Genomic DNA, 55,279 nt, shown 5'->3' on the forward strand with positions numbered 1-55,279 from the left:
CAGGGCGTGGATAATGGCCGCCGCCAGTTCGGACCGGGCGTTCCGCGCACCCTTCGCCCGCGCGGTCAGCGGCATGGGGTCAACCCCGTCGAACACGCCATCCCCGTCGCTGTCCGGGTTCGCCGGGTCGAGCAGGAGCCGGCGTTCGGCGATGTCGGTCAGGCCATCGCCGTCGCTGTCCCGCTCCACGTCAGCGAGGTCGCGCTCGATCACCACCCCGTCCTCCTCTCGCAGCAGACCGAGACCGACCGGCGGGAAGGTGATGGAGCGGGGATCGATCTCCCGCACCTGGGTCTCGATCCGCACCCGCCCGTTGTCGATCAGGGGGACCGCAGAATCTCCCGTCGGCACATAGGGGAAATGCATCTGCAGCCCCAGATAGACGGGCTCACGCCATCGTTTGCCCTCGGTGCGCGCCATCCACAGACCGGGTGCCGGAATCTCGCCGGACAGATCATATTCCGACGAGCCGAACAGGATTACAGCTTCCCCGTCGATCACCTGCAGGCGCAGAATCGCACGCTCATCCACGGGTGGAGGCTCAACCCCGGCAGGCAGCGGGAGCGGCGGTGGGTTCTCGTACGCCTCATACTCCTGCTGGGGGGTCCGCGTCGGCGCGACCCACGCCCTCGCCCCCGCCGGCAGGACAGCTTCCGCCCACCCCTCGGGCCGGTAGGGTCCGGTGAACGGCCTCTGCGCCTCCCCATCTCGCGGGCCAGCCGCCCAGGCGGCTTCGATGTCCACCCACAACGTTTCCCGTTGCATGGCGTAGGGCGCCAGAAGCGTGGTCATCCGGGCCAACTGTCCCGGGTTGTCGGACCGATAGTAGAAGCGGCGGCGCGCCATGATGTCCGCAATGGTCCCGTGGCCGGCGTCGCGAACCCGCGCGATCACCAGTCGCCGGGTGGCGGGGGCATAGTTCAGGAAGGCCCATCCCTTCGCCTCGCCGAGCCCGCTCGACCGGTCGGACTGGTCCGCCGCAACCAGCCGGTCGAACAGGTCCGCATTCGCGATCCGGGGCTCCAGCGCCTCCAGCAAGGCGCCGTGAACACCCTCCAGTTCCTCCGCTGAAGGCTCGCCAAGACGCGCGTCGCCTTGGGCCAGCACCGCCCGGGCTTCATCGTGAGCGCCCTGAAGCCAGAGGGCCGCGGCCAGATCGTCGATCATCGCTCGCCCGGCGCTGCGCGTGAGGCAGGCCGGAGGCGTCTCCTCATCCGTCGCCACGCAGGGTTCGGCGGCCAGCGGCAGTCGGCTCGTCAAGGCGTCAGGCCAACCCCGCCAGGTCGCGACAGCCCGGTCGTTCAACCCCAGCAGCAGATACCGGCCCAGGATCGACTGGGCATAGACCGCGCGGATTTCCTCCGGCGCCCCCTCCGCCGTCAGACTCGCCAGCGCGCCCGCCAGCGCCGCCAACTGCCAGCCGTCCCACGCATCAGGAGACCCGTCCAGGCGCATCCGATCATGACGCAGTGCGTCGACGATCTCCGGCGCGCCGGGCTCTGCAACCATCAGGGCGACGCGCAGGGCATCATCCTCCGTGTAGTCGTACAGAGATCTCAGAATCTGAATCTTCCGGGGGTGGGCGGCGGTGGCGTCGATGAAGGCCGCCGAGGAGAAGAACCCGTACTGGCTGGCCAGATTACGGCCCACCGTCTCCAGCAGTTGACCGCTCTCCTCGGCCATACCCGCTGCAATGATGGCGTCGTAGCCGAACCCCGCCCACGCCTCGCACCCGGCCTCCTGGCAGCTATCCCGAAGGATCGCCGAGGCGGCGATGGCGTCGGCCCACAGACGGGCCTGTTCCGGCGTGGCGCCGACCTCCCGGCCGAACCGGACAACCGCCGCATCCTGGCGACCTCCGTCCTCTGCCGCGGCGAACAGCCGATCCTCCCATGTCAGGGGTTCGCCATCCGTCCGATAAGCGCCGTAGCTGGCCTCCAGAAAGGCCTCCCAAGCCGCCTGCGGCATGGCCGCCGCCGGCGTTCCCGCCATCAACAACGCGATCGCGCCCGCCGTCGCCAGAAGAAGTTTCCGCATCCTCGCCCCCGCTCTGATCGGTTGAGCGTCACCATAACTTGCGGCGGCATTACGGCTGCCGCCCAAAACGAAAAGGGCGCCGGACGATCTCTCGTCCGGCGCCCTCCTCGATCAGCCCCCGCTGTCGATCAGCAGCTGTAGTACATGTCGAATTCGACGGGGTGCGGGTGCAGTTGCAGCCGCGCGACTTCTTCCTTCTTCAGCTCGATGTAGCTGTCGATGAAGTCGTCATCCATCACGCCGCCCTTCTTCAGGAAGGCGCGGTCAGCGTCCAGGCTGTCCAGGGCTTCCTGCAGCGAGCCGCAGACCTCCGGGATGTTGCCGCGCTCTTCCGGCGGCAGGTCGTACAGGTTCTTGTCGGCGGCCGCGCCCGGATCGATGCGGTTCTCGATGCCGTCGAGGCCGGCCATGAGCAGGGCCACGAAGGTCAGGTAGGGGTTGCCCATCGGGTCCGGGAAGCGGGCTTCGATGCGCTTGGCCTTGGGCGAGTTGACCCACGGAATACGGATCGAGGCCGAACGGTTGCGCGACGAATAGGCCAGCTTGACCGGCGCTTCGTAGCCCGGGACCAGACGCTTGTAGGAGTTGGTGGTCGAGTTCGAGAAGGCGTTGATGGCCTTCGCGTGCTTGATGATGCCGCCGATGTACCACAGGCACATGTCCGACAGACCCGCGTACTTGTCGCCGGCGAACAGCGGCTGGCCGTCCTTCCAGATCGACTGGTGCACGTGCATGCCCGAGCCGTTGTCGCCGAAAGTCGGCTTGGCCATGAAGGTCGCCGACTTACCGTAGGACGCGGCCACGTTGTGGATCACGTATTTATAGAGCTGCAGACGGTCGGCCATGGTCAGCAGATCGCTGAACTTCAGGCCCAGTTCGTGCTGCGCCGGGGCGACTTCGTGGTGGTGCTTCTCGGGCTGCATGCCCAGGTCGCGCATGACGCCCAGCATTTCGCCGCGCAGGTCCTGGGCGCTGTCGACCGGGTTCACCGGGAAGTAGCCGCCCTTCGGCCCCGGGCGGTGACCCATGTTGCCTTCCGAGTACTCGGCGCCGGTGTTGGCGGGCAGCTCGGTCGAGTCATAGGTGTAGCCGGTGTCGTGCGGAGCGGTGCTCCAGCGCACGTCGTCGAAGATGAAGAACTCGGCTTCCGGGCCGAAGAAGACGGTGTCGCCCACGCCCGAGGACTGGACATACGCCAGTGCCTTCTTGGCCATCGAGCGGCTGTCGCGGTTGTAGGCCTCGCCGGTGTCCGGGTTCAGCACGTCGCAGAACAGGAACAGGGTGGTCTGCTGGTAGAACGGGTCGATCCAGTAGCCGTTCAGGTCCGGCTTCAGCAGCATGTCGGACTCGTTGATGGCCTTCCAGCCGGCGATCGACGAACCGTCGAACATCGTGCCCTCTTCGAGGAATTCCTCGTCGACCAGGTCGATGTCGAAGGTGACGTGCTGCATGCGCCCCTTGGTGTCGGTGAAGCGGAGATCGACGTAGCGAACGTCTTTCTCCTTGATCTCTTTGAGGATCTTGCCGGCGTCGCTCATTTTCGAGGTCCTGTTTCTTATGGGGAGGTTCAGTGACGATCGCCCCCGGAAGGCCGACCGGTAGTCTGGGTGGGTCAGACCGCTTGCGCGCCTGTCTCACCGGTTCGGATGCGAATGACGTCCAGGACGTCAGACACGAAAATCTTGCCGTCGCCGATCTTGCCGGTGCGGGCGGCGGTCTGGATCGCCTCGATCACCGAGGGGGCCAGGTCATCCGGCACCACCACCTCGATCTTGATCTTGGGCAGGAAGTCGATGACGTATTCGGCGCCGCGGTACAGTTCCGAATGGCCCTTCTGGCGCCCATATCCCTTGGCTTCGAGCACGGTCATGCCCTGAACGCCCGCGTCCTGCAGGGCCTCTTTCACTTCATCCAGCTTGAAGGGCTTGATGACGGCTTCAATCTTTTTCATCGGCGTTCCCGGGCGGGCTCTTGAATGCCTCGCGCTCGGGCACCAAAGGGACATTGCATTGCACAATAAGGCAAGCCCTTTTCCACCGGTGGCGCCATCCGTGAACGGAGTAGAGGCGAAGTGATCACGGCCAAGCTTCCCGACTGGCGAGACACCCTGCCCTGGCCCGGGCCGGAGACGCACAAACATGCGCGGGGGCGGCTGGGCGTCGTGTCCGGAAAATCGACCCGCACAGGGGCCGCCCGCCTCGCCGCCCGCGCCGGCCTGCGCATCGGCGCGGGCGTGGTCACCATCCTCTGCCCGCCGGACGCCGCCTCCGTCATCGCCCCGGCCGTCGAGGCCGTCATGCTGACTCCCTTCGCCTCGGACGAGGCGCTCTCCGCCGCCGCGAAGGGCATGGACGCCGCCGTCATCGGCCCGGCGGCGGGCGTGAATGAATCCACCATCGCCAACATCCGCGCCCTCGCCGAAACCGGCGCGGCTCTGGTGGTCGATGCCGACGGCCTGACCGTGTTCAAGGATTGGCCCGAGGAGCTGTTCGGCCTGCTGGACCGCGACGACGTCCTGACCCCGCATGAGGGCGAGTTCAAACGCCTCTTCCCCGGCCTGCTCGACAAGGGACGCGAGGCCGCCGCCCGCGCCGCCGCGAAACGCGCGGGCGCCGTGGTGGTGCTGAAGGGTCCGGCCACCATCATCGCCGCTCCTGACGGCCGCCTGTCGGTCAACGACAACGGCGTGCCCTGGCTGGCCACCGCCGGGACCGGCGACGTGCTGGCGGGCATGATCGGCGGCCTGATCGCCCAGCGGATGGACAGTTTCGACGCCGCCCGCGCCGCCGTCTGGATGCACGCCGAGGCCGCCCGCCTGTTCGGCCCCGGCCTGATCGCCGAGGACCTGCCCGACCGCCTGCCCGCCGTGCTGGCGGCGCTCTATGCACAGCGCCGCTGAACCGCGACCCGACGCCCGGTTCAAATCGTCACCGAACGGGCCTAACAGGGCGCCATGTTGATCGTCCTCTCCCCGGCCAAGCGGCTGGACTTCACCGAAGCCGACCCCGCCGTTCCCGCCTCGGAGCGCCGCTTCCTGGAGGACACCGCCTCCCTGTCGAAGACCGCGCGCGCCCGCACCGTGGCCGAGCTGCGCAGCCTGATGAGCATTTCGGACGATCTGGCCCGCCTGAACCGCGAACGCTTCCTCGCCTTCCAGCCCGACTCGCTCGACGGCGTGCAGGCCGCCTTCGCCTTCGCGGGGGATGTCTATGAAGGGCTGCAGGCCCGCACGCTGGACGCCGCCGGTCTGGACTACGCCCAGTCGCACCTGCGCATCCTGTCGGGCCTCTACGGCCTGCTGCGTCCGCTGGACCGCATCCAGCCCTATCGTCTGGAGATGGGCACGCGGCTGAAGACCCGTCGCGGGTCGAGCCTGTACGACTTCTGGGGCAACCGCATCTCCCTGTGTCTGAACGCCGATGCCGAGGGCCAGCCGGACCAGACGCTGGTGAACCTCGCCAGCCAGGAATATTTCGGCGCCGTGGACGCCAAGGCGCTGAAGCTGCCGGTCGTCACCCCGAACTTTTACGAGGAGAAGGACGGCGTGCGCCGGATCATCTCCTTCTTCGCCAAGCGCGCCCGCGGGACCATGGCCCGCTACGCCATAGACCAGCGGATCGAGAAGGCCGAAGACCTCAAGAGCTTCGACCGCGACGGCTACCGCTTCGACGCCGCCGCCTCGACCGAGACGGACTGGATATTCATCAGATCGGGAAATTCTTGAGCCCGACCGTCGTCATGGCGTATGGCTGGGTCCAGAGTCGAAAAGACCCGAGTGAGGAAACAGCATGTTCAAATGGCCCAAGCGTGATGACTCCTCCGGCGCGAGTGAACCGTTCCGCGACATCGGCGATCTGAAAGGTCAGGTCGCGGTCATCTCGGGCTCCACCTCGGGTATCGGTCTGGCGCTGGCCCGGGCCGTCGCCAGCCGGGGCGGCGACGTGGTCATCAACGGTCTGGGCGATCCCGCCGAGATCGAGCGCACCCGCGCCGAGATGGAAGCCGGCTGCGGCGTCCGCGTCCGCTACCACGCCGCCAATATGATGCGCGGCGAGGAAGTCGCCGACATGGTGGCCTACGCCAGGCACGAGCTGGGCCGGGTCGACATTCTGGTCAACAACGCCGGCATCCAGCACGTCGAGGCCGTCGAGAAATTCCCCGCCGACAAGTGGGAGCAGATCATCGCCATCAACCTGTCGTCGACCTTCTATGCGACGCGGGCGGCGATCCCGATCATGAAGGCGCAGGGTCGCGGCCGGATCGTCAACATCGCCTCGGCCCACGGTCTGGTCGCCAGCCCGTTCAAGTCGGCCTATGTCGCCGCCAAGCACGGGGTGATCGGCTTCACCAAGACCGTCGCACTGGAACTGGCGCAGGACAACATCACCTGCAACGCCATCTGCCCCGGCTTCGTCGAGACCCCCATCGTCTCCAGGCAGATCGACGATCAGGCCCGCACGCGCGGCATGTCGAAGGAGGCGGTCCTGAAGGACGTCATCCTCGGCTCCCAGCCGACCAAACGCTTCGTCACCACCGACGAACTGGCGGGCATCTTCCTCTATCTGGTCAGCGACTTGGGCGCCTCGGCCAACGGGGCCAGCTTCTCCATCGATGGCGGCTGGACCGCCCAATAGGCCCGAAGGGAGGCCGGCTCTGACCAAATCCAAGGCCGCCTCCTCCCGCCCGACCATCAGCCTCGCCCTGCAGGGCGGCGGCGCCCACGGCGCCTTCCAGTGGGGCGTGCTCGACCGCCTGCTGGAGGACGGCCGCCTCGACGTCCGCGCCGTCACCGCCGCCTCGGCCGGGGCCATGAACGGCGCCGCGCTGATCAGCGGGCTTGAGATCGGCGGTCCCGACGCCGCCCGCGCCCAACTCGACAAGCTCTGGCGCGAGGTGAACCAGTCCGGCGGCCGCAATGTCTTCGGCGACAGCTCGATCTGGAGCCAGGCCCTCACGCCCGGCTGGCTGAAGGACACCGGCCTGTGGCGCACGGGCGAGAATCTCGCCCTGTCGATGAGCCCCTACCAGTTCAACCCCTTCAACCTGAACCCGCTGAAGCGGGTGCTGGACAACGCCGTCGATTTCGACGCCGTCCGGGCCTCGGGCATCAGCTTCTTCGTCTCGGCCACGGCGGTGAAACAGGGCCGCGCCCACGTCTTCCGCACGCCCGAGATCACCCCCGACGTCCTGCTGGCCTCATCCTGCCTGCCGCACCTGTTCCAGGCGGTCGAGATCGAGGGCCAGCCCTATTGGGACGGCGGCTATCTGGCCAACCCGGCCCTCTGGCCCCTGATCCACCCGGACACGCCGGACGACATCCTGATCCTGCCGCTGAACCCCTTCGTCCGCGAGGAGACGCCCCATGCGGCGGGCGAGATCATGGATCGCCTGAACGAGATCGTCTTCAACGCCCCGCTCGTCTCCGAACTGCGCGCCTTCGCCCTGCTTCAGTCCCTGATCGCCGAGGGCCAGCTGAAGGCGGGCGACCGCCACCGGGTCCAGGCGATCCGTATGCACGCCATCGAAAGCGACCGCTGGCTGGGCGACCTGTCTCTGGGGTCAAAGTTCGACACCGAATGGACCTTCCTCAACCGGCTCAAAGGCTATGGGCGCGAGGCGGCGGAGGAGTGGCTGGCGCAATGCTTCGACGCGGTGGGCGAGCGGTCGAGCGTGGATGTGAAGGCGCGGTTTCTCTGACGTTCGTCATCCTCCGGCGCGCGCAGCCTGCGGCTTGTCATCCCCGACACAGCGAAGCGGAGATCGGGGACGCACTATGCTCTCCCACCATAACTCCCGGAAATCGCAGCGCGATTATCCGGGAGCCGGCCAGCCGCAAGCCGTGCCCCGGACAGCTGCTGGCGCAGCTTCCGGGACGGTCATTCTACGCACCGCACCGTCCCGGATCGCCGCATGCGCGGCGTCCGGGATGACAAGCGCCAAGCCCCGACGCTACGCGCCCGTGTCCTCGCGGATGAGCACCTGATCACCCCAATAGCGGATCACCGCCGGCTGATCCCACGGGCGAAGCTCGAACCAGTACTGATCGCCCCAGAGCGGTTCGCTTCCCCGCGTCATGCCGCTGATGACGGTGAGGCCGTCTTCATCCGTCCGCACCACCTCGACAGGCCAGCGCATGACGTGTCCCCCGACTACCGTCTCCAGAACACCATCGGAGGCGCCCGCCGGGTCGAAGCGGACGATGTACGATCCCTCCGGACCTGAAAACGCTTGGGCGAAAGCCTCAGGTGTTTCCGTTCCCACAGGCCAGCCCTACCCGATATGCCCCGCCGCCCGGCTCAGCCGGTCGTTGATCGCCTCGCCCAGCCCGGCTTTCGGGATCGGCGACACGGCGATGCCCGCGGGCTTCTCGCGGTCGGCCTCACGCAAGCGCCGGAACAGATTGGCCGCCGCCTCGCGCAGGTCGCCCGTCGGGCTCAGGCTCCAGCGGGCGTCGCCGACCCCCGGCCCGAAGCCCAGCAGCAGTTCGCCCCTGTGCAGGGTCGTCACATTGATCCGCACCGGCGCGTCCGGCGCATAGTGCAGCGTCAGGCGGCCCGGCGAGCGATGTCCCTCCCCGCCTGTATCCAGCGGGCCGACCACGGCCTCCAGCTCCTCGCGCGTCACCGCGCCCGGGCGCAGCAGGCTGACCTTGCCGTCCAGCACCGAGACCACCGTGCTCTCCACCCCCACCGCGCAGGGGCCGCCGTCCACGCCCTCGGCGGCGGCGAAGCCGGTCTCGTCCATCGCGTCCTGGAAGGTGGTCGGGCTGGGTCGCCCGGAGCGGTTGGCCGACGGCGCCACCACGGCCCCGCCGAACAGGTCCAGCACCGCCCGCGCCTTCGCATGGCCCGGCACGCGCACGGCCACGCTGTCCAGCCCGGCCCGCGCCAGATCGCACACCGCCTCCCGGTCCCGCACCGGCGCCACGAGGGTCAGCGGTCCCGGCCAGAAGGCCTCGGCCAGCCTGCGGGCGTTGGCGTCGAACAGGGCGATCCGCTCGGCGCCCGCCGCATCCGCCACGTGGGAAATCAGGGGGTTGAAGCGCGGTCTTCCCTTGGCCTCGAAGATCGCCGCCACCGCGCTCGCGTTCGAGGCGTCGCCGCCCAGGCCATAGACCGTCTCGGTCGGCAGCAGGATCAGCTTGCCGTCCGCCAGCGCCCGCGCCGCCGCCTCTTCCGCGCCGCTCACGCCCGTCGGGCCTGAAGCGAGACCCGCACCGTCACCTGCCGCTCGATCAATCGGTTCCAAACGCCGGAAGTCCCTATGCCGAAGTCCGCCCGGTCGAAGGCGAAGCCGCCGGTCATCTGCGCCCTCGTCCCCTCGGTGCGCAAGTCCATCGGAAAACTGACGGGCCGCGTCACCCCCCGGGCGGTCAGGTCGGCGCGCGCCGTGAACCGTCCGCCGCCCAGCGGCTGCAGCGCGCGGAGCTGGAAGCGGATCACCGGATGCCGCTCCGCGTCCAGAAACCCCGGCCCCAGCGCCCGCTCGGTCACCGAGGCCGGCCGCATCCGCAGCGAGCGCACCTGCACCACCACCGTCGCGCGCGACCGCTCCGGCGCGGCCGGATCCACCGTCAGATCGCCGCCCCAGTCCTCGAACCGGCCCGTCTGCGTGCTGCCCAGCGCCCGCACCGACAGGTCGATGGTCGAGGCCGCGCGATCAATGCGCCACGCCTCCGGCGCCGCCGTGAAGGCGGTCAGCAGCAGCCACAGAAGCGCCGCGCCCGGAACCAGCGACCGCATCAGGGGCGTCTGGCGAGGAAGGGGACCATCCGGCCCAGCACGGTGTCCCGGTCGATGAACTGGTGCTTCAGCGCGCCGATCACATGCAGGGCGACCAGTCCGTAGACGGTCTTCACCGCGATGCCGTGCAGGTCCATCAGCGCGCCCGCCGTCTCCCGCCCGCCGCCGACCGGCAGCAGGGGCCAGTTGAACAGACCGAACCAGACAATCTCGCGCCTCATCGCCGAACTCGCCGCCCAGCCGGTCAGCGGCAGCAGGATCAGGGCCACATAGAACAGCACATGCACCGTACCGCTCAGGGCCTTCTCCCACGGCTTCATGGTCGCTGGCAGGGCCGGAGGCGGATTGGCCACCCGCCATCCGATCCTGAACAGGGTCAGCAGCAGCACCGCCAGCCCCACGGACTTGTGAATCTGCACGAACTCCCGCGACATCGGCCCTTCGGTCGCGTCGTGGGCCGAGATCAGCAGGATCTGCACCAGCACCAGCGCGGCGATCAGCCAGTGCAGCAGGATGGAGATCGTCGAGTATCGCTTCCCGGCTTCAGTCATGGGTCCCTTCCCTTCCGCGACGGCGCCCGGTCACTGTGCGTCGATCCGACCCGTTCCGCCACCCCTTGCACAAGGGACCGCGAAGGGGTCATGACCGCCTTACCGCTGTTTCGACTGTCCGGAATTTCGATGACCTACCGCGCCCCGATCCGTGATCTCGCCTTCGCCCTGCAAGCCGTCGCCGGCATTGACCAGGTCGCCGCCACCGGGGCCTTCCCCGACTATGACGCCGATCTGATGGGCGCCGTGCTGGAGGCCGCGGGCCAGTTTTCGGAAGAGGTGCTCGCCCCCCTGAACCGCGTCGGCGACCAGAAGGGCTCGGTCTGCAAGGACGGGAACGTCACCCCCGCCCCCGGCTTCTCGGACGCCTATCGCCAGTTCGCCGCCGGCGGCTGGACCGGCCTGACCGCCCAGACCCACTCGGGCGGCCAGCAGTTGCCCAAGGCGCTTGAGCTGGCGGCCTATGAGACCGTCCACGCCGCCAACATGGCCTTCGGCCTGTGCCCCATGCTGTCCCTCGCCGCCATCGAGGCGCTGGAAGCCGTCGGCACGGACAGCCAGAAGGAAACCTATCTGACCCGGCTGGTCTCCGGCGAATGGACCGGCGCCATGGTCCTGACCGAGCCGGGCGCGGGTTCGGACCTCGGCGCCCTGACCGCCACGGCCGTGCCGAACGGCGACGGGACCTACAGGGTCACCGGCCAGAAGATCTTCATCACCTGGGGCGATCACGACGCGACGGACAACATCGTCCACCTGATCCTCGCCCGCCTGCCCGACGCGCCCGCGGGCCCCAAGGGCATCAGCCTGTTCCTGGCGTCCAAGTATCACGTCAACGCCGACGGCTCGCTGGGCGAGCGCAACAGCTTCTATCCGGTCAGCGTCGAGCACAAGCTGGGCATCCACGGCTCGCCCACCTGCGTCATGGCCTATGAGGACGCCATCGCCGAACTGGTCGGCCAGCCCAATCAGGGCCTTGCCCACATGTTCGTGATGATGAACGCCGCCCGTCTCGCCGTCGGCGTCGAGGGCGTCGGCATCGCCGAGCGCGCCTACCAGCACGCCCTCCAGTACGCGCAGGAGCGCAAGCAGGGCCGCAGCGTCTGGACCGGCGTGGCCAACAGCCCGATCGTCGACCACCCCGACGTGCGCCGCACCCTGTCGGTGATGAAGGCCAAGATCGCCGCCGCCCGCGCCATCTGCCTGTCCACCGGGGTCGCCGCCGACCTCGCCCGCCACGCCGCCACCGAAGAGGAGCGCCGCCGGTGGAAGGGTCGCGAGGACCTGTTCACCCCTATCGCCAAGGCCTGGTCCACCGACGTCGGCTGCGAGGTCGCCTCGCAGGGCATCCAGATTCACGGCGGCATGGGCTTCATCGAGGAGACCGGCGCGGCCCAGTACTATCGCGACGCCCGCATCGCCCCGATCTACGAAGGCACTAACGGCATCCAGGCCATGGACCTCGTCGGCCGCAAGCTGTCGCAGGACGGCGGTGACGCGGCCAAGGCCCTGATCGCCGACTTCAAGGTCACGCTCGCCGCGCTCGGCAAGCTCTACACCGGCAAGCCGGTCGAACGCTTCGCCAACGCCGTCGAGGCCGTCGAGGACGCCACCCTCTGGATTCTGGACGCCAAGGCCGACGCCGCTCGCGCCGCCGACGTTCTGGCCGCCGCCGATGCCTATCTCAAGCTGCTGGGCGACGTCGCCGGCGGCTGGATGCTGGCCAAGGGCGCGCTGGCGGCCAAGGCTGAACTGGACGCCGGAAACGGCGATCCCGTCTGGCTGAACGGCAAGCTGGCCCTGTACGAAATCTACGCCGCCAACGTCCTCGGCCACGTCTCCAGCCGCCTCGCCGCCGTCGGTCAGGGCGGCGCCCTGCTGGAGCGGATGAGCGTGGACGTACTGGCGGGGTAATTCCCCTCGCTGCTATCGTCATCCCGGACGAGCGCGCAGCGGGCGCGCGCTTGCCCGGGACTTGGCGGCGCGGGGTTCTCGGCCTTCGCCGGGATGAGATTCGCTGTTGAAGGCTGCATACGTCCAAAACTGACGTATCGCCGTTCTACGCTGCTCCCATGACCCGGGAACACACACACCGCACCGACCAGACATGGGACGCCGCCCGCGAGGCCTATCTCGGCGGACTGGCCGCCGAGATCGTCTGCGAACGCTTCCACCTGAACCTCAACACCTTCCGCCACCGCGCCCGCAAGGAGAAGTGGCGGCGCTGCGATCAGCCCGATCCGCAGCCCTTCGAGGATGTCGCCACCGAGGCCCTGCCCCTCCCCGACATGGAGGAGACCTTCCGCATCGCTTCCGCCCGGGTCACCCACGCCGTTCAGCAGGGCCGGATCGAGGAAGCGCTGAAGTGGGGCCGGATCATGAATCTGGCGCTGCGGGACCGCGACGTCCGCTCCCGGCTGGAGGTTCGCGCCGCCGAGATCGAGCGCCGCATGCAGATGAAGGGCGCCGTCACCGCCATGCGCGGCCTGCACAACGCCTGGGCCGACTATCACCGGACGGTCCGCCACGATCTCGACGCCCGTGAGGCCGCCGTCGAGGCGCGCGAAACGGCGGCTCCGCCCGCCCCTCCGCCGCCCCTTCCGCCCACGGAGGCGTTGCACGAATTACACTCTTCACACCCGGTTTTCGTCACGGCCGACGCCCCGCGCCCCGATCCCCCGCCCGAAACCCGCGCCGACCGCCGCCGGGCGCTCCGCGAAGCGCGAAGGCGGCCCTGAATCAGGTCGAGACGCGATGAGTAAGGTCCGGCTTCGTCGGAAGCCCTCCCTTCGACGGGGAGGGTTGGGAGCCTCCCGCGAGCCTCTCCGTCACACCGGGCCCGCACCCCCAATCCCCGACCCTTCCCTCATCGAGGGGGAAGGGAGAAGGCACGACATCAACGGACAGACGCCGTTGACCCTCCACGCGACCACGCCCAAGGTCCGCCGTCCAACGGAGAGAGGCCGTCATGAATCGCCGCGAGCTTATCGCCACGTCCGCCGCCGCCCTGACCGCGTCCGCCCTCCCCGCCATGGCGAACGCCAAATCCCCTGCCGGAGCCTCGATGTCCAACGCGCCTGTCCCTCCTGTCGCCAGGAAAATCCCCGTCACCATCGAACAACTCGGCCGCACCCGGACCGACGACTATCAGTGGATGAAGGATGATAACTGGCAGCAGGTCCTGCGCGATCCGTCGATCATCAAGGCCGACGTGAAGGAGCACCTGAACGCCGAGAACGCCTATCGCGAGGCGATGATGCGCTCGACCGAGCCGCTCCAGCAGGAGCTGTTCGAGGAGATGAAGGGCCGCATCAAGGAGGACGACAGCTCCGTCCCCCTGCCCGACGGCCCGTGGGAGTACTACGCCCGCTTCGAGACCGGCCAGCAGCACCCGCTCTACTGCCGTCGCCCCAGGGGCCAAACCACCGGCGAGGTCATCCTTCTGGACGCCAACCAACTGGCCGAAGGCAAGGCCTATTCCTCGGTCGGCGAGACCGCGCACAGCCGTGACCATGCGCTTTTCGCCTATGCCGAGGATGCGCAGGGCTCCGAGGTTTACCGCATCTACGTCAAGGAAATCGCTACCGGCGCCTTCCTTGGCGAGACCATCGAAAGCGCCATGGGCGGCTTCGCCTTCTCGGCCGACGGCCAGTGGATTTTCTGGATCAATCGCGACGACAACGGCCGCTCGGACAAGATCCTGAAGCGCCGCGTTCGCGGCGGCGAAATCACCACCGTCTACGAAGAGCCGGACGACGGCATGTATATGGGGCTGGACCTCAGCTCCGACGACCAATTCATCCTCATCAGCTCCGGCAACGGTGAGCAGACCGAGTACCGCTTCGTCCCCGCCGACCAGCCGGAAGCGACCCCGACCGTCATCGAACCGCGCCGCGAGGCCCTGCGCTATGACGCCGACCACTGGGGCGACCGCTGGGTCATCCGTACCGACGCCGACGGCGCCGTGGACTTCAAGATCGTCACCGCCCCGACCGACGCGCCGGGCCGCGCCAACTGGACCGATCTGGTGCCTTTCACCGAGGGCCGCCTGATCGAGTCGATCGTCCCCTATTCCGGTCATCTGGCGCGGGTCGAGCGCCATGACGCCAACACCCGCATCGTCATCCGCACCCGCGCGGGCGAGGAACACGCCATCGCCGTCGATGAGCCCGCCTATGTGCTCAGCCTTCAGGGCACCTACGAGTACGACAGCCCGATGACCCGGTACGGCTACAACTCGCCGTCCACGCCGAACCAGACTTTCGACTACAATATGGAGACCCGCGAGCGGACCCTGCGCAAGACGCAGGAGGTCCCCTCCGGCCACAACATTGACGACTATGTGGTCGAGCGGCTGAACGCTCCGGCTTCCGACGGCGCCCTGATCCCCGTCACCATCCTGCGCCGCAAGTCGACGCCGGTGGACGGCTCGGCCCCGGTCCTGCTGTACGGCTACGGCTCCTACGGCATTCCGATGGGCGCCGGCTTCAACACCAACCGCCTGTCGCTGGTGGATCGCGGCTTCATCTACGCCATCGCCCACATTCGCGGCGGGTCCGACAAGGGCTGGGGCTGGTTCCTGGCCGCGCGTCGGATGACGAAGAAAAACACCTTCACCGACTTCATCGCCGCCGCCGAGCACCTGATCGAGAAGAACTACGCCCGCGCCGGACACATCGTCACCCACGGCGGTTCCGCCGGCGGCCTCCTGATGGGCGCGATCAACAACATGCGCCCGGACCTCTGGGCCGGGGTCATCGGCGACGTGCCCTTCGTGGACGTTATCAACACCATGTCGGACGTCAGCCTGCCGCTGACCCCGGGCGAATGGCCCGAGTGGGGCGACCCGATCACCGATCCGGCCGCCTACGACTACATGATGAGCTACAGTCCCTATGATCAGGTGGAGCCCAAGGCCTATCCGGCCGTTCTGGCCACCGGCGGCCTGTCGGACCCGCGCGTCACCTACTGGGAGCCGGAAAAGTGGGTCGCCAAGCTGCGTCCGGCCACCACCTCGGGCAAGCCGGTCCTGCTGAAGATCAACATGACCGCGGGCCACTTCAGCTCGTCGGGCCGGTTCGACTATCTGAAGGACATCGCCGTGGTCTACGCCTTCGCCATCTGGTCGATCCGGAAGGGCTGGGAGCAGGTCTGACCGGCTCCCCCCCGCGGCCGGGTCCTACGGATCGAGCGTCCAGGTCCAGGACCCGGGCTCGTCCGCATGAAAAGCCGTGAAGTCGCGGGTGTCCTGACCGTAGGCGCACTCCGTTCCGCTGGTCGAGTAGAAGGTGTAGGGGCCGGGATATTCGACGCACAGGGTGTGGTTGCCCTTCCAGTAGCGGCCCGACCCGTCCGTCGCGTCGGCGTAGAAGTAGAAGTTGGCGTTGTCGGTGGTGACCAGATCGCGACAGGCGCCGTCGGCGACATCGTACCAGCCGCGGTTGATGAACTGGCTCTCGCCGGGCTGGACATAGGAGACCGCCACGGTGGCGTTCCGGCCGCTGCGGTTGCAGACCTTCAGGTCAATGGTCGGACGCCCTCCGGCGCCGGGCTTGGTCTGGGCGTCCGCCGCGACCGGCGCCGACAGGGCGACGGCGGCGGCCAGAAACAGATGGATGGACTTCATGACAGGCTCCCCTCGCGATTTTCCCCCGAACGCTAGCAAGCCGAACGATGTTTTGTCACTGATCAAGCCTGACGAATGAGACCGATGGTTTTCGATATTCGCGACACCCTTGCCGACGACCTGCCCGCGATCACGGCCATCTATGTGGACGAGGTCCTGCACGGCACGGCCACCTTTGAGCTCGATCCGCCGGACGTGGCCGAGATGGCTTCGCGCCGGCAGGCGGTGCAGGCGCTGGACCTGCCCTGGCTCAGCGCCGTCGTGGACGGTCAGGTGGTCGGCTACGCCTACCTCGCGCCCTTCCGCCTGCGCCCCGCCTACCGGTACTGCGTGGAGCTGTCGGTCTATCTGGCGCCGGAGGCCCGGGGTCAGGGCATCGGCCGCGCCCTGATGGAGGCCCTGATCGCCCGCGCCCGCGCCATGGGCCTGCGTCACCTGATCGGGGTCATCGGCGACAGCGCCAACGCGGGCTCCATCGGCCTGCACAAGGCGACCGGCTTCCGTGAGGCCGGCGTCTGGCGCGAAACCGGCTGGAAATTCGACCGCTGGATCGACGTGGTGCTGATGCAGCTGGACCTGAACCCTGACGGCCGCCCACCGGAGAGCCCGGGCCTGCGGCTCTGACGCCGTTGCGACGCAGGGCCGAAGCGACTAGGTCTGCGGTCATGGCCCTTCTGCGGACCCTGCTGATGCTGTGCGGCGCCCTTGCGGTGCTGACGCTCGGCGCCCTGCCCGCTTCGGCGGCCGGGCCCTCGGCGCCCCCGTGCCACGAGATGTCGTCCCAGCCGATGAGCGGCCCAATGCATCACGGGAACGCTTCGACCGGGGCTCCCGACAAGGCCCCGGACAAGGCGATGAAGGTCATGGCCTGCTGCGTCATGTGCGTGGCCGCACCGGCCCCGGCGCCGGTCGCCGCCACCGCCGTCGCCAACGCACCGGACCCGCGCCCCCTGCCCGTCGCCCGCCTCAGCGGCCACGGCCCCGCGCCCGAGCACGGCCCTCCACGCGGCTGATCCCGCCTTCTCGCGCGCCGGTCCTCCGGCGCTGGATCAGACACGTCTTCAAGGAGCCAACCATGGCCCGCATCCTCGCGCCCCTCGCCGGCGCATCCCTGCTCGCGCTCGCGCTTCCGGCCGCCGCACAGCAGCACAACCACCACCCGACCCCCGCGCCGCAAGAGCAAGCGCCCGCCGCCGATCCCCACACCGGTCACGACATGTCCGGAATGGACCACTCCGGTCCTGACATGCCGCAGATGGATCACGCCGCCCACGCCATGACCGGCGCCCTCGGCCCATGGCCGATGACCCGCGAAGCCTCCGGCACCGCATGGCAGCCCGACGCCTCCCAACACGGCGGCCTGCACAGCCAGTGGGGCGACTGGACCTTCATGAGCCACCTCCAGCTCAACCTGGTCCATGACTGGCAGAACGGCCCGCGCGGCGATGAGAAGACCTTCGTCAGCGGCATGGTCATGACCTCGGCCCGTCGCGACTTCTCGGACGGCTCGACCCTCAACCTGCGCGCCATGCTCAGCCCCGACCCCTTCATGGGCAAGGAAGGCTTCCCCCTGCTGCTCGCGGCGGGCGAGACGGCTGACGGGGTCACCCCCCTGGTTGATCGCCAGCACCCGCATGAGCTGGTGATGGAGTTGTCGGCCAGCTACGCCAAGCCGCTGACCGACAAGGACACGGTCTTCGCCTACATCGGCTATCCGGGCGAACCCGCCTTCGGCCCGCCGGCCTTCATGCACCGCATGAGCGCGATGGACAGTCCGGAGGCGCCGATCACCCATCACTGGCTGGACTCGACCCACATCGTCTTCGGCGTCGCCACCCTCGGCTGGGCCCACGATCGGGTGAAGCTGGAGGCCTCGTCCTTCACCGGACGCGAGCCGGACCAGAACCGCTACGACTTCGATCCGCCCGAGTTCGACAGCTGGGCCGTCCGCGCGACCTGGAACCCGACGGAGAACTGGTCCCTGCAGGCTTCCTATGCCGATGTCACCGGGCCGGAGCAGCTCGAGCCGGACGAGAACGACCGCAAGCTCTCGGTCAGCGCCATCCATACGCGCCGGATCGGCGCCGCGGGCTGGTGGTCCTCCACCCTCGCCTGGGGTCGCAAGACCAACGACCATGACGAGAGCAAGGACGGCTGGCTGCTGGAAAGCGCCGTCAGCCCGGACGACCGCTGGACCGTCTTCGCCCGCGTCGAGCGGATCGAGACGGACGAGCTGGTTCCCGGCGTCGGCGGCGGCCACGGCGACCTCCATGTGGTCGGCAAGGCCTCGGTCGGCGCGGTCCACGACTGGCGGCTGGCCGAAAACGTCCGCTTCGGCCTGGGCGCCCTGTACTCCGTCAATCAGGTGCCGGGCGCGCTGGAGCCGGTCTACGGCGGCGATCCCGACGGCGGCATGATCTTCATGCGGCTGAAGGTGCAGTAGCAGGCAGACACGCCGTCAGGGGACCCGTCGCGTCTCCCCTGACGGCGGCTGAAAGGTGATTGGTGGCTAGTGATTAGTGGGTGGCTGGATCAGTCACCTGCGGTCGCCATCTGACCGCAGGCGCCCGCGGCATCGAACCACTAATCACTAGCCACCAATCGCTGGCCGGGCTCCAGCCCCACCAGCCTCGCACGGTCCATCCGTCAGTGCGGCGCGATGTCTTCCGGCGGCGTGGTCAGCCAAGGGGCCAGCCGGAAGCGGCGCGGCGGGACGCCGACCGTGCGGTGCAGGATGAACTGACGGGCGAACTGCACCACGGCGCGGATGGTCTGCTCGTCGAACGGCTTGGACACCGCCCCCAGGGCGCCGGCGAAGCCTTCGGGGATCTGTTCCGGATTGGCGGTCAGGAAGACGACGGCCGTGCCGTACTCGCCCACGATTCTCTGGGCGATCTGCGGACCGGTGAGGCCGTCCAGAAGGTTCACGTCGATCAGGGCCAGATCGGGCCGCTCACGCTCGGAGATGGCGAAGGCGCCCGCCTTGTCCATGGCGCAACCCACGACGTCGCAGCCGGACTCGCCCAGGACGAGTTCCAATTCCATGGCCAGCAAGGCCTGGTCTTCCACGATCATGACCCGAAGGTCGGGCAGGTCGGACACCCTATCTCCCCCAACAATAATCAGACGCATTTACACTGTTGTGTCCGCCAGCGGACATGCCAACGCCCCATTGGCTATTTGGTTCTGTGTGGGGTAAGAATTCCGGCCATTTTCAATCCTCGGGGGAACGATGGCCGCGGCAGCGGAAGACCGGATTGTCGAGCTCCAGAAGCGTTTGCTCGGCGGATATCAGCTGCTCCAGACGCTCGTGGGGATTCGCCTGCGAAGCGTGACCGACCCCCAAAGCGTTCGCCATCTGACATGGCTCAGCGACGTCACCGCCGCCATGGAGCTGATCAGCCGTCGCATGGCCGGCGACGGTCCACTCGACTTCGCCGGCTATCTGGAAGACGTCGCGGCCTTCTGGAGCCGATCCTGCGAGAGCCGCGCGATCCGTATCAACGTTCGCGGACAGGCGACCCTTCTGCCCGACAGCCATCTTCTGCCGCTGGCGATCATCACCCACGAGTTGATCTCGAACGCCAGCCGCCACGCCTTCCCCGGCGACCGGCGCGGTTCGATCGCCGTCGCCTTCTCCCGCGCGGTCGGCGGGGTCAGCCTCGTGGTTCGTGATTCCGGGATCGGAGCCGACGCCATCGAGCCGGGCGAGGGCCTGTCGCTGGTGCAGGGACTGGTCGACCACCTCCGCGGCTCCATGACCATCGAAACCGCCCCCGAAGCCGGCGTCGGCGTCCGCATCCGCCTGCCGCTGGAAGTCGGCCAAACGCACTGACACCACAGGCCTGCGGACAACAAAGCCGCAACCAAGGGCGGGTTCAGAATGCGGGGACAGACACCGAAAGCGTCGGTCAGCCGACATTGCGGCCGCATAACTTACTGACCAGATAGAAAATAACGCCGCTCGCGGAACTTCGCACTTGCGAGAAGGTTGCCGATCCGGACGCCACGCCGGCGCGTGCTCCGGGGAATATCGCCATGAAGATCGCTCAGGTCACCCCTCTGTATGAGGCCGTTCCGCCCAAGCTTTATGGAGGCACCGAGAGGGTGGTCGCGCACCTGACCGACGCCTTGGTGGATCTCGGCCACGACATCACCCTGTTCGCCTCGGCCGAAGCCGAGACCCGGGCGCGGCTGATCCCCGTGCGTGATCAGGCGATCCGGCTGGACCCCGCCCCGCTCAAATCCGATCTGGCCGCCCACATGACCATGCTGGCCGAGGTGCTGAAGCGCGCCGATGACTTCGACGTCATTCACTTCCACACCGACATGATCCACTTCCTGTTCTTCGAACGGTTCGCTGACAAGACCCTGACCACCCTGCACGGCCGACTGGACCTGAAGGATCTGCCCGGCGTTTATGAGCGTTGGCCGCGGTTCGGGCTGGTGTCGATCTCGGACGATCAGCGTCGCCCGCTGCCCTTCGCCAACTGGAAGGCGACGGTGCATCACGGTATGCCGTCGGATCTCTACACTTTCAGTCCGAAGTCGGAAGGTTACCTCGCCTTCCTCGGTCGCATATCTCCCGAGAAGCGCCCCGACCGCGCCATCGAGATCGCCACCAAGCTGGGCAAGCCCCTGAAGATGGCTGCCAAGGTCGATGCGGCGGACAAGGCCTACTGGGAGACGGTCATCAAGCCCATGGTCGATGGCAACGCGCTGGTCGAGTTCATCGGCGAGATCGGCGACCATCAGAAGCCCGCCTTCCTGGGCGGCGCCGAGGCTCTGCTGTTCCCCATCGACTGGCCCGAGCCCTTCGGCCTGGTGATGATCGAAGCCATGGCCTGCGGCACACCCGTCATCGCCTTCCGCTGTGGCTCGACACCGGAAGTGATCGAGGACGGCCAGACCGGTTTCCTCGTCGAGACTATGGAACAGGCCGTCGCCGCCGCGAGCCGCGCTCACCTGCTGGACCGCGAGGCCATCCGCGCCCGGTTCGAACTGCGTTTCTCGGCCACGGCGATGGCCCGTCGCTATCTGGACGTCTATGGCGATCTGCTGGCCCGCCGTCCATTCGCCGAGGCGCCGTTGACGGAGGTGGTCACGCCTTTGCGGCTGCTCGAGGAAGATCGCAGTTTCGCGGCCATCGCCTGAACCCGCTTCCGCCATCAAGCGTTCGCATTTGCGAGACAGCCTGACCGGCATCGAAGGGAGCCCTCATGGACGACGCCTATTCGGTGCAGACCACAGCCGCTGACAGCGGCGAGGTAGACGGCCTCGAGCAGTTGATGGCGCTGAAGGACGCCGACACCTTTTGTGTCGCGGACCACTGGGGCGACCTGAAGGGCGGGGCCGATGGTCTTTTCGACCATGACACCCGCCTGCTGTCCCGCTTCGTCATGACCGTGGGCGGGACCCGACCGTCGCGCCTGAGCTCAGGCGTCAGTCAGGACAACGTCTTCTTCATCTGCCACACCACCAACCGCCCCCTTCCCCCGATGGGCGGGCGCTCGGCCCCGGCGGGCGTGCTGCACATCGAGCGGCGGCGGTTCATCCGTGATCGCCGACTGTTCGAGCGCGTGCGACTGGTGAACCACGGCGTCGAGGACGTGCTGTTGCCGCTTTCGTTCGACTTCGCCGCCGACTTCGCCGACATCTTTCAGGTGCGCGGCACACCCCGCCTGAAACACGGGACCATCGCGCCGCCCACCACCGACGGGCGTCGGGTCAGCTTCAGCTACACCGGTCTGGACAACGTCCGGCGCAACGCCTGTCTGGCCTTCTCCGAGCCGCCGGCCCGGCTGACGGGATCAAAGGCCGACTTCATGTTCAGCCTGCCGAAGGGCAAGCGGATCGATCTCTATATCGAGTGCGGGCCCGACCGCTGTGAACAGCCGGACGAGACACGCTTCCGCCTGAACGCCATCGAGGCGCGCCTGTCCATGCGTCGCCGGCGTCGCCGGGGCGCCTCGCTGCGCGGACCGCGCAGCCCGCGCTTCAACGATTGGCTGGACCAAAGCCGCGCCGATGTGGCCCTTCTGACCACCGACCTGCCGACTGGTCCCTACCCCTACGCGGGCGTGCCCTGGTTCTCGACTCCGTTCGGGCGCGACGGAATCATCACCGCCTGGCAGATGCTGTGGCTCGATCCGTCACTGGCTCGGGGCGTTCTGACCTACCTGGCCGGCCGGCAGGCGACAGAGGTCTCGGCATTCCAGGACAGCGCGCCCGGCAAGATCATGCACGAGACCCGCGGCGGCGAGATGAGCGCGCTCGGCGAGGTGCCGTTCGGCCTGTACTACGGCGGCGTCGACACAACCTGCCTGTTCGTGGCGCTGGCGGGCGCCTACGCCCGGCGCACCGGCGACTTCAGGCTGATCCGCGAACTGTGGCCCAATCTGCTGGCGGCCACGCGCTGGATGACCGACTACGGCGACATCCGGAAAGACGGGCTGATCAGCTACCAGCGCGGCGCCGATAGCGGTTTGTCCAATCAGGGCTGGAAGGACTCCGAGGACTCCATCTTCCACGCCGACGGTCGCTTCCCCAAGGGCCCGATCGCCCTGCTGGAGGTTCAGGGCTACGCCTTCGCCGCCTGGCGGGCGATGGCCGATCTGGCGGGCCTGCTGGGAGATGACGGTCAGGCGGAATGGGCCGCACACGCCGAGGCGACCCGCGCGCTGGTCGAGGACAGGTTCTGGATGGAAGACGAGGGCTTCTACGCCATCGCGCTGGACGGCGACGGCGAACAGTGCCGCGCCATCGGCTCCAACGCCGGCCACCTGATGTTCACCGGCCTGCCGTCGCGCGAGCGGGCGCTGAAGGTGACGAAGCGGATGCTGTCGGCGGAGTTCCGCTCGGGCTGGGGCGTGCGGACGCTGGCGACCGGCCAGGCCCGGTTCAACCCGATGAGCTATCACGACGGCTCGGTCTGGCCTCACGACACCGCCATGGCGGCGGCGGGCATGGCGCGATATGGCGAACGTCGCGCTGTCGCCCTGCTGTTGAACGAAATCTACGCTGCGGCCAGCCATTTCCGGATGCGATTGCCGGAGCTTTTCTGTGGCTTCGAGCGCATGACCGGAGAGCCGCCCATCGCCTATCCGGTGGCTTGCCTGCCGCAGGCCTGGGCCGCGGGATCGGTCTTCCTGATGCTGCAGTCCGCGCTTGGAGTGAACATCGATGCGGTCGAGGGGGTCGTCGAAATTGAGGATCCCGTCCTGCCCGCGGGCATTGATCGGCTGAACGTGACAGGTCTTCAGGTGGGCGACGGGCGCGTCGACCTCGCCTTCCAGCTGATGGGAACCCGCACTGTCGTCATGCCCCACCGCCGCGACGGCGGCCTGAAGGTGCGGACGCTCGGCTGACGTCTGCGCATCACTGTCAGCGCCCTGCGGTATCACCTCCGGAAACGGAACCCCTCGCCTCCCCACCGATTGCGAAGGTCCACAAGGGAGGTTTCCATGAAACGCATACTCATCCTTTCCGTCGGCGCCCTCGCGCTGACTGTCGCCGCCTGCCAGCAGGAAAGCGGCGGCGCGTCTGACCAGCAAAACCAGGCGGTGAACGCCGCCCAGGACACGACCGCCGGCGTCGTCGGAAGCGTCGCCGGGCCAATGGGCGCCATGACGTCCGCATCCTTCGTGAGCAACGCCGCCATCGGCGGCATGTATGAGGTCGAGGCCGGCCGCATCGCGGCGCAGCGATCGACCAATCCCCGCATCAAGGCGCTCGGCGAGAAAATGGTGGCTGACCACACCAAGGCCGGAGACGCGCTCAAACCCATCGCGGCGGCGGCGAACCTGACCGTCCCCACGGCGCTGGATCAACGCCATCAGGGCCTGATCGACAACCTTCGCGGCGCCAGCGATCAGGACTTTGACCGTGTCTACCTCCAGCAACAGGAGGCCGCCCACAACGAGACCGCCATGCTGCTCGAGAACTATGGCCGGATGGGCGACAACGACGCCTTGAAGGCGTGGGCGGCGGAGACCCTGCCGGTCGTCAAGGGCCATCAGGGCATGGTCGACCAGGCTGGACGAGGCTGACGCCGACGCCGCCCGCTGATCAGCGACCGGCGGTCGGAACCCAAGCCGATCCCGCCGGTTTGTCGGATGAGCAGAACAAGGCTCACTCTTGAAAGGAACCCCGGTTCGCATGCCCCTCGAACCGGGGTTTCGATTCTTGCGTCCTGCAACGCCTCCGGGCGGCCGACGTTAGGGTCTCGACAATCGACGGAGCAGAGCCATGGTCGCCCGCCCCACTTGGCAAGGACATCTGAAGCTGTCGCTCGTCAGCTGCCCCGTGGCGCTCTACACCGCCACGACCAGTGCGAACGACGTGCGCTTCCATTTGATCAATCCCGAGACCAACAACCGCATCCGCATGGTCCCGACCGACCCGGACGCCGGTCCCGTCGAACGCGCCGATCTGGTGAAGGGCTATGAGGTGTCTAAGGACGAGTATGTCCTGTTCGACGACGCCGATTTCGAAAAGGTGAAGCTGGAGAGCACCAAGGCCATCTCCATCGACAAGTTCGTGGACGAAGCCGATATCGACCGCCTGTATTGGGCCGATCCCTATTTCGTAATGCCTGAGAAGGGCGCCGGGATCGAAGCCTTCGTGGTCATACGCGACGCGATGAAGAAGCAGGGCAAGGTGGCGCTGGGCTCCCTGGTTCTGCGCGGCAAGGAACGACAGCTGGCGCTGGAAGTCCGTGACAAGGGGCTCGTCGCCTGGACACTGCGCGCCCATGACGAGGTGCGCGACGCCGGAGACTATTTCGACGACATTCCAAAGGTGGAGGCGGACACCGACATGGTCGAGATCGCCACACGCATTATCAGTCAGAAGGAGGCGGACTTCGACCCGGCCACCTTCAAGGACCGATACGACGACGCCCTGAAGGCTCTGATCAAGTCCAAGACCAAGGGCGGCAAGCATCTGGTCGAGGCGCCCGAGCCCGAGGACACCAATGTCATCGACCTGATGGCGGCTCTCAGGAACAGCCTGAAGGGCTCTGCCACGTCCGCGAAGAAGACCCCGACCAAGGCTTCAGCGAAGAAGCCCGCCGCGAAGGCGGCCACGAAGAAGGCCCCCGCGAAGAAGCCGGCCTCTCGCAAAAAGGCCGCCTGAGGCTCAGTCCACGCCGAGCGTCTTCAACAGGGGTCGCAGGGAAGCCTCGGCCTTGCGGAAGTCCGTCCACGGGTCCGGCTTCTTGAGTAGGGCCGCCGCGTCGTGCAGGGTGAAGACGCGCGGATCGAGTCCCTTTCGAACCTGCCCCCAGGACAGGGGAAAGGCGATACCGGCGCCTGGCCGTGCGCGCGGAGACCAAGGCGCGACAGCCGTCGCCATCCGCCCGTTGCGCAGATAGTCGATGAAGATCTTCCCGCCCCGCGCCTTCTTGGCGAGGGTTGTCGTGAAACGGTCGGGATCATCCCGGCGGATGTCCTCCGAGACGGCTTTGGCGAAGGCCTTGCACTGGTCCCACTCCACCCGGCTGCGCCCGTCCGAACGGATGGGGACCACGACATGCAGTCCCTTGCCGCCGGTCGTCTTCACAAAGGGCGTAAGGCCGAGGGTCTCCAGCTTCGCCTTCACCACCTTCGCGCCGGCGATGACGTCGTCAAAGTCGAGGCCCTCGTCCGGATCGAGGTCGAAGGTGACCTGTTCGGGCGTGTCCGGATCGCCCGGGCGACAGCCCCAAGGATGCAGCTCCAGACCACCGGCCTGACCGATAGCGACCAGACCACCGACGTCCTCCACGCCGACATAGGGCTTGCGCTCTTTCACGTCGATCAGCTTCAGCCGCGGATTTGAACCGGGCATGGCGTGGCGCTGGAAGAACCTTTGGCCCTCGATACCGTCCGGTGCGCGGACAATGGAGACGGGGCGGTCGGCCACGTAAGGCAGGATGCGGTCGGCGACCCTCTCATAGTAGCGGGCCAGATCGGCCTTGGTGATCGCCGGGCGCCCGTCGAAAGAGGGCCACAGCACCTTGTCGGGGCTGGAGATCGTCACGCCGGCGACCACCAACCGGCCTTTCGTCGTCGCCGCGCCCGGCACGCGTATTGAGGCCGTCTTTTCGCTCGCCTTCGGTTTCGCAGGAGCTTGGGGTTGCTCCGTCACCTCGGCGGCAGGCTTGTCCTGTCGCAAGCCCTTGAACGCCGCCTGCCGCAGCGTGCCGCTGTCCGTGTAGCCGCCGTGCTCGATCTCGGCGACCAGCACCGGCTTGACCCAGTGGACGGTATGCGGCCCGGCGCGGCGTTTGGGGGCCTCCTTGCCGATGAAGGGACTCTCGTCGGCGGCGACCGCCTTCAGCGCCGGCTCCAGCGTCTTCAGAACGGCGGCGGGATAGCCGGTCCCGACCCGGCCCAGATGACGCAGGCCGTTCCGCTCCCGCACCCCCACGATCAGGGAGCGGAAGCGGTTTCCCTCGGCGGTCCAGCCGCCGATCACCACCTCATCTCCGCCCCGGCATTTGGACTTCACCCAGCTCGACGACCGACCCTCCCGGTAGGAGGCGTCCAGTTTCTTGGAAATGACGCCTTCCAGATCCATTCGACAGGCGCTCTGCAAGACCGCCTGACCGGTCGAGCCGAAGTGATCGACATAGCGGATGCGTCGGCGCGCGGCCTTCGGTATGCGGTCGATCCAGGCCTGCAGCCGCGCCTTGCGGTGCGACAGCGGCAGGTCGCGCAAATCCTCCGGCCCCTCGAACAGCAGGTCGAAAGCGAAGTAGACCAGTGAAGCGGTCTTTTCGTCCGAGATGGCCGTTTGCAGGGCCGAAAAGTCCGGTCGGTGATCGCTGTCCAACGCGCACAGCTCCCCATCGATCACGGCGTCCGGCCAGCGCGCGGCGTCCTCGGCCAGCTCCGGGAATTTCGCGGACCAGTCCAGCCCCTTGCGGGTCCGGACGGTCGCCCGGGCGCCACCTGTAGCGACCTGCATGCGGTAGCCGTCGAACTTGATCTCGTGCACCCAACCTGGCCCGCCCGGCGGATAGTCGACCGGTTTGCACATCTGCAGCGGCACGAAGGCGTGAGGCTTCCTCGCCTTCGCGGTCACGGCCGCCCGCGCCTTGGGCTTGGCCGGACCCTTGCGCGCGACCGGCTTCGACGATGTCCACTGTTTCGCCCCGTCAGCGATCTCGGCGAGGCTGCGGCCCGTGATGACGGAGGCGTCGATCTCCATGTTCGCATCGCCCTCGCCGGGGACGGCCTGCTCATCCTTCTCCTTGATCAGCAGCCAGTTGTTCCGCTTCGACGGCTTGCCGCGATCGGATTTCAGCCGCACCAGCGCCCAGCCGCCCTTCAGCCGCTCGCCGTCCAGCCACATCTTCAGCGAGCCCTTGGCGAAGTCCGCTTCCAGCGTTTCCGGTGCCTGCGGGCTCCAGGTCCCGGCGTCCCACATCTGAACGGTCCCGGCGCCGTAGTTACCCGACGGGATGGTCCCTTCGAAGTCGCCGTAATCCAGCGGATGATCCTCGACCTCGACCGCCAATCGTTTGACCGCCGGATCGCGCGACGGGGCCTTGGTCACCGCCCAGGATTTCAGGACGCCGTCGAACTCAATGCGGAAGTCATAGTGCAGCCGGGTCGCCGCATGTCTTTGGATCAGATAGCGTAGCGGAGCGCCCCTGCCCTTGCGTCCCTTCAGGCCCTTCGGCTCCGGCGTCGCCTCGAACCGGCGCTTCTTTCGATAGGTCTCCAGCTCTCCGCGCATCCGGGTCTTCCTCAAGGGTCAAGGCGGACTCAACGCGGGCGGAGGCGGTTGGATCAGAGCCTGCTGGAACGGAGCGGCGGGCCCGCGGTTTGAAGCGCATGTCCGCCACCCTCGTCGCCAACATCATCGGTACGCTTGCCGCTCTGTGCTCGATCACCAGTTTCGCCCCGCAAGCAATCAAGATCTGGCGCGAGAAGGACGCCTCCGCCGTCTCGCTAAAGACCTATTCACTGACCGTCAGCTGCTTCGTGCTGTGGGTGGTCTATGGCCTGCTGATCAAGGCCTGGCCGCTGATCGTCGCCAATGGGTGCGCCCTTGTCATGGCCAGTCTGGTGCTGGCGATGAAATGGCGTTTCCGCTGAACGGAACACCTGCGGATGGCTCCGGTTGTCACTGCCCGTCCCCACCCGATGAGCGCCGAGATGACTGACACCCCCGTCCTTCAGGACCCCCGAGACCAGTATCCGAAGCCGCCGTTCCCCGAGCAGCCCCAATCGGCGCCCGGCTTGGCCCGCAGGATGGAGCCCCGGCCGGACCACGGCGAAGACAGCTATGTTGGTTCCGCCAAGCTGAAAGGGCGGCGCGCCCTGATCACCGGGGGCGACTCCGGGATAGGCCGCGCCGTGGCCATCGCCTATGCGCGTGAAGGCGCCGATGTGGCCATTTCATACCTGCCGTCCGAGGAAGCCGATGCTGCGGAAGTGATCGCCCTGATCGAGAAGGCCGGCCGCAAGGCGCTGGCCCTGCCCGGCGACATCACCGATGAGGACTGGTGTCGCGAACTGGTCGAGCGGACCGTCTCGACATTCGGCGGTCTCGATATTCTCGTCGTCAACGCCGCCAGCCAGCAGTATCGGGAGAGCGTGGAAGAGGTCACGACCGAGGACTTCGACCGGACCATGAAGACCAACCTCTATGCGCTGCACTGGATCGCGCAGTCGGCGACCCCGCATCTGAAGCCGGGCGCGGCGGTCATCACCACCGCCTCGATACAGGCCTATGAGCCGTCAGCCATCCTGCTGGACTACGCCACCACCAAGGCCGGGATCGTCGCCTACACCAAGGCGCTGGCGAAACAGCTGATCGAAAAGGGCGTCCGCGCGAATGCGGTCGCGCCCGGTCCGTTCTGGACCGTCCTTCAGCCCTCCGGCGGACAGCCGATGGAGGCGGTGAAGTCGTTCGGCGAGCACAGCGCCTTCGGTCGCCCGGGACAGCCGGTCGAGATTTCGCCGGTCTATGTCCTGCTCGCCTCCTCCGCCGCCAGCTTCACCACCGGCGAGGTCTATGGCGTCACCGGCGGCGCCGGGATCGCCTGACACATGGCGAAGTCGAAAGCCACGGGCGCGGCGCCCGACCCGCGCAAGGGCATGCCATCCCCGAAGCTGACGGAAGCCGACTTCACCGAGCGCTACCTTAGCCAGTTTCGGGACCCTGCCTTCGCTCCGATGCAGGAGGCGCTGGACAAGGTCGCCGCCATCGCGTGGGAGGCCTATTGCGACGGTCGCAAGTCACCGGTGACCCGCAAGGCGGGCAAGGGCTATGCCGATCCGGACTACGACCTGTCCGAAGACTGGATCAACGCCAGGGCCATGATCGATGAAGCGCAGGCGCGGTTCGAGGATGAGAAGGGTCCATTGCGAGTGCTGCTGGTCAACGGGTCATCGCGCTCGGAACACACCTGCCCCGGCGAGATGTCCAAAAGTTTCCGGCTGGTCTCGTCGGCGCAGCAGGTCCTTGAGAAGGCGGGGGTCGAAACGAAGGTGCTGGATCTGTCGCGGCTTGCCAGCGAGTACGGGCGCGACATCCACCCCTGCAAGGCCTGCTTCTCGACTGCGGCGGCGCTCTGTCACTGGCCATGCAGTTGCTACCCCAACTATTCGCTGGGGCAGGTCCACGACTGGATGAACGACATCTACCCGATGTGGGTCGAGGCGCACGGCGTCTTCATCGTCACGCCGGTGAACTGGTATCAGGTGTCCAGCCCGATGAAGCTGATGATGGACCGGCTGGTCTGCGCCGACGGCGGCAACCCGGATCCGACCCTCACGCAGGGCAAGGACGCCGGGCTGGCCAAGGCCGAGGAATTGAAGGGCTGGGCCTATCCCCGCCATCTGCAGGGTCGGGTGTTCTCTGTCGTCGTGCACGGCGATGTCGAAGGCGCCGAGAACGTCCGGCGGTCGGTATCGGACTGGCTGAAGTTCATGAAGTTCACGCCCGCCGGGCCGGACGCGGAGATCGACCGCTACATCGGCTACTGGGAACCCTACGCCACCAGTCATGAGGCGCTGGATCGCGACACGGACATGCAGGCCGAGGTGAGGATCGCCGCCGAACAACTGGCGAGAGCGCTGAAGGCGCGTCGGGCCGGGAAATTGGTGACGACTTACGAGGGTCTTGAGAGCCCACGCCAGAAGTAGAGGCTCACGGCTCGGACCACCCCACAACAGCAAGGGAAGCGCCTGCGGGGTCGCGGTCAAAGTGCAGCCAAGCCTTGGCGTGTCCCCGCGCCGGCACATAGTCTAGCGTCACGGTGGAGGGCGAGGCGCCCTCCACCGTTCCGACCACATTCACGGCGGCCGCCGTGTCGCGACCGCTGTTGGACACCTCGATTTCCGCCAGATAGCCGCCCGCCGAGGGCGTTACCGTCGCAATCCGCGCACGAAGAACAGGCGGGGCCGACGGCTGCAGGGCTTCCCACACGACGACGCCGATGACGGCGAGGGTCACGACACCGCCAATGGCCGCCATGGTCCATTGCAGAACAGGACGGGTTTCGACGGCAGCCTTGGCTTTTTGAGGTCGGGCCATGATTACACCAGCAGACGGGCCGCCGCCGCGCCGATGGCGGCGGGAAAGCCCAGGACAATGACACTCTGGACCATGCCGGGCAGCCAGTGACCATCCATGCGTCCGAAAACGAACAGGACGAACAGGCTGACCGCCAGCGCGATCGCATAACCCGGCAGGGTGAAATGGAAGAAGGCCTTGACCGGATGGTCTGCCTCCTCCTGCCCTGCGAAACCGGCCCGGAACACGATAAGGTGCAGCAGGCCGAGGGACAGCAGGATCAGCCCCAGCGCGTGCAGCGGCGTCGCCTTGTAGGCGATCAGGACCATCTCCTCCGTCGGAGCGACATTCAGACCGAGGAACAGGGCGCCGGCGGCCATCAGGAACAACTCGCCAGTATAGGATGCGCTCCCCTCATCCGTCTCCCCGCCGCCCGCGCCCGCCAGCTGTCTTCGCGCCAGCAGCGCGCCCATGGCGCCCGGTATCGCCTGCAAGGTCACCATGCCGATGAAGCCCGTCAGTGACGTGTCTCCCCGCACGACCCCGAACAGGGTGAGCAGTCCCGCGGCGGTGCCGAAACCGACCGCCAGAGCGACCGCCGTATCCAGACTGTCGTTGAGAAGACCTCTCCGGTCGGAGAACCCCGCATAGTGGGCGAGCCCGAGAAGAAGCGGCAGGCCCGCTGCAATGAAGGCCAGCAGCCGCCAGCGATCTATGGCGACACCCTGCGACCACATCTCCATGGTCATCAGCAAGGGAATGCTGAACAGCAGGGCGCCGCCGAAGGCCCGGCCCAGATCGTTGAGGTAGCTCGCGCTCCTCGCCCGGGCGGCCGCGGTCGCCATCAGCCCGCCGGAGCGACCCGCCACACGGTGTTGGACAGGTCGTCGGCGATCAGCAGGATGCGACGTTGCGGATCGAAGGTCACCCCGACCGGGCGACCGCGCGCCTTGCCGTCCGCGAGGAAGCCGGTCACGAAGTCGACGGGCTGGCCGACCGGGCGGCCATTGCTGAAGGCGACCCAGCTGACCTTGTAGCCGGACAGGTCCTGCCGGTTCCAGCTGCCGTGCTCACCGATGAAGGCGCCTTGGCTGAAGCCACCGCCGAAGCCGCCGTTGGTGGCGAAACTCAAACCCAGCGCAGCGACGTGTGAGCCCAGCGCATAGTCGGGGGCGACGGCGCGTTCCACCAGATCGGGACGCGCCGGACGGACGCGCGGATCGACGGTCTTGCCCCAGTAGCTGTAGGGCCAGCCGTAGAAGGCGCCGTCGCGCACTGAGGTAAGATAGTCGGGCACCAGTTCCGGCCCGAGTTCGTCCCGCTCATTGACCACCGCCCACAGCTGGCCGGAGGTCGGTTCGATGGCAAGGGCGGTCGGGTTTCGGATACCGGTGGCGATCGTTCGACGCGCGCCGGTCAGGCGGTCGATCTCCCAGACCACCGCCCGCTCCTCCTCCACCGACATGCCGCGCTCGCCGACATTGCTGTTGGAGCCGATGCCCACATAGAGCTTGGTCCCGTCAGCGCTGGCGGTCAGGGACTTCGTCCAGTGATGGTTCACCTCGGCCGGCAGGCGGGTCAGGACTTCGCCCGGCGCGGTGATCCGGGTCTGCCCCTCCTGATAGGGAAAGCGCAGCAAGGCGTCCTGATTGGCGACGTAGAGATTGCCGTCCACGAAGGCCAGGCCGTAGGGCGCGTCGAGGTTCTCTATAAAGACTGTCCGGACTTCCGGCGTACCGTCGCCGTCAGCGTCCCGCAGCAAGGTGATCCGGTTTCCGCCCTTCACCGATGACTTGCCGCGCGCCTTGATGACGCCCGCGATCACGTCCTTGGGCCGCAGCTTGGGCGCCTTGCCGCCCGACCCTTCCGCGACAAGGATGTCGCCGTTGGGCAGCACCAGCATCTGGCGCGGGATTTTCAGGTCCGTCGCCATCGCCGTGATGCGGAAGCCCTGCGGGACAGTCGGCGCCTCGCCGTCCCAACCGGCGGGCGACGCGATCTTCATCGGCGGGATCAGGGTCTCATTGCGGTTCGGCAGCTCCGGGTTCGGTCCGGTCTGGTTCAGGTTTTCCGCAGGCCGACCACAGGCGGTGACGGCGACGGCGAGGGTCAGGGCGGAGGTGGCGAGCAGGCGGCGCATCATCGGGCTCCCTCCCGGATAGCCTGGGCGTTTCCAATCCAGGCGGCGGCGAGGGCCAGGACGGTGCAGACGATGGACATCAGCAGACCGGCGGCGCCGACCGAGCTCCAGCCATCTCTGCTGTGCTGGAGCGAGTTGAGGAAGCCGATGACGAAGGCAGCGGCGAGCAGACCCGCCAGTAACAGGGCAGAGGTTCGCTCCGGCGTCCGCCACTGGAAAATCAGACTGATCAACGCCCACGCCAGAAGAACGCCCGCGAAAAGCTCGCCGCCCGCGATCAACCAGGCAGAGAAGTTGGTCCACTGGATCACCTCGGTCCTCAGATAGGCGATGTCGCTGACCAGCCCCCCGGCGAACAAGGCCGCTGGAAAGCCGAGAAGGACGGATCTGGCGGTCTGCAGCGGTCTCGCCGCTGGTCCGTGGGAGGGCATGCCTAAATCGTTCCTGTTCAGCCTGTGCCGTGAGCCAACCCGCCGGACGCCGTTTCGTTGCCGTATTTGGGGAACCACCCGCAAGTTCGAACCCTTCTCAAAGCGAAGCCGCCGAGGGGAAGCGCCATCATCCGTCCGCTGATCGAGTCCGTGTCATGACGCCCGACGCCCTGACCTGGCTTCCGTACTGCGGTCCGGCTCCGGCGGCCGGCGAATGGCGCTGGAATCTCGACCCGCTGCTTCTGACCGCGCTGCTCACGACGGCGGCGCTTCTTCTGTGGCGCGGACAAGGTCGGCCCCGAACACTCGGCCTGATCGCGACGGTGGTGCTGGGCGTGATCTTCGTCTCCCCATTGTGCGCGACCAGCTCCGCGCTGTTTTCAGCGCGGACGGTGCATCACGTCCTCTTGGTCGCCGTCGCCGCCCCGCTGCTGGCGTGGAGCCTGCCCTTTGGCCGGACCGGCTCGCTGTCTTTGGCGACGGCGGTTCAGGCGGTTGTCTTCTGGGCCTGGCATGCGCCCTCCGCCTACGCCGCCGCCCTGTCCAGCGACGCCGTCTACTGGCTTATGCAGGCCAGCCTTCTGGCCAGCGCCGTCTGGTTCTGGGCAGGGGTGCGCCGCGCCTCGGCGCCGTCGGCCGTCGGCCACCTGCTCGTCGCCATGGTCGCCATGGGGCTTCTCGGCGCACTGCTCACCTTCGCCGACGACGCCCTTTACGCGCCTCACCTGCTGACCACCATGGCATGGGGGCTGACCCCGCTGGAGGATCAGCAGGCGGCCGGCCTGATCATGTGGGCGCCGGCGGCGGCCATCTATCTGGCGGCCGCGCTGATCATCCTGGGGCGCTGGATCGGTCCGGACCGTCCGGTCGTGCGCGTGGATCAGACCGCGTGATCAACCGCCTCATCGGGAACATCCTTGAATGGGCCGCGGGCCACCACGACGAGCGCCGTTATTCGCCCGTGGCCATCGTCTTTCACTGGACGATGGCGGCCCTGATCGTTTTCCAGCTGTTCTGGGGCTGGTGGATGGGACGCCTGCCGGTCGGGGGCGAGAAGGTGGCGGCGCACAGCCTTCACTACGCCGTCGGCGTGCTGATGCTGGTGCTCGCCATGGGGCGAGGCGCCTGGCGCCTGCTGGCGCCCGGGCCGATCAACGACGCCGACAAACCGGGCTGGGAAAGCAATGCCGCAACGGTCACCCACTACCTGTTCTACACCTGCCTGTTCGGCCTGCCCCTGACCGGTTGGGCGATGGTCTCGGCCACCGAGCGCGAGCAGAGCCTGACCCTGCTGGGCCTCGTCGCCTGGCCCCTGATGCCGTTCCAGGACCTGGACAACGTCACACGCTGGCGGATCGAGGCGGTGACGGAATGGATGCACTGGGGCCTGATCGTCACCCTGCTGCTGCTCATTCCCCTGCACATCGGCGCTGCGCTCAAGCACCAGATCATCGATCGGGACGACGTACTCCACGGGATGCTTCCGGTCGTGCCGCAGCCGAAGCGGCGGCGGACGCGCTGGCAACGTCGGTATCGGGCGGTCGAGCAGCGGGTGCGTGCTCTAGCCAGGCGGCGATTTGGGCTATCTCGGCGTCGGTGAGGTTCCTTACGGCGTCGGTCATCACGCCGCGCGGGTCGTTCCGCCGCTTCCTTTCCTGCCAGCGATGAAGTTGATCCACCGTATAGGCCGCGGGCTGACCCGCGATGGCCGGATTTCCGAAGCCCACGCCCCGTCCATCCGCGCCGTGACACGACGCGCAACGAGCCACGCCCCGCGACGCGTCCCCGGTCAGATAAAGCGCAGGCGGCGGACCGACGGTCGCCCGCGCGGGCGGCGCGGGCATGTCCGCATAGAAGCGCGCCACCGCCCGGCGGTCGCCGTCGTCCAGCCAGCGCGCCACTTCCCGCATGACCACATCCTGCCGAACGTCCCTGGCGTAGTCCTCCATCTGCTTCTGCAGATAGCCCGCGTCCAGCCCGGCCAGGCGCGGCACGCTGACGCCGTCGCCTTCTCCAGCCAGACCATGGCAACTGAAACAGGCGTTGGCCGGGCCGCCCTCTCCCCCGCCCATGGCGATGATCTGGCCGGTCTCGGTGAAGGCCGCGCCCGTCTGGTTGGAGGGGGGCGCGCAGGCCGCGAGCGGCAGCAGGAGGAGGGTCAGGAGTGAGAAACGCACCCGGAGCGAACACCGTCCGACCGCCACGGTTCCGCTCCGGGGGAACCGTGGCCATGGGAGCGGGTTAGCTCCCAGACGAAGCAGGGGCGCAATGAAAGCTTTCGACAACCGACAGGGACCGGCGTGAGGTGGGGCGTGATCGCCCTGACCGCCCTTCTGTGCGCCTGCGCGGACAAGAGCGAGCCTCCGCGCGCCCTTATGGGCGCGGACGCCGCCCGGGGTGTGCGGGTGATTGAGCGCGTTGGATGCGCCGCCTGTCACGACACGCCAGGCGTCGGATGGCCGAAAGGGCTGGCCGGGCCTTCGCTGCACGGCTTCGCCGACAGCCCGCTGATCGCGGGACAGTTCCCGAACAGGCCGGACCAGTTGGTCCGCTTTCTGAAGGACGCGCCGTCGATGGCGCCCGCCACCGCCATGCCCGCCATGCCGCTGACCGAAGCCGAGGCCCGAGACGTGGCCGCCTACCTGTACACGCTCCATGACTAGAGCCGCAGCGGACGGAACAGCGGCCTGGCCGCCGCCTGCGCTGGATCCGGCGGGACCCTTCGCCGAGCCGCTGAACACCCTGTCATGGGTGCTGTTCGCCATGGCCGGCTCGGTCTTGCTGATCGTGCTGGCGGCGCTGGGCGTCGCGCTGTTCGGCCCCCGACGCTGGCGCGAGCGGCTGGGCGGGCGCAAGCTTGTCTGGATCGGCGGTTTCGCCTTCCCCGTCGTGGTCCTGACCGCCCTGCTCATCTACGGTCTCGGCCTGACCAGTCACCTGACGCAGGAGCCCGGTCCCGACGAAATGCGCGTGCGCGTCACCGGCGAGATGTGGTGGTGGCGCATCGCCTATCTGGACGGCGAAGGTCGTGAAGCCTTCCAAGACGCCAACGAACTGCACATCCCCACGGGCCGTCCCGTGGTGATCGAACTGGACTCCGCCGACGTCATTCACAGCTTCTGGGTTCCGCGTCTGTCGGGAAAGGTCGACATGATCCCCGGACGCCGCAACCTGATCCGGATTCAGGCCGACGCCCCCGGAGCCTATGGCGGACAGTGTGCTGAATACTGCGGCGGGCCGCACGCCCTGATGGGCTTTGTCGTGGTGGCGCATGAGCCGGCGGCCTACGCGGCATGGCGCGCCCGGCAAACCGCGCCCTCTCCCGCAGCCCTTCAGCCGACCATCGGCTCACAGGTCTTCGCCCGCGCCGGATGCGGCGCCTGCCACAGTGTCGCCGGCACGGCCTTCAACGGTCAGGCTGGCCCTGACCTCAGCCACGTCGGCTCACGGCGCACGCTCGGCGCGGGCATTCTTCCCAACAACCAGGGCACGATGGCGGGCTGGATTTCGGACAGCCAGTCGATCAAGCCCGGCAACCGCATGCCGGCCTATCCCGTGCTGACCGGCGAGGAACTGCGCGAGGTTTCCGGCTGGCTCGAGAGCCTGAAGTGAGCCGCGAGTTCGAGAGGGAAACGGGGTTCGACACCACCCTGTACGAGCAATTCCCCACCACCGGGCCTCGTCCGGAAGGCGAGGTCGAGGAACTGGAACGCATCTGGTGCCACCCTAAAGGCTGGCAGTGGATCACCGCGATCAACAACAATTTCGTCGGCGTCTACTATGTGGGCGCGGCCATGTTGTTCTTTGTACTGGCGGGCGTCCTTGCGGTCCTGATGCGGACCCAGCTGGCCGTGCCGATGGCGGGCGTCCTTCCGGCCGAGACCTACAACCAGATCTTCACCGTGCACGGCACGATGATGATGTTCCTGTTCGCCGTTCCCGCCGTCGAGGCGCTGGCGGTGCTGCTTCTGCCCCAGATGCTGGGCGCGCGGGACCTGCCCTTCCCGCGCCTCAGCGCCTACGCCTTCTGGGCCTATCTGATTGGCGGACTGGCCTTCTTCTGCTCCCTGTTCTTCGGTCTCGCGCCGAACGGCGGCTGGTTCATGTACCCGCCGCTCAGTTCGACCGCCTTCTCGCCCGGGATCAACGCTGACTTCTGGCTCCTTGGTATCGGCTTCATCGAGATTTCCGCCATCGCCGGAGCCGTCGAGATCATTGTCGGCGTGCTGCGCAACCGCGCGCCCGGCATGACGCTGGACAAGCTGCCCATCTTCGCCTGGGCCATGCTGATCTTCGCCGGGATGATCATCATCGCCTTCCCGTCGGTGATCCTCGCCACCACCCTGATGGAGCTGGAGCGGGTCTTCGGCTGGCCGTTCTTCGACCCGCTCAAGGGCGGAGACCCGATGCTGTGGCAGCACCTGTTCTGGTTCTTCGGCCACCCCGAGGTCTACATCATTTTCCTGCCCGCCGCGGGGGCCATGTCGACCATGATCCCGGCTATCGCGCGCACGCCGCTGGTCGGCCACAACGCCGTGGTTCTGGCCATGCTGGCCACCGGCTTCATCAGTTTCGGCGTGTGGGCGCACCACATGTTCACCACCGGCATGCCGACCATCTCGACCAGCTATTTCTCGTCGGCGTCAATGGCAGTGTCGGTGCCCGCGGGCATCCAGGTCTTCGCCTGGATCGCCACCATCGCGGCGGGCAAGATGCGCTTCACCACCTCCGGCCTGTTCGTCACCGGCGCCATCATCACCTTCGTCATGGGCGGTCTGACCGGGGTGATGGTCGCCATGGTCCCGTTCGACTGGCAGGCCCACGACAGCTACTTCATCGTCGCCCACCTGCACTATGTGCTGATCGGCGGGATGGTCTTCCCCTTCTTCGCCGCCATCTACTACTGGCTGCCCATGTCGTCGACACGCCCGCTCAGCGAGCGGATGGGCAAGTGGGTGTTCTGGCTGATGTTCACGGGCATGCACGTGACCTTCCTGCCCATGCACCTCAGCGGGTTGATGGCCATGCCGCGCCGCGTCTTCACCTATCTTCCCGGACGTGGGCTGGAGCTGCCCAACCTGATCTCCAGCATCGGCACGGCGATCACGGCGCTGGGCGTCCTCCTCTGGATCATCGACATGATCCGCAACTTCCGCCCCTTCGGCGACAAGGACAGCGGCGATATCCACGGCTCACCCGGGCTCGAATGGCTGCCGACCGGCCTCTACTCGGTCCGCTCGATTCCGGTCGTGAAAAGCCTCTATCCCCTGTGGGAGCAGAAGAACCTCGCCCGCGACGTCGAAGCCGGACGCTACTTCCTGCCGAACGCTCCAACCGGCGCGCGGGAGACCCTGGTCACCTCCACCCTCAACGCCGAGCCGCAATACCTGCAACGGATGCCGTCGCCCTCCCCCTGGCATGTCTGGGCGGCGATCTTCACGGCGGGTCTGTTCCTGCTGCTGACCGTGCAGGCCTATGTCGCCTCGGCGATCAGCGGCGTTCTGGCCGTCTGGTGCATCATGCACTGGTGCTGGATGCTGGATCGCCCGCGCATCGCCGAGACGGTCGATATCGGCGGCGGCGTTCGGGTGCCGACCTATATGAGCGGCCCGTCCAGCCACGGCTGGTGGGCCATGGTCATCACCCTGATCGTGGCGGGCATGATCGCCCTTCTGGCGGGCTTCAGCTACGTCTTCCTGTGGAGCCGCAACCCGCAGGACTGGATCGCCCCTCCGCCGGCGACGGGTCTCTACCTTACCGTTGGAGCCAACCTCATCGGCGCCCTCCTCGCCTGGCTGTCGTGCAGGGTGCTGTCACTGGACCGCCCCCGCAGCCCGGTGATCGCGACCCTGCTGATGCTGCTGGCGGCCGCCGCCTTGGGCGCGGCGTGGTGGACCGATCTGAACGGCTGGATCGACGCCGGTCTCAAGGCCTCGGCCACGGGTCAGGGCGCCACGGTCTTCGCCCTGTTGTCCTGGCACGGCTTCTTCATGGGGATCGTCGCCCTGATGGCGCTGTACGCGGTTTTGCGACTGCTGTTCGGCCACGTCGAGGCGCGTCGCCCCTCAACCTTCCAGTTGATCGCCCTGTTCCTCACCTACTCCGCCGGTCAGGGCGCGTTTTCCGCCGCCCTCACCGCCCTCTTCCCGGGCGCGCCATGAAGACCTGGATCTGGATGACCGGCGGCCTGATTGTGTGGGCCTTTCACTTCATCGGCGTCTATCTGATCTCCAGCGTCGCCGACGTCGTAGCGACGGCCGACGATGTACGCTGGCGCATGGCCGGCCTGGCCTTCAGCGGGGGGTGCACCCTGCTTGCCGCAACGCTGCTATGGGCGGCCGTCACACAGTTGCGCCGCCGGGGCTCCGGATTTTCAGACCAGGTCTCGGCCTTCGGCTCCGCCGTTTCCCTGATCGCCGTTGCATGGCAGGCGCTGCCGACCGTGATCGGGCACTGACGGCGATCGCCGTCCGCCGGACCCTCGACGCCCTCGCAGACAGTCCGCTTCTTCGCCCAGGCGCCCGAACGCGGAAGCGTTACAAGACGACTTCGACGACACGCGATGTCGGTCGGTCCGCAATCGGTCGGACTTCGCCATGAGACGAAATCAAAGGCTTGCGAGGCGCCATCTCAAACAAGTTGCGAACACTCACCCTTCACTAGCAAAAGTTGCAGGCTTGGGCTATCGAGGCATTCCGGGCGCGGCGGCGCTCGGGACGATATGACGCGTTGTTCCTCGGGGGGTGGATCAATGAGTAATCTGGCCGGCAAGGCCTATGCCATGAATGTCGTGACGCCCATGCGGCCGGGCGCGACGTGGATCAACACCTTCATCTTCATGCTCTCGCGCGCCCTGCCGGGCACCCTCAGCGGCCTGCTCGGGCTCGGCTTCATCCATTTCGCGCGCTGGGTGATGATCCGTCGCGATCAGTGGCCGCAGTTGGGCCAGCCCCCGGCGAAGCTGTCCAACGACTACATGCTGTTCTGCAGCAACTTCAACGGCACCTGGGACCAGTACATCGACGCCTTCGCCGACGGGATTCCGGGCGGGCTGGACCTGTTCTGGTATTCGAGCACCAAATACCCCAACTCGATCCCGGTCACCCCATTCAAGAACTACATCCGCGCCAATCAGGTCGACACCAACTATTATTATAACGCGACGCCGGGCAGCGGGCAGCGGGATATCAAGCTGGCGCTGAAGCTGTCGCACGATCTGGCCGCGGTCGCCGCGAAGGCCGGGGGGCTGAGCGACGCCGAGCTGGCCTCGGCGTTCGAACGGCTGCTGATCGCCAATCAGGGCGGGCTGGGCTCGCCGGGCTACGCCCCGATCGCGAGCTGTGACACCGCCGCCGCCGACCGCAACCGCGCCGATGCCGAGCTGGGTCTGTGGGGCGAGGGCGGCACCGGTCCGATCGAGGCCGAGCGCACCCTGGAACCGATCGCACAGGATGTCGTCCTCGCGTCCAGCGCGAACGAGGACGAGGCCGTCAGGGCCGAGGTCAGGGCCGCGGTCGCCGCCGCTCTTAACGTTACGCCGAACGCCGGCGAACCGCCCCATGCGCCGGAGCCGCCGCCGGAAACGCCCGTCCGGAAGGAGGAAAGAGCCGATGGCTAATATCGACGTCAGCACCTACTTCTTCACGGCGGCCGTGCCGGTGTGCAACGAGGGGGTTGTCGAGCATCGCAGCCTGACGGGCGCGAAGGGCGTGATCAAAAGCTCGCCCATCCACATCGTGCGCGAGATCCTCGAGACCCTGCCCACGGCGCTGCAATCCCATGCGACCGAGGAGATCGGGCTGAACAGCCCTTTCTCCCGCAATCTGCGCACCCATTTCACGCGCTTCGTGATCCTCGATCAGCCGAACTTCAACGGCCGCGACCACAGCAATGCGCTGGTCAACGCGGTGATGAAGGTCGACCTGCTCGCCGCCCAGCCGGTGGATCAGATCACCTGCCCCTACATCTTCTGGACCATCGATTTCGACCTGCCCGACCCCGCCGGCGCCGGCGAGCCGCGCCGCTATTTCGAGGAGCTGTGGGGCCAGATGGAGCCCGAGCTGCGGTCGATCTTCCAGTACTGCTACGGCTTCGATCAGGTGAAGGACGCGGCGAGTTTCGCGACCTATATCCTGCGGTGCCAGATCGAAACGACGATGCCGTTCCACGATTACTGGTACATCCCGCCGAAGCTGAGCCAGATATCCATCCCCGGACTGGCGCTGATCCCGGGCATCGGCGCGCTGATGCTGCTGGGGTCGCTGATCGCGGGCTTCCTGCGCTGGACCGGCTGGCGCTGGGCGGCGGAGTTCGCCGGCTGGAGCGGCTGGAGCTGGGCGCCTTGGGTCGGGCTGGGGGTGCTGATCCTCGGCCTCCTCATCGACTACTATTGGGTGATGGCGAAGGGCCGGAAGCCCTACCCCGCCTCCCCCGGCGCGGATCTGCGGAATGTGCTGAAGGCGCTGTACCTCCAGCAGGCCTTCACCCGCTTCGCCACGGCGCAGCAGCGCCGGGACCGGACGAAATGGGGCGCCGAGTTCCGCACCTTTCTGACCGCCACCAGACCCGGCGACCTGGACGGGCCCACCCAGCCCCCCGGCGTGATCCGCAGCCAGCCGGGAGATGCGGCATGACCAACGCCACCAACACGCCGTCCTCCGCCACCCTGCTCGACCTCGCCGACATTCAGGGCGGGATTCTGCGGACCTACGGCGACGGCTTCCCCAAGGGGCGAAACTTCTATCTGACCGTGCGCGACGCCCGGAAGGGGCGGGCCTTTGTCGAGGCCCTGCTGCCGAAGATCACCACCGCCGCGCGCTGGAAGGACCCGAAGCGAGACGAGCCGCTGCTGCGCACGCGCAATCCGCGCGTCAAGGATATCGTCCGCGCGCAGGGCGAGCCCGACTATCCGGGTCGCGTTCAGCTGATGAAGCCCAAAGTGACGCTCAATATCGGCTTCACCTTCACCGGACTGCTCGCCCTGGGCGTGCCGACCCGCACCTTGCGCGGCATGCCTGACGACTTCATCGACGGGATGGAGGCGCGGGCGGCCCTGCTGGGCGACGATCCCTTCCTGGACAAGCGCGACGCGGTATGGCGCAACTCGAAGGGCGACAGGCGCGTCCATATCCTGCTGACGCTCTACGCCCAGCAGAACCCCGACGGCACGGCCTGCCCCGAACTGAAAGCCGAGACCGACGCCATCGTCGCGCTCTGCAAGAAATCGAGGGGCGGGGTCGTTCTGCTCGACGGGGTCGGCCCCGACAACGCGCAATGGCAGGACCTGTCCGCGGTGATGCGGCAGGACGGCGAGAACTGGTGGCCGACCAACAAGGAGCATTTCGGCCTGTCAGACGGCTTCGGCGACCCGGTCTTCTCCGGCCAGTTCTCGGGTGAGGCCGAGCAGGTCCGCGTCGCGGGCGGGGGCAAGCTGGTCTATGACCCGAAGAAGAAGACGTACAAATGGGAGCCGCTGGCGACCGGCGAGTTCCTGCTCGGCTACCCGGACGAGGCGCAGGAAATTCCGGGCGCGGCGATGCCGATCGCCTTCAGCCGCAACGGCGCCTTCATGGCCTATCGCAAGCTGCACGAGGCCGTCGGAACCTTCAACCGCTACATCGACGAGCAGGCCGGACGCTACGCCAGGATATTCCACGTTCCCAAGGCGGAGGCGGTGGAGACGATCAAGGCCAAGATGGTCGGCCGATGGGAGGACGGCGTCCCGCTGACCATCGCGCCGACCTACGCCGACTGGCAGCGTTTCCGCGCCGACCTCGACAAGGCGCGGGCGGAGAAGAACAAGGCCAGGCTGGCCGAGATCGCGCTGAAGTTCACCAACTTCACCTACGCCTCCGATCCGGCGGGATCGAAATGCCCGGTCACCTCGCACCTGCGCCGCGCCAATCCGCGCGACGGACTGGGGCCGACCTTCACCGCCGACGGCCTGTCAGGCGACGGCAGCGCGATCATCAACCGCCGTCGCATCCTGCGTCGCGGCCTGCCCTATGGTCAGTATGACGCCAACGCCCCGACCGATGACGGCGACCACGGCATCATCTTCATGGCGATCTGCACCAATCTGTTCCGCCAGTTCGAGTTCGTGCAGCAGCAGTGGATGCAGTACGGGCTGGACTTCAACGCGGGCAGCGACACCTGCCCGGTGATCGGGAACCATCCCAAGGCGGAGGAGCCCAAGATGGTGATCCCGGTCGATCCTGAAGTCGGCAAGCTGCCCTTCATCTGCGACCGCGTTCCGCAACTCGTGGAGCCGCGCGGCGGGGACTATTTCTTCCTGCCCAGCATGACCGCCCTGCGGATGATCGGGATGGGGATCATCGACCCGACCTGACCCAACTAGGCCCTCCGGAAAAGGCGCGCGCGATGCAATGGCTGTTCAACCTGCCGACCGTGATCTGGCGCCGGCTGATGCTGCTCGTTCAGGGGCTCCGGGCCCTGCTCTGGCTGATCGCCGCGGGCATCGGCGCAGTGTTCGGCAAGGGCGGGACGATCACGAGCCGGCTCGGCGCCGCCATCGGCGGGCCGAAGGGGCAGCGCATGGTGTTCGCGCTGCTGCGGCTGTTCCAGCCCAATCTGGTGCTCCGGCGGCGGATCATCGAGTCCTATCCCAACAACGGCATCACCGCGATCGCGACCCGACGGGCCGATGTCATCGACATCCTGAGCCGCGAGGCGGATTTCGGCGTGGTCTACGCCCCGCGCATGGAGATGATCACCGCCGGTGAGAACTTCTTTCTCGGGATGCAGGACACCCCTCGCTACACCCGCGACACCTCCAACATGCGGCTGGTGGTGCGGCGCGACGATGTGCCGGAAATCGTCACCCCCTATGTCTCGACCGCCGCCGCCGGGATCGTCGCCATGGCGCCCGGCGCGATCGACGTGCCTCAAGCCCTGACCCAGCCGGTCGCCGCCGGATTGCTGGACCACTATTTCGGCACGCCGGGCCCATCGGAGGCGGCGATCGCCGAATGGACCACCCTGCTGTTCTGGTATCTGTTCATCGACCTGCAGGCCGATCCCGATCTCGATGCGCGCGCCAGAAAGGCGGCGGCGGACTTCCGGGTCTGGATGGACGCCCACATCGCCGAGCGCCGCAAGGCCCCGCACAGGGACGACGTGCTCGGTCGTTGTCTGGCGATGGGCGAGGCCGGCCTGCCGGGGATGAGTGATCGCGACATCCGCAACAATCTGATCGGACTGTTGATCGGCGAACTGCCGACGCTTTCCGCAGCCGCCAATCTGGCGCTCGACGAACTGCTGGATCGACCCGAAGAGTTCGCCGCCGCCTGCGCCGCGGCGCGCGCCGACGACGATCCGGCGCTGTCCGCCCATGTCTTCGAGGCGCTCCGGTTCCGGCCGCTCAACCCCGTCGTCTATCGCCGCGCGATGAGGGACACCACAATCGCCGCCGGCGCACTTCGCCGCCGCAGGATCCGCAAGGACAGCATCGTCATGGCGTCGAACCTGTCGGCGATGTTCGATCCGCTGGCGATACCCGATCCCACCCGATTCCGCACCGACCGGCCGTGGGAGACCTACATGCTGTGGGGCTACGGCATGCACGTCTGCTTCGGCGCGCACATCAACCGCGCGGTGCTGCCCGCCATGCTCAAGCCGCTACTCGCCCGCCCCAACCTGCGCCGCGCGGCGGGCCCCGGCGGGCGGATCGACAAGGCGGGCACACCCTTTCCCCAGCACCTGCACCTGGTGTTCGACACCTGACACGCGCGGGAGCGGCCGGCGGCCTCGACAGCGGCGAGGCGGTTCGGATCGACATGACCGCAAGGCTTCAGAAGACCCGGAACACAACGCCAACCGTAAAACCCGCCTCCGTCTGGAGAGGTCAAAAGCGCTCAAATGCTGTGAGGGCGGTGGCTGGGGAACTAGGACTCGAACCTAGAATGACGGTACCAAAAGCGCGTCGTTTTCCAGCTTTGTCAGGGGGTTGAATGCAAAACCCCGGCCTTTCCGGTCCCGAAACATCAACGAGTTAGCCGATTGGTGAAAAACTCTCCGGCTCCGCGCAGAAGCCAAACTTCCGGTTTCGGCCTGCAACTGAACGTCCGCTTTCGACCCATTGCGGACATCGGCCCTGCCCGGCAGACTTAACAGATGCCGGTTGAAATCATCTGCCGTTCCTGCGGACGCCACCTAACCGGCCCATGCCAATGGGGTACCGAGGCTGACTATGACCGCACCTGCGTTGACCGGATGCCAGCCGTTCCGAAGGGACTGCTGATCCGATTGAGCGCGGAGGACGCTGTTGACGCCGTTCACGCGGACGGGACAGTCGAGCGGAAGGTCTATTCAGAGGCTGGCGCGGTCGCCGCCAATCCCGAAGATATAATCAAAGACGGTTTGGATCGTGCCGGGATCGACAACGGTTGCTGCGGGTCGGATGGCCTCGACGGACCGAACCGGGCGTGTCTTTGCGGTTCGATGGTTGCGACACAGTGGAGCGATTGCTGGACACAAGCTGAAGTCCGTTTTCTCCCTCACGCAGTTCGTGCGTCGGAGAACTCGGAGGTCCGCTAACCACCCTTCAGCGACAATCGGAATGTCGGCTCGCGGCAGCGGCGGGACAACCGGCCTTAACGCAGAGGGTTTGGAAGCGTCACGGCTTCAACTGCAAAACCGTGTTGCAAAACGCCGCCGGATTTCGACTGCGTTTTCAAGGCGGCGGATGGCTGGGGAACTAGGACTCGAACCTAGAATGACGGTACCAAAAACCGGAGTGTTACCATTACACCATTCCCCAGCAGGTCCGGCGTCCCCCGCCCGGAAGCGAGGAGGCGGTCAGATACGCCGGGGCGAAGCGGGACGCAAGAGGGTTTTCGCAGCTTCTTTCATCTCCTTTTCCGGAGCGCTTTCGGGCAAGCGACGGTCGCCGATCGCCGGGTCGCGAACTATTTACCGCGAGGGCTTTTCTCCGCTTGCGGGCGCAAAAACCCGTCGCTATAAGCCCCCTCCTCAAGTCGGAGTGTGGCTCAGCCTGGTAGAGCACTGCGTTCGGGACGCAGGGGTCGGAGGTTCGAATCCTCTCACTCCGACCATTCTTCCCAAGGGTTTCCCGAAACCCCGGAAGCGAGCGAAAGAGCCTCCCTCGGGAGGCTCTTTTCGTTTCAGCCCCCCGACGCTTTCGCCGCCACCGCCGCCAGATGCGCGCCGACGCTTTCGATGGCGCGTTCGCCCAGAGCCTTGCGGTGGGCCAGCAGTTCCGGGGACCCGGCGTCGTAATCGGCCATCAGCTTGCCCACGAAAGCGCCGGACTGAACCTCGTCCAGCACCTCGTCCATCGCCGCCTTTGAAGCGTCGCCGATGATGCGCGGCCCGGTCAGATAGGCGCCGTACTCGGCCGTGTTGGAGATTCGCCCGAACGCTCCGGCGATTCCCTTCTCGAACATCAGGTCTGTGACCAGCTTCAGCTCATAGAAGCACTCGAACCACGCCACCTCCGGCGGATAGCCGGCGTTGACCAGCGTCATGAAGGCCCCGTCGACCAGTTCAGCCACCCCGCCGCACAGAACCACCTGCTCGCCGAACAGGTCGCTTTCGCACTCGTCCTTCATCGTGGTCTCGAGGATGCCCTTGCGGCCACAGCCCAGCGCCGCCGCGTAAGACAGGCCCAGCGCATGGGCGCCGCCGGTGGCGTCCTGCTGCACGCCGAACAGGCAGAAGACCCCCTCCCCGGCCTCGTACAGGTCGCGGATGCGCGGCCCGATTCCCTTGGGCGAGGCCAGAATCACATCGAGGTCGGCGCGCGGCTTCACCAGCCCGAACCGCACCGACAGGCCGTGGGCGAAGATCAGCGCCGCGCCCGGCCGGATGTTGGGCTCCAGTTCGTCGCGCCACAGATCGCGGTGCGCCTCGTCCGAGACCATGACGGCGACCACATCCGCCCCCGTCGTCGCCTCGCCCGCCGTCAGGACGGTGAAGCCGTCGGCCTGCGCCTTCGCCCGCGTGGCCGAGCCCGCCTTCAGCCCGATGACGATGTCGCGCACCCCCGAGTCGCGCAGGTTCAGCGCATGGGTCCGCCCCTGACTGCCGTAGCCGATCACGGCCACCCGCTTGCCGCGGATGATCGAAAGGTCGCAGTCGGCGTCGTGGTAGGCGGGGAGCGGATTGGGTAGGGTCTGGGTCATGAGCACAGACCTACAACCTTCCGACGTCACCGGCTTCTGGAAAGAGGCCGGGCCCGGCAAGTGGTTCGCCAAGGACGACGCTTTCGACGACGTCTTCCGCCGGCGCTTCGCCCACGGTCACATGATGGCGGCGCGGCGAGAGCTGGATCACTGGGCGGACACGCCGGAGGGCGCGCTGGCCCTGCTGATCCTGCTGGACCAGTTCCCGCGCAACACCTTCCGGGGCACGGCCCACCAGTTCGCCACCGATCCATTGGCGCGCCACTTCGCCGAACAGGCGGTCGCGCGGGGCCACCATCTGGCCTTCGAGACAGACCTGCGGAACTTCCTCCTGCTGCCGTTCGAGCATTCCGAGCGGCTGGAGGATCAGGACCGCTATCTGGCGCTGATCGGCGACGACGCGGAGCTGCTGAAATGGGGCCATATCCACCGCGACATCATCGTCCGCTTCGGCCGCTTCCCGCACCGGAACGCGTGTCTGGGCCGGGAGACGACGGCGGAGGAGCAGGCGTTTCTGGATGAGGGCGGGTTCGGGGGGTGAGGCAGCCTGACCAATTCCAAACCGCTCCGATCCGGGCGATGCTCCGGCCAGAGCCGAGGAGTTGACATGCTGCGATTTGCCGAACTTCTGACGGCGCTGCTGGCCTTCTCCGCCGAAGCCTCGGCTCAACAGGCCCCGCCGACGGATCGTCCGGGCGACGCGTACGAACTGGAGTTGCGGGTCCGGACCGAGAGCCAGTCAACGAACGGCTCCAGCAGCACATCGAACTCCGGCGGCGCGCTCGTCGAGCGGGTCGTGGCGGTTCTTCCCGAAGGACTGGAGCTGGAATTCGACCTGCCCGCCGATACAACGCCCGCGGAGCGGGCCCGCGACTGGCAATGGCCCGCCCGCATCCTTTGGTCGGAAAGCGCTCCGGCGCGCCTGCTGAACGGCCCCGAGCTGGAACAGCGCATCGAGGTCTGGCTGAAGACCGGCGAGGTCCCGCGCGAAGCCTGCGGTCGCTGGTTCTTCAGCTGGACAGCCTTCAAGATCGAATGCGACCCAAACGCCGTCCTCGAGACCCTGAAGGTCTATGATCTGCGTTCCGGCGCCCACGGCATTGAAGCCGAGGTCGACCCAGACGCAGTCCGCCGGGAAAAGGCCGAGACGGACGTGGTGGTCGGCGAAATCACCGGAACGCCCGTGACCTTGGAACAGGCCGTGGCCGCCCATGCGTCCGATCAGATTTCCGGGACGGAAACCCTGGTCCGCGAGTCCGATCCCCAAGGACGTCCGATCCGGCAGGTCCGGACGGTCCGCCTGGAGATCATCACGGCGGACGGGGTCGTGGAGCAGAGCACGAGCACCCAAACGGTGACCCGAACGCCCGTCCAGGCACCCTGACCGGACGCCGCTTCCAGTTTCTGTGGGCAAGCGAATCAGGCCGGTGCCGCGAAGCGAGAATCAGCGGCACACTACGTCCCCATGAGCGCCGCTTTTGACCTGATCGATGTACCCGCCGCCCCGGCCGACCATCCGGAGCACCAGTACCTGAATCTGCTGCGCGACATCCTGAACAACGGCGCGCGCCGGGATGACCGCACCGGCACCGGAACGCTGGGCGTGTTCGGCCGCCAGATGCGGTTCGACCTGTCGAAGGGCTTCCCGGTCCTGACGACCAAGAAGCTGCACCTGCGCTCGATCATCGTCGAACTGCTGTGGTTCCTGCGCGGCGAGACCAATATCGGCTGGCTGAAGGAAAACGGCGTCAGCATCTGGGACGAATGGGCCAACGCCGAAGGCGAGCTCGGTCCCGTGTACGGCAAGCAATGGCGTTCGTGGTCCGCCCCCGACGGCCGCGTCATCGACCAGATCGAGAAGCTGGTCCATGGCCTGAAGACCAATCCCAACGGCCGCCGCCACATCGTCTCGGCGTGGAACCCGGCGGACGTGGACGACATGGCCCTGCCGCCCTGCCACTGCCTGTTCCAGTTCTTCGTGGCCGACGGAAAGCTCAGCTGCCAGCTGTACCAGCGCAGCGCCGACGTCTTCCTGGGCGTGCCGTTCAACATCGCCAGCTATGCCCTGCTGACCATCATGATGGCGCAGGTCGTGGGGCTGGAGCCCGGCGAATTCGTGCACACCTTCGGCGACGCCCATCTGTACCTGAACCATATCGAGCAGGCGCAGCTGCAGCTGACCCGCGAGCCCCTGCCCCTGCCGACCATGACCATCACGCCCAGGGACGACCTGTTCGCCTACAGGCTGGAGGACTTCGTGCTGGACGGCTACCAGCCCTGGCCGCACATCAAGGCGCCGGTCGCGGTCTGATGGACCTCAAAGGCCTGCAGGCGTCCGTCCTGCAAATCTCCGACATCTACGCCCGCGAGCACGGCATTGACCGTGACAAGGCGGCGTCCGGCGACTGGGCGCTGCTGAAGGTGCAGGAGGAGCTGGGCGAAATGGTCGCCGAGCACCTGCGCACCACCGGTCGGGCGCGCGGCGCGGCGGATCACGCCAAGCTGGGCGACGAGGCGGCCGACGTGCTGGGCATGCTGCTCATCTACTGCCGGGCCGCGGACATCGACATCGAGCAAGCCATGAAGCGGAAGTGGCTGCACTGGCTGGAGAAGACCGGCTGAGGCCCTCCCGGCAGACTTGAGCACATCCCACGATCAACCTAAGGTGATAGACATCCATAACCGGATCGCGCCTCGGGGGAGCCGCTCATGTCCACGCCCATCACCGTCGATCAGATCGTCAACCTGATCTACGACGCGATTGAGGACGCCACCGGCACGCGCCCCCGTAATACCGACCCGGGCGCCGCCTTGGTCGCTGTGGCCCTGCCGAGCACCGGTCAGCGCAAGGCGATGATCGAGCAGGTCATCCGGGCGCTGTATGCCCCATCTGTCATCGAACCGTCCGCCACTTTCGTGGCAAGGCAGTCCCGGCGATCAGCGGCGACAGTAGAGCAGTTGGCGACCGCGCTTGCAGAAGCATGGCTTGCCGGTCGGCTGATCGGCTCCGAGAACGATGAACCAGAGCCCCGGTCTTATGTGGAGTGGGTTGAAGCCAACGACGATGACGCGAGGCCGCTCCCCAAGGCCTTGGGCGGCTCCGGGACGTTCAAGTCCCGCAAGGCCAACTCGCCTTCCATCCCCGATGTCGGCTTCAGTCTGGTCAAGATTTTCTACGCCACCGACCGGGCGAAGCTGGCGGCCAAGCCAGGCAAGGTTGTTGATTACGGCCCCAGACGGGCGGACGGCCTGCAACTCGGCGAGTGCGATGTCTCCATTCCCGCGCGCCACAAGGTCGGATCGGTCGAACGGCCGAAATGGTGGAAGTTCGAGTTCGCGGAAGACCCCGAGAAACACGTCTCCCTGCGCACCGTGACCGAGCTGGGTGATGAGGATTTCTACAGTCGGGTGTCGCAGAAAATCGCCGGGTCAGAGCGCAAAGAGGCCTTCGTCTTCGTCCACGGCTACAATGTGAAGTTCGCCAACGCCGCCCGCCAGACGGCGCAGATGGCCTTTGACCTCCGGTTCGATGGCGCGCCGATCCTGTATAGCTGGCCCTCGCAGGGGACCATCCCGGGGTATGTCGTGGACGCCAACACCGTCATCTGGACCGAAACCCATCTGGTCGATTTCCTGACCGACGTGGCGACCCGGACCGGCGCGACCCGCGTCCATGTGATCGCCCACAGCATGGGCAATCGCGCGGTCTGCAACGCCCTGGAAGCCCTCAGCCAGCGCGCAACCCCGAATCTGCACCATGTGGTGCTGACAGCGCCGGACGTCGACGCCGACGTCTTCCGCAACGTGGTCAAGGCGTTCAAGACGCTGCCCAAGACCGTCACCCTATACGCCTCGTCCAAGGACAAGGCGATTGAAGCCTCCAAGGTCGTCAACGGCGCCCCACGCGCGGGCGAGCCGATCGTCATCATCCCCGGCATCGACAGCATCGACGCCTCGGCGGTCGAGACCGACTTCCTCGCGCACGGCTATTTCAGCGGAACGCGCTCGGTTCTCTCGGACATCTATAACCTGTTGCAGGATCAGCCGGCGAAAAGTCGGTTCGATCTGACGCCGGACCAGCATGACGATGGCGACTATTACCGATTCAAACCCTGACGCCGGGACGGAACGCTTGAAGGCGCCGGGCGGAATCACGCAAACAGCGGGAGAAAGAGCGCGGGATCGACCGCGCATGAGCGCTCAATGCCCATCCCCTCCCTCGTTCTCGTCGTCGCGCGCGGCTCCAACGGCGTGATCGGTCGCGACGGCGATCTGCCCTGGCGGCTGCGGTCGGACCTGCAACGGTTCAAGGCCATCACCATCGGCAAGCCCTGCATCATGGGCCGCAAGACCTGGGAGAGCCTGCCGCTGCGTCCCCTGCCCGGCCGCCTGAACGTCGTCATCACCCGCGACGAGGGCTATGGCGAGGACGGTCAGGCCAAGGGGGCTCTGGTCTGCACCAGTCTGGATGAAGCCATCGAGATCGCCCGCGAACAGGCCGACGAGGACGGGGTGGACGAGGTCTGCGTCATCGGCGGCGCGGCCCTGTTCGAGGCGGTGCTGCCGCGCGCGAAGCGGCTCTACATCACCGAGGTGGACGCCGCGCCCGACGGCGATGTGCATTTCCCCGACTTCGACGCCGAGCGCTGGATCGAGGTGGCGTCAGAAGCCCACCCCGCCGGAGAAAAGGACGACCACGCATTCGTGTTCAAGGTCTTCGAGCGACGGTAGGTCCGGAAGGGGGAGTCGTGAACCGTCAGCAGTGAGCAGGCGCGGACAGCCACGCCGCCACGCCTGACCACTCAACTGTCGCTCCCCCTACGACAGCGTCTGCATCGCCTCGCGGGTGAAGTCCTGCAGTTCGTCGTGGCGGCCGTCGCGGATCTTCTGCACCCAGTAGGGGTCCGCCAGCAGGGCGCGGCCGACGGCGACCAGATCGAACTCCTCGCGTTCCAGACGCGCGATCAGCCCGTCCAGCGAGGCGGGCTTCGAGCCCGCGCCGCCGAAGGCCGCGATGAACTCCCCATCCAGCCCGACGGAGCCGACGGTGATGGTCGGCAGACCCGTCACCTTCTTGGCCCAGCCGGCGAAATTCAGGTCCGAGCCCTCGAACTCCGGCTCCCAGAAGCGGCGCTGCGAACAGTGGAAGACGTCCACCCCCGCCTCGGCCAGCGGCGACAGCCACTGCTCCAGCTCGGCCGGATCATGGGCGTTCTTGGCGTCATAGGCGCCGCCCTTCCACTGCGACAGGCGCAGGATCAGCGGCATCTCCTCACCGACGCCCTCACGCACGGCCTTCACCACCTCGGCGCCGAAGCGGCTGCGCTCGCCGATGGTCGCGCCGCCCCATTTGTCGGTGCGGACGTTCAGCACGTTCCAGAAGAACTGGTCGATCAGATACGAGTGGGCGCCGTGAATCTCGACGGCGTCGAAGCCGATCTCCTTCGCGGCGCGGGCCGAGCGGCCGAAGGCGGCGATGGTGTCGGCGATGTCCTCCTCGGTCATGGCCTCATATTTTGGCTTGCCCAGACCGGCCAGCCCCGAGGGGCTGTCGACCTTGCCCAGCGGCTGCCAGTCCTCGCCCTGCCCGCGCGCCGCGCCGACGTGCCAGATTTGCGGCGCGATCAGGCCCCCGGCGGCGTGGACCTCGTCCACCACCTTCCGCCATTCCGGCAGGGCCTCGCCGTGGAAGACCGGCACAGCGGCGTCATTGCGGGCCGCCGGGCGTTCCACCACCGTGCCCTCGGTGACGATCAGGCCCACATCCCCCTCAGCACGGCGGCGGTAATAGCCGGGCACGCCTTCGGACGGAATGCCGTTCGGCGAGAAGGACCGCGTCATCGGCGCCATGACGATACGGTTCGGCAGGGTCAGCCCCTTGATGGTGAAGGGACGGAACAGGGCGTCGACGGACATGAACGGCTCTCGGTGGGGAAGACTGGAACCGGGAAGGTGGCTGTTCGCGTTGCGTTTGAAAACCCTATAGGTCGAGTTTTTTCGCAACCGCCTCCGCGAAGCCCGCGAAACGGGCGGAGATGTCGCCGGCGGGATCGGCGATAACCACCGGCGTGCCCGCATCCCCGCCCTCCCGCACCGCCGCATCCAGCGGGATGTCGCCCAGATAGCTGACGTCCAGCCGCGCGGCTTCCGCCTCCGCCCCGCCCTTGCCGAAGATCGGGCCGGTCATGTTCTCGATCAGGCCGAGCGTAGGCACGCCGACCTTGGCGAACAGGGCGTGGCCGCGCCGGGCGTCGGCCAGCGCCACCTCCTGCGGGGTCGAGACGATCACCGCCCCGTCCAGCGGCGTCTTCTGGATCAGGGTCAGTTGCACGTCACCGGTGCCGGGCGGCAGGTCAACCACCAGCACGTCCAGCGGGGCGTCCTCCGTGCCCCAGCGGGTCTGGGTCAGCATCTGGGTCAGGGCCTGCGAGGCCATCGGCCCGCGCCAGATCATGGCGTCCTCGGCCCTGGTCAGCAGTCCCACCGACATGGCCTTCAGCCCCTGCACGACGTGGGGCTGGATCATGCCGTCCACATAGTCCGGCTTGCCCGAGACGCCGAGCATGGTCGGCAGCGACGGGCCGTAGACGTCGGCGTCCAGCACCCCGACCGACAGCCCGCGCGCGGCCAGCGCCGCCGCGAGGTTCACCGCCACAGTGGACTTGCCCACCCCGCCCTTGCCCGAGGCGACGGCCAGCACCTTGCGCACGTGGGCCGGACGGTCCGTGGCGACGGGCGCCTTGGGCCGGGTCTGGTCCACGGCCTGCGGCGACAGGCTGGCGGTGCGGCGCGGCTTGCTCGCCGGCGCGGTCTCTGCGGTCAGGATGACGGAGACCCGCGCCATTCCGGGAAGGGATTTCAGCGCGGCCTCGGCGGCGTCACGGACGGGGGCGTACAGCGCCGTTTCGCCCGCCGGAACCTCGATCACAAAGCCCGCGCGATCCTCAGTGACCGTCAGCCCCTGCGCCAGTCCGGCGGCCACCAGTCCCTGCCCGGTCCTCGGGTCGGTGATGGCGTCGAGGGCGGCGATCACGGTGGCTTTATCGGGCAAGGTCAGTGGTCCAGCGGGTTGCGGCTGCGGGGCCTGCGTTCTATCGCCGGATGCCCCGCCCCGCGAGCCTCGAATTGTCCCAGCATCTCATCACCCTGATCGCCGGCCCCACCGCCTCGGGCAAGTCGCGGTTGGCGATGGACATGGCGGCGTCCACCGGGGCGGTGATCCTGAACGCCGACAGCCAGCAGCTTTACGCCGACCTGCGCGTCCTCAGCGCCCGTCCGTCCGAGGCTGATGAAGCGCAGGCCGACCACCGCCTGTACGGTGTCGCCGACGCCGCCGAGGCCTGGTCCGTGGGCCGCTGGAGCCGGGCCGTCATGCCCCTGCTGGCCGAGCTGGCCGACGCCGGTCGCCCGGCCCTGCTGGTCGGCGGCACGGGCCTGTATTTCACAGCGCTTACAAAGGGGTTGGCCGATATTCCGGATGTGCCGGATACGGTTCGCGATGCGGTCACGGCCGCCTTTGACGCCGAGGGTGAAGCCGCCTTCCGCCGCCGCCTCGCCGCCCTCGATCCGGCGGCGGCGCGACGCATCGAACAGGGCGACCGCCAGCGCCTGACCCGCGCCATGGCGGTGGCTGAGCACACCGGCCGGGCCCTCAGCGACTGGACCGCCGACACCACGCCCCTGCTGGCGCCCGGCTCATGGACCGGTCTGGTGGTCGAGCCGGACCGCGCGCGGCTCTACGCCAACTGCGACCTGCGGGTCGGCCTGATGGTCGAACAGGGCGCGCTGGACGAGGTCCGCGCCCTGGTCGCCCGCGACCTGTCCCCCGACCTGCCCGCCATGAAGGCCGTCGGCGTGCGCGAATTCGCCGCCCATCTGGCGGGTGAAGCCACGCTGGATCAGGCCATCGACACCACCCGCCAGGCCACCCGTAACTACGCCAAGCGCCAGCTGACCTGGTTCAGGAACCAGACGCCGGGGTGGACGCGGACCCGCTGAACTATAAGGATGGACCTCATGATCTCCCTCCTCCTTGCCGCCGCCCTGCTTCTCGCTGGTCAGGACGCGCCGGCCGCCAGG

At 67.3% G+C, this 55,279-nt stretch carries 53 protein-coding genes, 2 tRNA genes and 1 pseudogene (2 of these 56 cut by a window edge); 37 read left to right on the top strand and 19 right to left on the bottom strand.

Translation table 11 applies throughout. The features are described from left to right. The 3 genes from ACODRV_RS09165 to ACODRV_RS09175 form a co-directional block, all read right to left on the bottom strand. Positions 1-2,037, bottom strand: the 5' portion of a protein-coding gene (locus ACODRV_RS09165) for a hypothetical protein (protein WP_488908114.1). Its footprint begins 378 nt before the window's first position; the window shows 2,037 of its 2,415 coding nt (coding positions 1-2,037); it begins with the start codon at positions 2,035-2,037; the stop codon falls past the left edge of the window. A 128-nt stretch (positions 2,038-2,165) separates the two neighbouring features. Then, positions 2,166-3,575 carry a type I glutamate--ammonia ligase gene (gene glnA, locus ACODRV_RS09170; protein ID WP_141627032.1) on the bottom strand — a complete coding sequence of 470 codons (1,410 nt, stop codon included), beginning with the start codon at positions 3,573-3,575 and terminating at the stop codon, positions 2,166-2,168. Positions 3,576-3,649: 74 nt separating this feature from the next. Continuing rightward, a complete protein-coding gene (locus tag ACODRV_RS09175; RefSeq protein ID WP_141627033.1) occupies positions 3,650-3,988 on the bottom strand; it encodes a P-II family nitrogen regulator in 339 nt (112 codons plus the stop codon). A gap of 120 nt (positions 3,989-4,108) precedes the next feature. Between ACODRV_RS09175 and ACODRV_RS09180 the strand changes: the two genes are divergently transcribed. From ACODRV_RS09180 to ACODRV_RS09195, 4 genes are all read left to right on the top strand, one after another. Then, entirely contained in the window at positions 4,109-4,936 is an 828-nt protein-coding gene (locus ACODRV_RS09180; RefSeq protein WP_488908115.1) for an NAD(P)H-hydrate dehydratase, read from the top strand. Positions 4,937-4,990: 54 nt separating this feature from the next. Further along, positions 4,991-5,761 carry a peroxide stress protein YaaA gene (gene yaaA / locus ACODRV_RS09185; protein ID WP_141627036.1) on the top strand — a complete coding sequence of 257 codons (771 nt, stop codon included), beginning with the start codon at positions 4,991-4,993 and terminating at the stop codon, positions 5,759-5,761. A 64-nt stretch (positions 5,762-5,825) separates the two neighbouring features. Continuing rightward, positions 5,826-6,671 carry a 3-hydroxybutyrate dehydrogenase gene (locus tag ACODRV_RS09190; RefSeq protein WP_488908116.1) on the top strand — a complete coding sequence of 282 codons (846 nt, stop codon included), beginning with the start codon at positions 5,826-5,828 and terminating at the stop codon, positions 6,669-6,671. Continuing rightward, positions 6,649-7,734, top strand: coding sequence for a patatin-like phospholipase family protein (locus ACODRV_RS09195; protein ID WP_488908117.1), 1,086 nt, complete (start codon positions 6,649-6,651; stop codon positions 7,732-7,734). Before ACODRV_RS09190 ends, ACODRV_RS09195 begins: the two co-directional genes overlap by 23 nt. A gap of 252 nt (positions 7,735-7,986) precedes the next feature. On the opposite strand, the gene ACODRV_RS09200 is transcribed toward ACODRV_RS09195, so the two are convergent. From ACODRV_RS09200 to ACODRV_RS09215, 4 genes are all read right to left on the bottom strand, one after another. After that, positions 7,987-8,172 carry a hypothetical protein gene (locus ACODRV_RS09200; RefSeq protein WP_488908118.1) on the bottom strand — a complete coding sequence of 62 codons (186 nt, stop codon included), beginning with the start codon at positions 8,170-8,172 and terminating at the stop codon, positions 7,987-7,989. 135 nt (positions 8,173-8,307) lie between these two features. Next, entirely contained in the window at positions 8,308-9,225 is a 918-nt protein-coding gene (locus tag ACODRV_RS09205) for an L-threonylcarbamoyladenylate synthase (RefSeq protein WP_488908119.1), read from the bottom strand. After that, entirely contained in the window at positions 9,222-9,779 is a 558-nt protein-coding gene (locus tag ACODRV_RS09210; RefSeq protein WP_141627040.1) for a YceI family protein, read from the bottom strand. The genes ACODRV_RS09205 and ACODRV_RS09210 overlap by 4 nt, the downstream gene beginning before the upstream one ends. Then, positions 9,779-10,330, bottom strand: coding sequence for a cytochrome b (locus ACODRV_RS09215; protein WP_141627041.1), 552 nt, complete (start codon positions 10,328-10,330; stop codon positions 9,779-9,781). Before ACODRV_RS09215 ends, ACODRV_RS09210 begins: the two co-directional genes overlap by 1 nt. A 129-nt stretch (positions 10,331-10,459) precedes the next feature. Here ACODRV_RS09215 and ACODRV_RS09220 point away from each other — a divergent pair, with 129 nt between their 5' ends. The 3 genes from ACODRV_RS09220 (at position 10,460) to ACODRV_RS09230 (ending at position 15,485) form a co-directional block, all read left to right on the top strand. Beyond that, positions 10,460-12,244 (top strand): acyl-CoA dehydrogenase, encoded by a 1,785-nt coding sequence (locus ACODRV_RS09220; protein ID WP_488908245.1) that lies wholly within the window; start codon positions 10,460-10,462, stop codon positions 12,242-12,244. Positions 12,245-12,402: 158 nt separating this feature from the next. Further along, the gene (locus ACODRV_RS09225) at positions 12,403-13,068 is read left to right on the top strand and encodes a hypothetical protein (RefSeq protein ID WP_488908120.1); all 666 of its coding nucleotides are present in this window, start codon (positions 12,403-12,405) and stop codon (positions 13,066-13,068) included. Positions 13,069-13,298: 230 nt separating this feature from the next. Further along, positions 13,299-15,485, top strand: a complete 2,187-nt coding sequence (locus tag ACODRV_RS09230; RefSeq protein WP_488908121.1) for a S9 family peptidase — start codon at positions 13,299-13,301, stop codon at positions 15,483-15,485. Between the two features lie 24 nt (positions 15,486-15,509). On the opposite strand, the gene ACODRV_RS09235 is transcribed toward ACODRV_RS09230, so the two are convergent. Next, positions 15,510-15,956: a DUF1036 domain-containing protein gene (locus ACODRV_RS09235; protein WP_488908122.1), complete on the bottom strand. Its 447-nt coding sequence runs from the start codon at positions 15,954-15,956 to the stop codon at positions 15,510-15,512. An 84-nt stretch (positions 15,957-16,040) separates the two neighbouring features. Between ACODRV_RS09235 and ACODRV_RS09240 the strand changes: the two genes are divergently transcribed. From ACODRV_RS09240 to ACODRV_RS09250, 3 genes are all read left to right on the top strand, one after another. Further along, positions 16,041-16,580 carry a GNAT family N-acetyltransferase gene (locus tag ACODRV_RS09240; protein ID WP_240811615.1) on the top strand — a complete coding sequence of 180 codons (540 nt, stop codon included), beginning with the start codon at positions 16,041-16,043 and terminating at the stop codon, positions 16,578-16,580. 41 nt (positions 16,581-16,621) lie between these two features. Continuing rightward, the gene (locus ACODRV_RS09245; protein WP_488908123.1) at positions 16,622-16,969 is read left to right on the top strand and encodes a hypothetical protein; all 348 of its coding nucleotides are present in this window, start codon (positions 16,622-16,624) and stop codon (positions 16,967-16,969) included. A gap of 62 nt (positions 16,970-17,031) precedes the next feature. Further along, positions 17,032-18,399 (top strand): hypothetical protein, encoded by a 1,368-nt coding sequence (locus ACODRV_RS09250; RefSeq protein WP_488908124.1) that lies wholly within the window; start codon positions 17,032-17,034, stop codon positions 18,397-18,399. Positions 18,400-18,602: 203 nt separating this feature from the next. Here ACODRV_RS09250 and ACODRV_RS09255 read toward each other — a convergent pair whose 3' ends face one another. Continuing rightward, on the bottom strand, positions 18,603-19,058 hold the full coding sequence (locus ACODRV_RS09255) for a response regulator (RefSeq protein WP_488908125.1): 456 nt from the start codon (positions 19,056-19,058) through the stop codon (positions 18,603-18,605). A 130-nt stretch (positions 19,059-19,188) separates the two neighbouring features. Between ACODRV_RS09255 and ACODRV_RS09260 the strand changes: the two genes are divergently transcribed. The 5 genes from ACODRV_RS09260 (at position 19,189) to ku (ending at position 25,091) form a co-directional block, all read left to right on the top strand. Next, the gene (locus ACODRV_RS09260) at positions 19,189-19,791 is read left to right on the top strand and encodes a sensor histidine kinase (protein WP_488908126.1); all 603 of its coding nucleotides are present in this window, start codon (positions 19,189-19,191) and stop codon (positions 19,789-19,791) included. A gap of 203 nt (positions 19,792-19,994) precedes the next feature. Then, complete coding sequence (locus ACODRV_RS09265; RefSeq protein WP_488908127.1) at positions 19,995-21,110, top strand: glycosyltransferase family 4 protein; 1,116 nt, start codon at positions 19,995-19,997, stop codon at positions 21,108-21,110. Between the two features lie 65 nt (positions 21,111-21,175). Continuing rightward, positions 21,176-23,323, top strand: a complete 2,148-nt coding sequence (locus tag ACODRV_RS09270) for an amylo-alpha-1,6-glucosidase (RefSeq protein WP_488908128.1) — start codon at positions 21,176-21,178, stop codon at positions 23,321-23,323. 96 nt (positions 23,324-23,419) lie between these two features. Further along, entirely contained in the window at positions 23,420-24,004 is a 585-nt protein-coding gene (locus tag ACODRV_RS09275) for a DUF4142 domain-containing protein (protein WP_488908129.1), read from the top strand. Between the two features lie 199 nt (positions 24,005-24,203). Then, positions 24,204-25,091, top strand: coding sequence for a non-homologous end joining protein Ku (gene ku / locus ACODRV_RS09280; protein WP_488908130.1), 888 nt, complete (start codon positions 24,204-24,206; stop codon positions 25,089-25,091). 3 nt (positions 25,092-25,094) lie between these two features. Here the strand turns inward: ku and ligD are convergent, their stop codons facing one another. Next, positions 25,095-27,680 carry a DNA ligase D gene (ligD, locus tag ACODRV_RS09285; protein WP_488908131.1) on the bottom strand — a complete coding sequence of 862 codons (2,586 nt, stop codon included), beginning with the start codon at positions 27,678-27,680 and terminating at the stop codon, positions 25,095-25,097. Positions 27,681-27,778: 98 nt separating this feature from the next. Between ligD and ACODRV_RS09290 the strand changes: the two genes are divergently transcribed. The 3 genes from ACODRV_RS09290 to ACODRV_RS09300 are packed head-to-tail and all read left to right on the top strand — an operon-like array spanning position 27,779 to position 30,097. Further along, positions 27,779-28,042, top strand: coding sequence for a SemiSWEET family sugar transporter (locus tag ACODRV_RS09290; protein WP_141627055.1), 264 nt, complete (start codon positions 27,779-27,781; stop codon positions 28,040-28,042). Positions 28,043-28,102: 60 nt separating this feature from the next. Further along, complete coding sequence (locus ACODRV_RS09295) at positions 28,103-28,996, top strand: SDR family oxidoreductase (RefSeq protein ID WP_488908132.1); 894 nt, start codon at positions 28,103-28,105, stop codon at positions 28,994-28,996. A gap of 3 nt (positions 28,997-28,999) precedes the next feature. Further along, the gene (locus ACODRV_RS09300; RefSeq protein ID WP_488908133.1) at positions 29,000-30,097 is read left to right on the top strand and encodes a flavodoxin family protein; all 1,098 of its coding nucleotides are present in this window, start codon (positions 29,000-29,002) and stop codon (positions 30,095-30,097) included. Between the two features lie 4 nt (positions 30,098-30,101). Here the strand turns inward: ACODRV_RS09300 and ACODRV_RS09305 are convergent, their stop codons facing one another. The 4 genes from ACODRV_RS09305 to ACODRV_RS09320 are packed head-to-tail and all read right to left on the bottom strand — an operon-like array spanning position 30,102 to position 33,038. After that, on the bottom strand, positions 30,102-30,488 hold the full coding sequence (locus ACODRV_RS09305) for a hypothetical protein (RefSeq protein WP_240811616.1): 387 nt from the start codon (positions 30,486-30,488) through the stop codon (positions 30,102-30,104). A gap of 2 nt (positions 30,489-30,490) precedes the next feature. Beyond that, positions 30,491-31,312: a TIGR02587 family membrane protein gene (locus tag ACODRV_RS09310; RefSeq protein WP_488908134.1), complete on the bottom strand. Its 822-nt coding sequence runs from the start codon at positions 31,310-31,312 to the stop codon at positions 30,491-30,493. Beyond that, entirely contained in the window at positions 31,312-32,610 is a 1,299-nt protein-coding gene (locus ACODRV_RS09315) for a PQQ-dependent sugar dehydrogenase (protein WP_141627059.1), read from the bottom strand. Before ACODRV_RS09315 ends, ACODRV_RS09310 begins: the two co-directional genes overlap by 1 nt. After that, on the bottom strand, positions 32,607-33,038 hold the full coding sequence (locus tag ACODRV_RS09320; RefSeq protein WP_141627060.1) for a DUF2231 domain-containing protein: 432 nt from the start codon (positions 33,036-33,038) through the stop codon (positions 32,607-32,609). Before ACODRV_RS09320 ends, ACODRV_RS09315 begins: the two co-directional genes overlap by 4 nt. Positions 33,039-33,193: 155 nt before the next feature. On the opposite strand from ACODRV_RS09320, the gene ACODRV_RS09325 reads away from it, so the two are divergent. After that, positions 33,194-33,931, top strand: a complete 738-nt coding sequence (locus ACODRV_RS09325) for a cytochrome c oxidase assembly protein (RefSeq protein ID WP_488908135.1) — start codon at positions 33,194-33,196, stop codon at positions 33,929-33,931. After that, entirely contained in the window at positions 33,928-34,638 is a 711-nt protein-coding gene (locus tag ACODRV_RS09330) for a cytochrome b (protein ID WP_488908136.1), read from the top strand. The genes ACODRV_RS09325 and ACODRV_RS09330 overlap by 4 nt, the downstream gene beginning before the upstream one ends. Before the next feature lie 16 nt (positions 34,639-34,654). On the opposite strand, the pseudogene ACODRV_RS09335 reads toward ACODRV_RS09330, so the two are convergent. Beyond that, a pseudogene (locus ACODRV_RS09335) lies at positions 34,655-35,110 on the bottom strand (c-type cytochrome); the annotation flags it as partial. A 240-nt stretch (positions 35,111-35,350) separates the two neighbouring features. Here ACODRV_RS09335 and ACODRV_RS09340 point away from each other — a divergent pair. The 8 genes from ACODRV_RS09340 (at position 35,351) to ACODRV_RS09375 (ending at position 44,780) form a co-directional block, all read left to right on the top strand. Further along, positions 35,351-35,701, top strand: coding sequence for a c-type cytochrome (locus tag ACODRV_RS09340; RefSeq protein ID WP_240811619.1), 351 nt, complete (start codon positions 35,351-35,353; stop codon positions 35,699-35,701). Continuing rightward, the gene (gene coxB / locus ACODRV_RS09345; protein WP_488908137.1) at positions 35,694-36,650 is read left to right on the top strand and encodes a cytochrome c oxidase subunit II; all 957 of its coding nucleotides are present in this window, start codon (positions 35,694-35,696) and stop codon (positions 36,648-36,650) included. Before ACODRV_RS09340 ends, coxB begins: the two co-directional genes overlap by 8 nt. After that, positions 36,647-39,199 carry a cbb3-type cytochrome c oxidase subunit I gene (locus ACODRV_RS09350; protein ID WP_488908138.1) on the top strand — a complete coding sequence of 851 codons (2,553 nt, stop codon included), beginning with the start codon at positions 36,647-36,649 and terminating at the stop codon, positions 39,197-39,199. Before coxB ends, ACODRV_RS09350 begins: the two co-directional genes overlap by 4 nt. Further along, positions 39,196-39,495, top strand: coding sequence for a hypothetical protein (locus tag ACODRV_RS09355; protein ID WP_488908139.1), 300 nt, complete (start codon positions 39,196-39,198; stop codon positions 39,493-39,495). The genes ACODRV_RS09350 and ACODRV_RS09355 overlap by 4 nt, the downstream gene beginning before the upstream one ends. 294 nt (positions 39,496-39,789) lie before the next feature. Continuing rightward, on the top strand, positions 39,790-40,656 hold the full coding sequence (locus tag ACODRV_RS09360) for a hypothetical protein (protein WP_488908140.1): 867 nt from the start codon (positions 39,790-39,792) through the stop codon (positions 40,654-40,656). Then, positions 40,649-41,671, top strand: a complete 1,023-nt coding sequence (locus ACODRV_RS09365) for a hypothetical protein (protein ID WP_488908141.1) — start codon at positions 40,649-40,651, stop codon at positions 41,669-41,671. Before ACODRV_RS09360 ends, ACODRV_RS09365 begins: the two co-directional genes overlap by 8 nt. Then, a complete protein-coding gene (locus tag ACODRV_RS09370) occupies positions 41,668-43,386 on the top strand; it encodes a Dyp-type peroxidase (RefSeq protein ID WP_488908142.1) in 1,719 nt (572 codons plus the stop codon). The genes ACODRV_RS09365 and ACODRV_RS09370 overlap by 4 nt, the downstream gene beginning before the upstream one ends. Before the next feature lie 32 nt (positions 43,387-43,418). Further along, positions 43,419-44,780: a cytochrome P450 gene (locus tag ACODRV_RS09375; protein WP_488908143.1), complete on the top strand. Its 1,362-nt coding sequence runs from the start codon at positions 43,419-43,421 to the stop codon at positions 44,778-44,780. A 962-nt stretch (positions 44,781-45,742) separates the two neighbouring features. Here the strand turns inward: ACODRV_RS09375 and ACODRV_RS09380 are convergent. Beyond that, positions 45,743-45,816 (bottom strand) — tRNA-Gln (locus ACODRV_RS09380). A gap of 218 nt (positions 45,817-46,034) precedes the next feature. On the opposite strand from ACODRV_RS09380, the gene ACODRV_RS09385 reads away from it, so the two are divergent. Further along, positions 46,035-46,111, top strand: a tRNA-Pro gene (locus ACODRV_RS09385). A gap of 69 nt (positions 46,112-46,180) precedes the next feature. Here the strand turns inward: ACODRV_RS09385 and ilvC are convergent. After that, the gene (gene ilvC, locus ACODRV_RS09390; protein WP_488908144.1) at positions 46,181-47,200 is read right to left on the bottom strand and encodes a ketol-acid reductoisomerase; all 1,020 of its coding nucleotides are present in this window, start codon (positions 47,198-47,200) and stop codon (positions 46,181-46,183) included. Here ilvC and ACODRV_RS09395 point away from each other — a divergent pair. The 6 genes from ACODRV_RS09395 to ACODRV_RS09420 all read left to right on the top strand — a co-directional run bounded on the left by ACODRV_RS09395 (position 47,199) and on the right by ACODRV_RS09420 (position 51,931). Next, positions 47,199-47,741, top strand: coding sequence for a DUF924 family protein (locus ACODRV_RS09395; RefSeq protein WP_141627070.1), 543 nt, complete (start codon positions 47,199-47,201; stop codon positions 47,739-47,741). The two genes, ilvC and ACODRV_RS09395, sit on opposite strands and share 2 nt — an antisense overlap. A gap of 66 nt (positions 47,742-47,807) precedes the next feature. Continuing rightward, positions 47,808-48,584, top strand: coding sequence for a hypothetical protein (locus ACODRV_RS09400; protein WP_488908145.1), 777 nt, complete (start codon positions 47,808-47,810; stop codon positions 48,582-48,584). Positions 48,585-48,665: 81 nt separating this feature from the next. Beyond that, positions 48,666-49,511, top strand: a complete 846-nt coding sequence (locus ACODRV_RS09405) for a thymidylate synthase (protein WP_488908146.1) — start codon at positions 48,666-48,668, stop codon at positions 49,509-49,511. Beyond that, the gene (locus ACODRV_RS09410) at positions 49,511-49,822 is read left to right on the top strand and encodes a nucleoside triphosphate pyrophosphohydrolase family protein (RefSeq protein WP_488908147.1); all 312 of its coding nucleotides are present in this window, start codon (positions 49,511-49,513) and stop codon (positions 49,820-49,822) included. Before ACODRV_RS09405 ends, ACODRV_RS09410 begins: the two co-directional genes overlap by 1 nt. 87 nt (positions 49,823-49,909) lie before the next feature. Further along, positions 49,910-51,316 carry an alpha/beta hydrolase gene (locus ACODRV_RS09415; RefSeq protein ID WP_141627074.1) on the top strand — a complete coding sequence of 469 codons (1,407 nt, stop codon included), beginning with the start codon at positions 49,910-49,912 and terminating at the stop codon, positions 51,314-51,316. A gap of 87 nt (positions 51,317-51,403) precedes the next feature. Next, on the top strand, positions 51,404-51,931 hold the full coding sequence (locus ACODRV_RS09420; protein WP_488908148.1) for a dihydrofolate reductase: 528 nt from the start codon (positions 51,404-51,406) through the stop codon (positions 51,929-51,931). An 87-nt stretch (positions 51,932-52,018) separates the two neighbouring features. On the opposite strand, the gene ACODRV_RS09425 is transcribed toward ACODRV_RS09420, so the two are convergent. Then, on the bottom strand, positions 52,019-53,116 hold the full coding sequence (locus tag ACODRV_RS09425) for an NADH:flavin oxidoreductase (protein ID WP_141627076.1): 1,098 nt from the start codon (positions 53,114-53,116) through the stop codon (positions 52,019-52,021). Positions 53,117-53,180: 64 nt separating this feature from the next. Continuing rightward, positions 53,181-54,251, bottom strand: a complete 1,071-nt coding sequence (locus tag ACODRV_RS09430; protein WP_488908149.1) for an Mrp/NBP35 family ATP-binding protein — start codon at positions 54,249-54,251, stop codon at positions 53,181-53,183. A gap of 50 nt (positions 54,252-54,301) precedes the next feature. Here ACODRV_RS09430 and miaA point away from each other — a divergent pair, with 50 nt between their 5' ends. Continuing rightward, a complete protein-coding gene (gene miaA / locus ACODRV_RS09435; RefSeq protein ID WP_488908150.1) occupies positions 54,302-55,198 on the top strand; it encodes a tRNA (adenosine(37)-N6)-dimethylallyltransferase MiaA in 897 nt (298 codons plus the stop codon). 18 nt (positions 55,199-55,216) lie between these two features. Continuing rightward, positions 55,217-55,279 carry the 5' portion of a hypothetical protein gene (locus tag ACODRV_RS09440; RefSeq protein ID WP_141627079.1) on the top strand. It continues 276 nt past the right edge of the window, so the window shows 63 of its 339 coding nt (coding positions 1-63); it begins with the start codon at positions 55,217-55,219; its stop codon lies off the right edge, out of view.

The sequence above is a fragment of the Brevundimonas sp. FG8 genome (assembly GCF_057808845.1).

Coding starts and splice junctions, on each gene's coding strand:
- glnA (WP_141627032.1), bottom strand. CDS start 3,575: ATGAGCGACGCCGGCAAGATCCTCAAAGAGATCAAGGAGAAAGACGTT.
- ACODRV_RS09175 (WP_141627033.1), bottom strand. CDS start 3,988: ATGAAAAAGATTGAAGCCGTCATCAAGCCCTTCAAGCTGGATGAAGTG.
- yaaA (WP_141627036.1), top strand. CDS start 4,991: ATGTTGATCGTCCTCTCCCCGGCCAAGCGGCTGGACTTCACCGAAGCC.
- ACODRV_RS09190 (WP_488908116.1), top strand. CDS start 5,826: ATGTTCAAATGGCCCAAGCGTGATGACTCCTCCGGCGCGAGTGAACCG.
- ACODRV_RS09195 (WP_488908117.1), top strand. CDS start 6,649: ATGGCGGCTGGACCGCCCAATAGGCCCGAAGGGAGGCCGGCTCTGACC.
- ACODRV_RS09200 (WP_488908118.1), bottom strand. CDS start 8,172: ATGCGCTGGCCTGTCGAGGTGGTGCGGACGGATGAAGACGGCCTCACC.
- ACODRV_RS09210 (WP_141627040.1), bottom strand. CDS start 9,779: ATGCGGTCGCTGGTTCCGGGCGCGGCGCTTCTGTGGCTGCTGCTGACC.
- ACODRV_RS09215 (WP_141627041.1), bottom strand. CDS start 10,330: ATGACTGAAGCCGGGAAGCGATACTCGACGATCTCCATCCTGCTGCAC.
- ACODRV_RS09220 (WP_488908245.1), top strand. CDS start 10,460: ATGACCTACCGCGCCCCGATCCGTGATCTCGCCTTCGCCCTGCAAGCC.
- ACODRV_RS09225 (WP_488908120.1), top strand. CDS start 12,403: ATGACCCGGGAACACACACACCGCACCGACCAGACATGGGACGCCGCC.
- ACODRV_RS09230 (WP_488908121.1), top strand. CDS start 13,299: ATGAATCGCCGCGAGCTTATCGCCACGTCCGCCGCCGCCCTGACCGCG.
- ACODRV_RS09235 (WP_488908122.1), bottom strand. CDS start 15,956: ATGAAGTCCATCCATCTGTTTCTGGCCGCCGCCGTCGCCCTGTCGGCG.
- ACODRV_RS09240 (WP_240811615.1), top strand. CDS start 16,041: ATGGTTTTCGATATTCGCGACACCCTTGCCGACGACCTGCCCGCGATC.
- ACODRV_RS09245 (WP_488908123.1), top strand. CDS start 16,622: ATGGCCCTTCTGCGGACCCTGCTGATGCTGTGCGGCGCCCTTGCGGTG.
- ACODRV_RS09250 (WP_488908124.1), top strand. CDS start 17,032: ATGGCCCGCATCCTCGCGCCCCTCGCCGGCGCATCCCTGCTCGCGCTC.
- ACODRV_RS09260 (WP_488908126.1), top strand. CDS start 19,189: ATGGCCGCGGCAGCGGAAGACCGGATTGTCGAGCTCCAGAAGCGTTTG.
- ACODRV_RS09265 (WP_488908127.1), top strand. CDS start 19,995: ATGAAGATCGCTCAGGTCACCCCTCTGTATGAGGCCGTTCCGCCCAAG.
- ACODRV_RS09270 (WP_488908128.1), top strand. CDS start 21,176: ATGGACGACGCCTATTCGGTGCAGACCACAGCCGCTGACAGCGGCGAG.
- ACODRV_RS09275 (WP_488908129.1), top strand. CDS start 23,420: ATGAAACGCATACTCATCCTTTCCGTCGGCGCCCTCGCGCTGACTGTC.
- ku (WP_488908130.1), top strand. CDS start 24,204: ATGGTCGCCCGCCCCACTTGGCAAGGACATCTGAAGCTGTCGCTCGTC.
- ligD (WP_488908131.1), bottom strand. CDS start 27,680: ATGCGCGGAGAGCTGGAGACCTATCGAAAGAAGCGCCGGTTCGAGGCG.
- ACODRV_RS09290 (WP_141627055.1), top strand. CDS start 27,779: ATGTCCGCCACCCTCGTCGCCAACATCATCGGTACGCTTGCCGCTCTG.
- ACODRV_RS09295 (WP_488908132.1), top strand. CDS start 28,103: ATGACTGACACCCCCGTCCTTCAGGACCCCCGAGACCAGTATCCGAAG.
- ACODRV_RS09300 (WP_488908133.1), top strand. CDS start 29,000: ATGGCGAAGTCGAAAGCCACGGGCGCGGCGCCCGACCCGCGCAAGGGC.
- ACODRV_RS09305 (WP_240811616.1), bottom strand. CDS start 30,488: ATGGCCCGACCTCAAAAAGCCAAGGCTGCCGTCGAAACCCGTCCTGTT.
- ACODRV_RS09310 (WP_488908134.1), bottom strand. CDS start 31,312: ATGGCGACCGCGGCCGCCCGGGCGAGGAGCGCGAGCTACCTCAACGAT.
- ACODRV_RS09315 (WP_141627059.1), bottom strand. CDS start 32,610: ATGATGCGCCGCCTGCTCGCCACCTCCGCCCTGACCCTCGCCGTCGCC.
- ACODRV_RS09320 (WP_141627060.1), bottom strand. CDS start 33,038: ATGCCCTCCCACGGACCAGCGGCGAGACCGCTGCAGACCGCCAGATCC.
- ACODRV_RS09325 (WP_488908135.1), top strand. CDS start 33,194: ATGACGCCCGACGCCCTGACCTGGCTTCCGTACTGCGGTCCGGCTCCG.
- coxB (WP_488908137.1), top strand. CDS start 35,694: ATGACTAGAGCCGCAGCGGACGGAACAGCGGCCTGGCCGCCGCCTGCG.
- ACODRV_RS09355 (WP_488908139.1), top strand. CDS start 39,196: ATGAAGACCTGGATCTGGATGACCGGCGGCCTGATTGTGTGGGCCTTT.
- ACODRV_RS09360 (WP_488908140.1), top strand. CDS start 39,790: ATGAGTAATCTGGCCGGCAAGGCCTATGCCATGAATGTCGTGACGCCC.
- ACODRV_RS09365 (WP_488908141.1), top strand. CDS start 40,649: ATGGCTAATATCGACGTCAGCACCTACTTCTTCACGGCGGCCGTGCCG.
- ACODRV_RS09370 (WP_488908142.1), top strand. CDS start 41,668: ATGACCAACGCCACCAACACGCCGTCCTCCGCCACCCTGCTCGACCTC.
- ACODRV_RS09375 (WP_488908143.1), top strand. CDS start 43,419: ATGCAATGGCTGTTCAACCTGCCGACCGTGATCTGGCGCCGGCTGATG.
- ACODRV_RS09395 (WP_141627070.1), top strand. CDS start 47,199: ATGAGCACAGACCTACAACCTTCCGACGTCACCGGCTTCTGGAAAGAG.
- ilvC (WP_488908144.1), bottom strand. CDS start 47,200: ATGACCCAGACCCTACCCAATCCGCTCCCCGCCTACCACGACGCCGAC.
- ACODRV_RS09400 (WP_488908145.1), top strand. CDS start 47,808: ATGCTGCGATTTGCCGAACTTCTGACGGCGCTGCTGGCCTTCTCCGCC.
- ACODRV_RS09405 (WP_488908146.1), top strand. CDS start 48,666: ATGAGCGCCGCTTTTGACCTGATCGATGTACCCGCCGCCCCGGCCGAC.
- ACODRV_RS09410 (WP_488908147.1), top strand. CDS start 49,511: ATGGACCTCAAAGGCCTGCAGGCGTCCGTCCTGCAAATCTCCGACATC.
- ACODRV_RS09415 (WP_141627074.1), top strand. CDS start 49,910: ATGTCCACGCCCATCACCGTCGATCAGATCGTCAACCTGATCTACGAC.
- ACODRV_RS09420 (WP_488908148.1), top strand. CDS start 51,404: ATGCCCATCCCCTCCCTCGTTCTCGTCGTCGCGCGCGGCTCCAACGGC.
- ACODRV_RS09425 (WP_141627076.1), bottom strand. CDS start 53,116: ATGTCCGTCGACGCCCTGTTCCGTCCCTTCACCATCAAGGGGCTGACC.
- miaA (WP_488908150.1), top strand. CDS start 54,302: ATGCCCCGCCCCGCGAGCCTCGAATTGTCCCAGCATCTCATCACCCTG.